This is a genomic window from Cribrihabitans pelagius (genome assembly GCF_048820915.1).
In the GTDB taxonomy this organism is placed as follows: domain Bacteria; phylum Pseudomonadota; class Alphaproteobacteria; order Rhodobacterales; family Rhodobacteraceae; genus Cribrihabitans_A; species Cribrihabitans_A pelagius.
In genome coordinates, this window is the sequence record NZ_JBMERR010000006.1 from 57,398 (window position 1) to 111,614 (window position 54,217).

General features: G+C 66.7%; 58 protein-coding genes and 2 pseudogenes (2 of these 60 cut by a window edge). 41 read left to right on the forward strand and 19 right to left on the reverse strand.

Annotation, left to right across the window (positions count from 1 at the left end; genetic code table 11):
• Positions 1-37: the start of an amino acid synthesis family protein gene (locus ACOHX0_RS06930; RefSeq protein ID WP_420675955.1), read on the reverse strand. Its footprint begins 566 nt before the window's first position; 37 of the gene's 603 nt are visible here — the first part of the coding sequence; its start codon is at positions 35-37; its stop codon lies off the left edge, out of view.
• Between the two features lie 107 nt (positions 38-144).
• Here ACOHX0_RS06930 and ACOHX0_RS06935 point away from each other — a divergent pair, with 107 nt between their 5' ends.
• A complete protein-coding gene (locus ACOHX0_RS06935; protein WP_420675956.1) occupies positions 145-840 on the forward strand; it encodes a GntR family transcriptional regulator in 696 nt (231 codons plus the stop codon).
• Positions 833-1,120 carry a DUF1330 domain-containing protein gene (locus ACOHX0_RS06940; protein WP_420675957.1) on the forward strand — a complete coding sequence of 96 codons (288 nt, stop codon included), beginning with the start codon at positions 833-835 and terminating at the stop codon, positions 1,118-1,120. The genes ACOHX0_RS06935 and ACOHX0_RS06940 overlap by 8 nt, the downstream gene beginning before the upstream one ends.
• Positions 1,121-1,256: 136 nt before the next feature.
• Here the strand turns inward: ACOHX0_RS06940 and ACOHX0_RS06945 are convergent.
• Positions 1,257-2,369, reverse strand: a pseudogene (locus tag ACOHX0_RS06945) (IS3 family transposase).
• A gap of 345 nt (positions 2,370-2,714) precedes the next feature.
• On the opposite strand from ACOHX0_RS06945, the gene ACOHX0_RS06950 reads away from it, so the two are divergent.
• A complete protein-coding gene (locus ACOHX0_RS06950; protein WP_420675958.1) occupies positions 2,715-2,918 on the forward strand; it encodes a hypothetical protein in 204 nt (67 codons plus the stop codon).
• A 262-nt stretch (positions 2,919-3,180) separates the two neighbouring features.
• Here ACOHX0_RS06950 and ACOHX0_RS06955 read toward each other — a convergent pair whose 3' ends face one another.
• The 3 genes from ACOHX0_RS06955 to ACOHX0_RS06965 form a co-directional block, all read right to left on the reverse strand.
• The gene (locus tag ACOHX0_RS06955; RefSeq protein ID WP_420675959.1) at positions 3,181-3,483 is read right to left on the reverse strand and encodes a hypothetical protein; all 303 of its coding nucleotides are present in this window, start codon (positions 3,481-3,483) and stop codon (positions 3,181-3,183) included.
• Between the two features lie 68 nt (positions 3,484-3,551).
• Positions 3,552-4,031: a VOC family protein gene (locus ACOHX0_RS06960; RefSeq protein ID WP_420675960.1), complete on the reverse strand. Its 480-nt coding sequence runs from the start codon at positions 4,029-4,031 to the stop codon at positions 3,552-3,554.
• A 350-nt stretch (positions 4,032-4,381) separates the two neighbouring features.
• Entirely contained in the window at positions 4,382-5,113 is a 732-nt protein-coding gene (locus tag ACOHX0_RS06965) for a DUF1428 domain-containing protein (RefSeq protein WP_420675961.1), read from the reverse strand.
• A gap of 89 nt (positions 5,114-5,202) precedes the next feature.
• On the opposite strand from ACOHX0_RS06965, the gene ACOHX0_RS06970 reads away from it, so the two are divergent.
• The 3 genes from ACOHX0_RS06970 (at position 5,203) to ACOHX0_RS06980 (ending at position 7,058) form a co-directional block, all read left to right on the forward strand.
• Positions 5,203-5,868, forward strand: a complete 666-nt coding sequence (locus tag ACOHX0_RS06970) for a winged helix-turn-helix transcriptional regulator (RefSeq protein WP_420675962.1) — start codon at positions 5,203-5,205, stop codon at positions 5,866-5,868.
• A 245-nt stretch (positions 5,869-6,113) separates the two neighbouring features.
• Positions 6,114-6,284: a hypothetical protein gene (locus tag ACOHX0_RS06975; RefSeq protein ID WP_420675963.1), complete on the forward strand. Its 171-nt coding sequence runs from the start codon at positions 6,114-6,116 to the stop codon at positions 6,282-6,284.
• A gap of 120 nt (positions 6,285-6,404) precedes the next feature.
• On the forward strand, positions 6,405-7,058 hold the full coding sequence (locus ACOHX0_RS06980; protein WP_420676096.1) for an ATP-binding cassette domain-containing protein: 654 nt from the start codon (positions 6,405-6,407) through the stop codon (positions 7,056-7,058).
• Between the two features lie 85 nt (positions 7,059-7,143).
• Here the strand turns inward: ACOHX0_RS06980 and ACOHX0_RS06985 are convergent, their stop codons facing one another.
• On the reverse strand, positions 7,144-7,686 hold the full coding sequence (locus ACOHX0_RS06985; protein ID WP_420675964.1) for a winged helix DNA-binding protein: 543 nt from the start codon (positions 7,684-7,686) through the stop codon (positions 7,144-7,146).
• 313 nt (positions 7,687-7,999) lie between these two features.
• On the opposite strand from ACOHX0_RS06985, the gene ACOHX0_RS06990 reads away from it, so the two are divergent.
• From ACOHX0_RS06990 to ACOHX0_RS07055, 14 genes are all read left to right on the forward strand, one after another.
• Positions 8,000-8,548, forward strand: a complete 549-nt coding sequence (locus ACOHX0_RS06990; protein WP_420675965.1) for a CHAP domain-containing protein — start codon at positions 8,000-8,002, stop codon at positions 8,546-8,548.
• 255 nt (positions 8,549-8,803) lie between these two features.
• Positions 8,804-9,712 (forward strand): LysR family transcriptional regulator, encoded by a 909-nt coding sequence (locus tag ACOHX0_RS06995; protein ID WP_420675966.1) that lies wholly within the window; start codon positions 8,804-8,806, stop codon positions 9,710-9,712.
• Between the two features lie 187 nt (positions 9,713-9,899).
• Entirely contained in the window at positions 9,900-10,586 is a 687-nt protein-coding gene (locus tag ACOHX0_RS07000; protein WP_420675967.1) for a glutathione S-transferase family protein, read from the forward strand.
• A 342-nt stretch (positions 10,587-10,928) separates the two neighbouring features.
• The gene (locus ACOHX0_RS07005; protein ID WP_420675968.1) at positions 10,929-11,543 is read left to right on the forward strand and encodes a prephenate dehydratase; all 615 of its coding nucleotides are present in this window, start codon (positions 10,929-10,931) and stop codon (positions 11,541-11,543) included.
• Between the two features lie 27 nt (positions 11,544-11,570).
• Positions 11,571-11,987: an acyl-CoA thioesterase gene (locus ACOHX0_RS07010; protein WP_420675969.1), complete on the forward strand. Its 417-nt coding sequence runs from the start codon at positions 11,571-11,573 to the stop codon at positions 11,985-11,987.
• 36 nt (positions 11,988-12,023) lie between these two features.
• A complete protein-coding gene (locus tag ACOHX0_RS07015) occupies positions 12,024-13,223 on the forward strand; it encodes an acyl-CoA dehydrogenase family protein (protein ID WP_420675970.1) in 1,200 nt (399 codons plus the stop codon).
• A 71-nt stretch (positions 13,224-13,294) separates the two neighbouring features.
• Entirely contained in the window at positions 13,295-13,840 is a 546-nt protein-coding gene (locus ACOHX0_RS07020) for a hypothetical protein (protein WP_420675971.1), read from the forward strand.
• Positions 13,837-14,508 carry a M23 family metallopeptidase gene (locus tag ACOHX0_RS07025; protein ID WP_420675972.1) on the forward strand — a complete coding sequence of 224 codons (672 nt, stop codon included), beginning with the start codon at positions 13,837-13,839 and terminating at the stop codon, positions 14,506-14,508. The genes ACOHX0_RS07020 and ACOHX0_RS07025 overlap by 4 nt, the downstream gene beginning before the upstream one ends.
• Positions 14,509-14,589: 81 nt before the next feature.
• Positions 14,590-15,165: a gamma-glutamylcyclotransferase gene (locus tag ACOHX0_RS07030; protein ID WP_420675973.1), complete on the forward strand. Its 576-nt coding sequence runs from the start codon at positions 14,590-14,592 to the stop codon at positions 15,163-15,165.
• A gap of 209 nt (positions 15,166-15,374) precedes the next feature.
• Positions 15,375-16,823, forward strand: a complete 1,449-nt coding sequence (locus tag ACOHX0_RS07035; protein WP_420675974.1) for an SLC13 family permease — start codon at positions 15,375-15,377, stop codon at positions 16,821-16,823.
• A 107-nt stretch (positions 16,824-16,930) separates the two neighbouring features.
• Positions 16,931-18,232, forward strand: coding sequence for a vanadium-dependent haloperoxidase (locus ACOHX0_RS07040; protein WP_420675975.1), 1,302 nt, complete (start codon positions 16,931-16,933; stop codon positions 18,230-18,232).
• 80 nt (positions 18,233-18,312) lie between these two features.
• Positions 18,313-19,362 (forward strand): hypothetical protein, encoded by a 1,050-nt coding sequence (locus tag ACOHX0_RS07045; RefSeq protein ID WP_420675976.1) that lies wholly within the window; start codon positions 18,313-18,315, stop codon positions 19,360-19,362.
• A gap of 2 nt (positions 19,363-19,364) precedes the next feature.
• Entirely contained in the window at positions 19,365-19,847 is a 483-nt protein-coding gene (locus tag ACOHX0_RS07050) for a hypothetical protein (protein ID WP_420675977.1), read from the forward strand.
• A gap of 130 nt (positions 19,848-19,977) precedes the next feature.
• Positions 19,978-20,502, forward strand: coding sequence for a DUF2938 family protein (locus ACOHX0_RS07055; protein WP_420675978.1), 525 nt, complete (start codon positions 19,978-19,980; stop codon positions 20,500-20,502).
• A 73-nt stretch (positions 20,503-20,575) separates the two neighbouring features.
• On the opposite strand, the gene ACOHX0_RS07060 is transcribed toward ACOHX0_RS07055, so the two are convergent.
• Together ACOHX0_RS07060 and paaZ are read right to left on the reverse strand one after the other, a co-directional pair.
• On the reverse strand, positions 20,576-21,151 hold the full coding sequence (locus ACOHX0_RS07060; protein WP_420675979.1) for a flavoprotein: 576 nt from the start codon (positions 21,149-21,151) through the stop codon (positions 20,576-20,578).
• The gene (gene paaZ, locus ACOHX0_RS07065; protein ID WP_420675980.1) at positions 21,148-23,214 is read right to left on the reverse strand and encodes a phenylacetic acid degradation bifunctional protein PaaZ; all 2,067 of its coding nucleotides are present in this window, start codon (positions 23,212-23,214) and stop codon (positions 21,148-21,150) included. Before paaZ ends, ACOHX0_RS07060 begins: the two co-directional genes overlap by 4 nt.
• Positions 23,215-23,414: 200 nt before the next feature.
• Here paaZ and ACOHX0_RS07070 point away from each other — a divergent pair, with 200 nt between their 5' ends.
• The gene (locus ACOHX0_RS07070; protein WP_420675981.1) at positions 23,415-24,608 is read left to right on the forward strand and encodes an NAD-dependent epimerase/dehydratase family protein; all 1,194 of its coding nucleotides are present in this window, start codon (positions 23,415-23,417) and stop codon (positions 24,606-24,608) included.
• Here ACOHX0_RS07070 and ACOHX0_RS07075 read toward each other — a convergent pair.
• Entirely contained in the window at positions 24,538-25,968 is a 1,431-nt protein-coding gene (locus ACOHX0_RS07075; RefSeq protein WP_420675982.1) for an NCS1 family nucleobase:cation symporter-1, read from the reverse strand. The genes ACOHX0_RS07070 and ACOHX0_RS07075 overlap by 71 nt on opposite strands.
• A 178-nt stretch (positions 25,969-26,146) precedes the next feature.
• On the opposite strand from ACOHX0_RS07075, the gene ACOHX0_RS07080 reads away from it, so the two are divergent.
• From ACOHX0_RS07080 to ACOHX0_RS07110, 7 genes are all read left to right on the forward strand, one after another.
• The gene (locus ACOHX0_RS07080) at positions 26,147-26,836 is read left to right on the forward strand and encodes a GntR family transcriptional regulator (RefSeq protein WP_420675983.1); all 690 of its coding nucleotides are present in this window, start codon (positions 26,147-26,149) and stop codon (positions 26,834-26,836) included.
• Between the two features lie 234 nt (positions 26,837-27,070).
• Complete coding sequence (locus tag ACOHX0_RS07085) at positions 27,071-28,042, forward strand: TRAP transporter substrate-binding protein (protein WP_420675984.1); 972 nt, start codon at positions 27,071-27,073, stop codon at positions 28,040-28,042.
• Positions 28,043-28,099: 57 nt separating this feature from the next.
• The gene (locus ACOHX0_RS07090; RefSeq protein ID WP_420675985.1) at positions 28,100-28,648 is read left to right on the forward strand and encodes a TRAP transporter small permease; all 549 of its coding nucleotides are present in this window, start codon (positions 28,100-28,102) and stop codon (positions 28,646-28,648) included.
• 9 nt (positions 28,649-28,657) lie between these two features.
• Positions 28,658-29,953: a TRAP transporter large permease gene (locus ACOHX0_RS07095; protein ID WP_420675986.1), complete on the forward strand. Its 1,296-nt coding sequence runs from the start codon at positions 28,658-28,660 to the stop codon at positions 29,951-29,953.
• A 9-nt stretch (positions 29,954-29,962) separates the two neighbouring features.
• Positions 29,963-30,706: a 5-oxoprolinase subunit B family protein gene (locus ACOHX0_RS07100; RefSeq protein ID WP_420675987.1), complete on the forward strand. Its 744-nt coding sequence runs from the start codon at positions 29,963-29,965 to the stop codon at positions 30,704-30,706.
• On the forward strand, positions 30,703-31,713 hold the full coding sequence (locus ACOHX0_RS07105) for a 5-oxoprolinase subunit C family protein (RefSeq protein ID WP_420675988.1): 1,011 nt from the start codon (positions 30,703-30,705) through the stop codon (positions 31,711-31,713). Before ACOHX0_RS07100 ends, ACOHX0_RS07105 begins: the two co-directional genes overlap by 4 nt.
• Before the next feature lie 14 nt (positions 31,714-31,727).
• Positions 31,728-32,501 (forward strand): LamB/YcsF family protein, encoded by a 774-nt coding sequence (locus ACOHX0_RS07110; protein WP_420676097.1) that lies wholly within the window; start codon positions 31,728-31,730, stop codon positions 32,499-32,501.
• A 55-nt stretch (positions 32,502-32,556) separates the two neighbouring features.
• Here the strand turns inward: ACOHX0_RS07110 and ACOHX0_RS07115 are convergent, their stop codons facing one another.
• Genes ACOHX0_RS07115 through ACOHX0_RS07125 form a run of 3 tightly spaced genes read right to left on the reverse strand, consistent with a single transcriptional unit; the run spans position 32,557 to position 35,608 of the window.
• Entirely contained in the window at positions 32,557-33,591 is a 1,035-nt protein-coding gene (locus ACOHX0_RS07115; RefSeq protein WP_420675989.1) for an ABC transporter substrate-binding protein, read from the reverse strand.
• Positions 33,561-34,946, reverse strand: a complete 1,386-nt coding sequence (locus ACOHX0_RS07120) for a sensor histidine kinase (protein WP_420675990.1) — start codon at positions 34,944-34,946, stop codon at positions 33,561-33,563. The genes ACOHX0_RS07115 and ACOHX0_RS07120 overlap by 31 nt, the downstream gene beginning before the upstream one ends.
• Positions 34,943-35,608, reverse strand: coding sequence for a response regulator transcription factor (locus tag ACOHX0_RS07125; protein ID WP_420675991.1), 666 nt, complete (start codon positions 35,606-35,608; stop codon positions 34,943-34,945). Before ACOHX0_RS07125 ends, ACOHX0_RS07120 begins: the two co-directional genes overlap by 4 nt.
• A 106-nt stretch (positions 35,609-35,714) precedes the next feature.
• On the opposite strand from ACOHX0_RS07125, the gene ACOHX0_RS07130 reads away from it, so the two are divergent.
• The 7 genes from ACOHX0_RS07130 (at position 35,715) to ACOHX0_RS07160 (ending at position 43,182) form a co-directional block, all read left to right on the forward strand.
• Entirely contained in the window at positions 35,715-36,698 is a 984-nt protein-coding gene (locus ACOHX0_RS07130) for a tripartite tricarboxylate transporter substrate binding protein (RefSeq protein WP_420675992.1), read from the forward strand.
• A 215-nt stretch (positions 36,699-36,913) separates the two neighbouring features.
• Positions 36,914-37,408, forward strand: a complete 495-nt coding sequence (locus ACOHX0_RS07135; RefSeq protein WP_420675993.1) for a tripartite tricarboxylate transporter TctB family protein — start codon at positions 36,914-36,916, stop codon at positions 37,406-37,408.
• 1 nt (position 37,409) lies between these two features.
• A complete protein-coding gene (locus tag ACOHX0_RS07140; RefSeq protein ID WP_420675994.1) occupies positions 37,410-38,927 on the forward strand; it encodes a tripartite tricarboxylate transporter permease in 1,518 nt (505 codons plus the stop codon).
• Positions 38,928-39,300: 373 nt separating this feature from the next.
• A complete protein-coding gene (locus ACOHX0_RS07145; protein WP_420675995.1) occupies positions 39,301-39,936 on the forward strand; it encodes a paraquat-inducible protein A in 636 nt (211 codons plus the stop codon).
• Entirely contained in the window at positions 39,903-40,538 is a 636-nt protein-coding gene (locus ACOHX0_RS07150; protein ID WP_420675996.1) for a paraquat-inducible protein A, read from the forward strand. Before ACOHX0_RS07145 ends, ACOHX0_RS07150 begins: the two co-directional genes overlap by 34 nt.
• Entirely contained in the window at positions 40,535-42,619 is a 2,085-nt protein-coding gene (locus tag ACOHX0_RS07155) for an MlaD family protein (RefSeq protein WP_420675997.1), read from the forward strand. The genes ACOHX0_RS07150 and ACOHX0_RS07155 overlap by 4 nt, the downstream gene beginning before the upstream one ends.
• 2 nt (positions 42,620-42,621) lie before the next feature.
• A complete protein-coding gene (locus ACOHX0_RS07160; RefSeq protein ID WP_420675998.1) occupies positions 42,622-43,182 on the forward strand; it encodes a PqiC family protein in 561 nt (186 codons plus the stop codon).
• Between the two features lie 87 nt (positions 43,183-43,269).
• On the opposite strand, the gene ACOHX0_RS07165 is transcribed toward ACOHX0_RS07160, so the two are convergent.
• Positions 43,270-43,473, reverse strand: a complete 204-nt coding sequence (locus ACOHX0_RS07165) for a hypothetical protein (protein WP_420675999.1) — start codon at positions 43,471-43,473, stop codon at positions 43,270-43,272.
• A gap of 205 nt (positions 43,474-43,678) precedes the next feature.
• Between ACOHX0_RS07165 and ACOHX0_RS07170 the strand changes: the two genes are divergently transcribed.
• On the forward strand, positions 43,679-44,623 hold the full coding sequence (locus tag ACOHX0_RS07170; RefSeq protein WP_420676000.1) for a LysR family transcriptional regulator: 945 nt from the start codon (positions 43,679-43,681) through the stop codon (positions 44,621-44,623).
• A gap of 65 nt (positions 44,624-44,688) precedes the next feature.
• Here the strand turns inward: ACOHX0_RS07170 and ACOHX0_RS07175 are convergent.
• The 5 genes and pseudogenes from ACOHX0_RS07175 to ACOHX0_RS07195 all read right to left on the reverse strand — a co-directional run bounded on the left by ACOHX0_RS07175 (position 44,689) and on the right by ACOHX0_RS07195 (position 49,429).
• A pseudogene (locus ACOHX0_RS07175) lies at positions 44,689-45,155 on the reverse strand (YciE/YciF ferroxidase family protein).
• 90 nt (positions 45,156-45,245) lie between these two features.
• Positions 45,246-45,608: a PRC-barrel domain-containing protein gene (locus ACOHX0_RS07180; RefSeq protein ID WP_420676001.1), complete on the reverse strand. Its 363-nt coding sequence runs from the start codon at positions 45,606-45,608 to the stop codon at positions 45,246-45,248.
• 202 nt (positions 45,609-45,810) lie between these two features.
• Positions 45,811-47,184, reverse strand: coding sequence for an aspartate aminotransferase family protein (locus tag ACOHX0_RS07185; protein ID WP_420676002.1), 1,374 nt, complete (start codon positions 47,182-47,184; stop codon positions 45,811-45,813).
• A 165-nt stretch (positions 47,185-47,349) separates the two neighbouring features.
• Positions 47,350-48,825: an NAD-dependent succinate-semialdehyde dehydrogenase gene (locus ACOHX0_RS07190; RefSeq protein WP_420676003.1), complete on the reverse strand. Its 1,476-nt coding sequence runs from the start codon at positions 48,823-48,825 to the stop codon at positions 47,350-47,352.
• A gap of 127 nt (positions 48,826-48,952) precedes the next feature.
• A complete protein-coding gene (locus tag ACOHX0_RS07195; RefSeq protein ID WP_420676098.1) occupies positions 48,953-49,429 on the reverse strand; it encodes an Lrp/AsnC family transcriptional regulator in 477 nt (158 codons plus the stop codon).
• Between the two features lie 232 nt (positions 49,430-49,661).
• On the opposite strand from ACOHX0_RS07195, the gene ACOHX0_RS07200 reads away from it, so the two are divergent.
• From ACOHX0_RS07200 to ACOHX0_RS07220, 5 genes are all read left to right on the forward strand, one after another.
• Positions 49,662-50,846 (forward strand): M24 family metallopeptidase, encoded by a 1,185-nt coding sequence (locus ACOHX0_RS07200; RefSeq protein ID WP_420676004.1) that lies wholly within the window; start codon positions 49,662-49,664, stop codon positions 50,844-50,846.
• A gap of 3 nt (positions 50,847-50,849) precedes the next feature.
• A complete protein-coding gene (argE, locus tag ACOHX0_RS07205; protein WP_420676005.1) occupies positions 50,850-52,007 on the forward strand; it encodes an acetylornithine deacetylase in 1,158 nt (385 codons plus the stop codon).
• A gap of 37 nt (positions 52,008-52,044) precedes the next feature.
• The gene (locus tag ACOHX0_RS07210; RefSeq protein WP_420676006.1) at positions 52,045-52,758 is read left to right on the forward strand and encodes a GntR family transcriptional regulator; all 714 of its coding nucleotides are present in this window, start codon (positions 52,045-52,047) and stop codon (positions 52,756-52,758) included.
• 79 nt (positions 52,759-52,837) lie between these two features.
• A complete protein-coding gene (locus ACOHX0_RS07215) occupies positions 52,838-53,065 on the forward strand; it encodes a type II toxin-antitoxin system ParD family antitoxin (RefSeq protein ID WP_420676007.1) in 228 nt (75 codons plus the stop codon).
• A 7-nt stretch (positions 53,066-53,072) separates the two neighbouring features.
• Positions 53,073-53,384: a type II toxin-antitoxin system RelE/ParE family toxin gene (locus ACOHX0_RS07220; RefSeq protein WP_420676008.1), complete on the forward strand. Its 312-nt coding sequence runs from the start codon at positions 53,073-53,075 to the stop codon at positions 53,382-53,384.
• Positions 53,385-53,422: 38 nt separating this feature from the next.
• Here the strand turns inward: ACOHX0_RS07220 and ACOHX0_RS07225 are convergent, their stop codons facing one another.
• Positions 53,423-54,217 carry the 3' portion of a cystathionine gamma-lyase gene (locus ACOHX0_RS07225; protein ID WP_420676009.1) on the reverse strand. Its footprint extends 321 nt past the window's final position, so only the last 795 of its 1,116 coding nucleotides appear in the window; the start codon falls outside the window, past its right edge; it ends in the stop codon at positions 53,423-53,425.

Sequence of the window (54,217 nt, forward strand, 5' to 3'; positions counted from 1 at the left end):
CGACATGCAGCAGCGTCTTGCGGATTTCAGCGGGCATGAACGCATCTTTCGTATCTGATTCCAGTTGCCATAATATGGTATACCATCATACAGTATGTCAATGCCGACTTGTGCCGCCCCGCCCCGGCTGTTATCGGAGAGACTATGAACCGTCCCGTGATGAACAAAATCGAACAGCCGCCGCAGACCCTGCGCGGTATCGTTCAGGACCGGATGCGCGAAGCGATCTTCTCGGGTCAGTTTGCGCCGGGCGAACGGCTGGTTGAGCGCACCTTGTGCGATCAGCTGGGCGTCAGCCGCACCGTGATCCGCGAAACCATCCGCTATCTTGAGGCCGAGGGGCTGGTCGAGATCCTGCCCGGCAAGGGACCGATCGTGGCGCAGCTCAGCTGGGAGGATGCCCGGCAGATCTATGATATCCGCCGGATGCTGGAGACCGCCGCTGCGACCGCTTGCGCCCGGAATATGACCCCGGAACTGGCGGCCGCTCTGCGGGACGCGTTACAGGCATTGCAGGACGCCGTTTCGGCAGGCGTCCCAGGACCGATGCTGCGCGCCACCACCGAGTTTTACCGGATCATCTTCGATGGCGCCGGCCACAATGTCGCCTGGGAAATCACCCAGCGCCTCAACGCCCGTATCAGCCGCCTGCGCACAGTCACCCTGTCAACCGAAAAACGCCTGATACCCGGTCCCGCTCACATGCAGGACATTTGCCAGGCCATCGTTTCGGCAGACGAAGCAGCCGCAAGAGCAGCAGTCGAATCCCACCTGGCGGAAGCGTCGGCAATTGCAGAGCGGGCCCTCACGCAAGAAGTCGCGGAGATCCGCAATGGTTAAAGCCTACTGGATCGCTAACGTAACGGTCACCGATCCCAGCCGCTACCAAGGGTATCAGGCTGCAGCCCCTGCCGCATTTGCGGAATTCGGTGCACGTTTCCTGGCAAGAGGGGAGGCGGACACTCTTGAAGGCCGCCCCTGGCAGCGCCGGGTGATCATCGAATTCGACAGCCTGGAGCAAGCCCGCGCGTGCTATGACTCCCCGGCCTACCGCGCAGCCCGGGCCGAACGGGCCGGAGCTTGCGATGCCGACATCGCCATTATTGAAGGCTTGGGTTGAGCGCGTCACTTCAGGACGTTTGAGTGCCTTCCCGAAAACCGGACACTGACGCAGGCTGCGAATTGCTGCCGGCCTTCGGCTGAGGCGGCCCCCATTGTCCAGACAGATTTGCGGCGCAGCTAAGCTAGCCTTTTGATCATGCTGCCGCTTTGAGGTCAGGGCCCTGATGGGCCTCGACCGGTGTTCCGCCGCCGAGCGCCGAATGCGGCCGCCCGGTGGTGTAAAAGCCGAACCATCGTCCGATCCCCGCGCGGGCTGCTGACCCGGATTCGAAAGCATTCAGATAGACGCACTCGTATTTCAAGGACCGCCGTAGCCGTTCGATCAAAAGGTTGTCCATCCAGCGCCCTCGGCCATCCATCGACCCCTTGACCGTTGCATCCAGCAGGATCTGCGTGAAGCGTGGGCTTGTAAATTGGCTGCCTTGGCCGGTGTGGAATATCTCGGGCCGTCCTTGGTTCCGGAGGGCGTCTTCCAGCGCTTCGATACAGAACCCGGCGTCCGTCCGGCATGGTCCTCGGACCGATGGCAGCCTCATGCCGAACTGTTCGACAGGCGCCAGAACAGAACCCGGCGCGCGGCCCTGCCCATGATAGCCACGAGATAGAGGAATGAGCCATTGGGGCGTCATTGGTTCAAGCCCAATGGCGAATGCGCCGCGTCGGAATGCAGGTAATGTCTGCGCTCCAGACTTGGGTCGGGCGGTCGATCACCATGTTCCTGAGCAGATACGGATACTTCCGATGCTCCGGGTGAGGCACCGTGGTACGCGGACGCTGGCAGACAGCGCGCAATCCCATCCTGACCATCAGGCGCCGGAGACGCTTGCGCCCGGCACAATAACCTTGGTTGCGCAGGTGCCGGGCCATACCACGCAGGCCGGCTGATGCCGTTCAGCGCGCACTGCCGGGCAATCGACAGCGCCGGGTGCCGCGGGTCGATCATCTTTCGCCGCCGGGCCACGCTCACCGACCGGAGGCTTTCCCTGAAAATCGGGTTCCGCCGCAAGCTGTCCGATCTCCGCATGCAGCTTCTCGATCTCGCCGTCCTTCCCGGCAGCCTTCGCCTCGGCCTTGCCCGAGAAGATTCCGGACATGCCCCCGAGCGCCTGTTTCTTCCAGGTGTTGGTAACCGTTTAATGCACGCCGTGTTTCGCCACCAGCTCGGCAATTGTCATCTCGCCCCGGATGCCCTCAAGGGCCACCTCCGCCTTGAACTCGGCACTGTAATTCATCCGTTTTCCAGCCACGATGTTCTTCCTCGTCTTCTTTGCCGACAAGCTTAGCAGGGTGTCTGATTTCCGGGGACCACCGCACTCGGTAAACTGCACCAGCTTGACGGACGTGACCCAGTTCGGTGCGCGCACAGTATGGGGCAGATTGGTCTCGAACCGGGATTTTGCCACATGCGTCGAGACCGGCCAGTCCACGATAGTCTGGCCATCGTTGCGCTGGTCATGAATTCACGCGGCGCGGGGTCTTGCAGTCTTTCGCTGTGCGGTCCGTCTCTCACTAAAGTGAATGTGTAACACATTGAAAAATGTTGATTTTAATTTACTGTTGATATCGAAAGGGAAACCAAAAGGAGCAAAAATATGTCAGGTAAGACCTTGATTATTGTCCTTGTAGCCAGCGGCGGCCTTGCGGCATGCGGCAAGACCACGGGCGAGCAGGTCATTTACGGCGCAGGCGCCGGCGCCGCAGGATCAGCGTTGCTGGACGGCAACGTCGTGACTGGTGCAGCGGTTGGTGCGGCGGCCAATGTCATTTATTGCAAGGAAAACCCGTACAAGTGCTGACCGGCTTGCCTTGCTCCTTCACGATACGGGCACTGGTGATGTGACCGTTCTCCTATGCGGATCGTTGCAGACCCGCCTTGGCACACCGATGCCGCGGGAGAGCGGTCACATCATCAAAGCCATCGCCAGATCATCGACGGCAGTTGGGGCTGATTCAGAATGGTCATATGCGCAGTGCCGGGCGGAACTGCCAGCCGCGCGTCCGGATTGGTCCTTGCCATATACAGGGCGTACTCCGGCAGAATGAAGTTCTCGTCCCCGTTCACGACCAGCACAGGCACAGCGATTTCCGTGGCCGGCTCTTCCGGCCAGCCCAATCCGAGGTGAGGGAAGCGGTCAGATTTTGAGTGGTCTCCGGCGCGATTGCCGCCCGGTCCTGAACCAGCTCGCGGACCACTATGCCAAAGCTCTGCTCGAGGCTCATCATGCCGCCATGCAGCATCAGAATCGGCACCTCACCCGAGCCCAGATCACAATGCACCTCGCAATAGACCTCATGGCCATACGCGCGGGCAGCTCCGGCCTGCACCAAGGGTGCCAGCAGCAGCAAAGCTGCCGCGCCCAAGGCAGAGGGCTCTTCACCGCTTGAAGCTCCTGAAACGGTGCGGCCGTGGCGGCTGTCCCTTCGGCGGGTCAGCCACGGCGGGCCGCCTCGATCGCGGCAACGTCGATCTTCTTCATTTCCATCATCGCTTCGAACGCGCGCTTCGCTTCGCCGCCGCCTGCGGCATGCGCCTCCATCAGGACCCGCGGCGTAATTTGCCAGGAGATGCCCCATTTGTCCCTGCACCATCCGCAGGCGCTTTCCGCCCCGCCGTTGCCGACAATGGCGTCCCAGTAACGGTCGGTCTCTTCCTGATCCTCGGTCAAGACCTGGAACGAGAAGGCTTCGCTATGCGTGAACGCAGGCCCGCCGTTCAAGCCCAGACAAGGGATGCCCAGAACCGTAAATTCGACCATAAGCACGTCCCCCGCCTTGCCGGACGGGAAATCACTGGGTGCGTGATGCACGGCTGTTACCGCGGTTTCGGGAAAGGTCCCGGCATAGAAGCGGGCGGCATCCTCGGCATCGCTCCCGTACCAGAGGCAGACCGTATTCTTAACCATGGTCATTCTTTATCCTCCCTGAGAACAATTTCCGGAGTGCCGGGGGCCGGAGACTGCCGAGGCCCGGATTGGTGAATGTCCCGAATCCGGCTGGACCGATAAACCTGACTGTGCCCGGTTCCGTCAGGCCGGGCGTCAGGCCTGGTCCGCAGCGGCGCGCGGCAACGGCCGCCTGCCAATGAACCATATGGTCCGCCATCGCCTTTCCGAACGCGGGCCGGCCGGTAGTCCGCTCCACACAGGAAGTGAGGGCCGGGCAGCCTTCCAGGGCACCTTCGTCCTCCGGCAGCCGCCGCACGCGCATGCCGCGTGCGAGACCGCGGACAATTCGGGCAGTCAGCCGAGGGTGACGCGTATCAGGACCCTGATGCCGCCCCCGAATCGAACAGCGGCTCGAAGCCCGCCCACATCATCCGCATGCCGTCAAAGGGCATTGCGGACATGTCCATATTGCCCATCTCCGCCTCCATCGCCTTGGCCGCGGCGTCGCAGGTGGCGCGGTCAGGCCAGGCAGACCAGCTGAACACGGGCACTTCGCCCTCTTCGGCCTTGGCTGCGCGGTAGAAATCGGTCTTTTTGCCGTGCGGCACGTCCTCGCCCCAAGTCTCAATCAGCCCGAGCGCACCGCCCTTTTCGAACATCTTCCAGCCCTCGTCCGCCATCTCCATATAGGCCGCCTTGGCCTTCTCCGGCACCGCCAGCAGGAAGCCCTGGTAATATTGCCCGCCGGTGTGATCGCCCTGCTCGAAGACCGGTGAAAAACCGCCAAAGATCATGCGGCTGCCGTCAAAGGGCATTTCCGGCAGCGCCTTCATCGCGGAATCGCTTTCCATTTTCTTCCACGCGGCATCCGCCGCGGCCCTGTCAGGCCAGGCGATCCACGAGAACACGATGGCTTCATCATCCTGCGCGTTCACGGCACCGTAGAAATCAGTGACCTTTCCCTTGGGCACATCAACACCCCAGGTCTCGACCATGCGGGTCGCGCCATAGCTTTCAAACAGCTTCCACGCGGCCGCCGCATGTTCCGCATATCTCTTCTTGTTCGCAGTCGGGACCGCTGCAACCGAGCCGGTGTAGTAGGTCATTTTAAATTTCCTTCTACTGAGGAGCGAATCCCGCTCCCGCGCCAATCGTGTCAATTGCAGTAGCAAAAAACAACTGATAGTATGAGTTAATGACTAAACAGGGCAGATCCCCGCGTATCCGCTATGACGAAGGCTGTCTGGCAGCGCATGCATTGAACCTGATCGGCGACCGCTGGTCGCTGCTTGTCGTGCGCGAGCTGATGTTCGCCCCAAAGCGGTTTCAGATGATCCGCAAGGGGCTGCCGGGCATCACTGCCAGCGTGCTCTCGGGGCGGCTGGAGCAGCTGACGGCGGCGCGTGTGGTGGCTCATGAGGGACGGCTTGGAATTTACGCGCTGACCGACACGGGCCGCGGGCTGCTGCCGGTGCTGGAGGCGCTGTGCCGCTGGGCCCTGACGATGCCGGGCCATGATCCCTCCCGCTTCATCAGCCCCTCGGCACTATTAATCTCGATGGGGGTGGGCTTGGTGCGGGACCGGGCCGACGGGCACGAGGCAGTGGCCGGCTTCGATTTCGGCAGCGAAACCTTTGAGATACGGCTGTCAGACGGCCGACTGCAAACCACAGCGGTCGCCTCGCCAAAGGCTCAGTTCGGGCTGTCAGGCACCGGCAACGCGCTGGCGGCAGCGGTCTACGGCGCCGCCCCTCTGCCGCAGCTGGTCTCCCAAGGCGTGGTCCGCGCCGAGGGCGACATCGCCGCCGCCCAGGGTTTTCTGGATTTCTTCAGATTGGAGGCGCAAGAGTCACCGGCCTGATGCAGGGGTTGATCCGACTCCAGGAAATCGCTGACGGCCGCCGCAACATCAAGTTGCTTTTTCGGCGGCATCGCGTTTACGTTTACCCCCACCAACGGCATCTTAAAGGCCATGACGAGTGTGGATACCCTCTGTTGGGCAAGCGTTATCTTCAATGTTTCGGCAGGGCTTCGATCGGACGTGTGTCGGGCCTCTGAACATGGCTTCGATGACGCCACGGGCCGGTATGCTGTTCGGAAGGCTGGGTGCCGGCTTCCGGCGCCGAGAGCTGGCGGGGCTGCATCCTGCCGGTGATCGTGCTGAGCGGCTACGCGATCCCCAGGCTGATGCGCAGCACCCGCTCCGGCGTGATCGGCGTGCCCGCGGGCGGCTGCATCCCCGCCGCCCGCGCCAAAGGGCTGCCGAAGCGGTGGTGATTTAGTGCCACGCGTTGCTGCCCTTGGTATTGCTGCCCTAGGTGTCTCTCTCGGCGGTGCAGCTGGGGCAGAATCCTTCCGGCTCCATCATGATCGAGAGGCGGCACGCCGCTGCAGCTGATCGCCGCCAGCGCGCTCAACCCCACACTCACAGTCAGCCGCCGGCGGACCGAGGGTGTGATGCGCAGCGAAGCCTTGAACCGGGCCGAGGCCGAAGGACGGGCGATCACCATGCTGGACCGCGCCGGCCAATCCAATCCGGAGGCGCGGCTGGGGAGGTACCCGTATGCCTTCTCCGGCGGCCAGCGCCAGCGCACCATGATCGGTATCGCGCTGATCCTGCAGCCACGGGTTCTGATCCGCAACGAGCCCGCCTCGGCGCTGGATGTGCCGGTGCCAGCGCAGATCATCCAACTGCTGTTGGAGCTGAAGCGCGGGCGTCTGCTGACCATAGTCTTTGTCAGCCGCAACCTCCCAGTGGTGGAGCATGTCGTCGGCCGGATGGCAGTGATGCACCTGGGCGCGAAGAGTGGAGGAGGCAGAGACCGGCCGGGTCTTCACCGCGCCGCAACACGCGGCAGTCTCCGCCGCTCGCCGATTGTGTCGCGAAGCGCGCTCCCTGGCGCGTTGGTGCCAAGCCGACTGGAGCGCCGCCGCACCTGTGACCGCATCCCGATCCCGCAGTATCCGGCGAAGACGCACCCCGGCGCTCATTGTGCGAATCCCGGCATGGGGCAAGACGGTGTGAACGAGTTTCAAGCCCTGCGCGGCTGACGCCTCCCGCAGGGCGGCTCACCGGCCGCCCAAGTCCCCGCCGCAACCGGAGCAGCACCCTCGCGCCGGGTAAGGCCCGCCGCCGCTACAGCGACGCCGCCGAGCGGGACGCTTGATCGTACAGACCAGAAATGCTGCGCAGCACCCGCGCCACGTGGCGGATCTCGTGATAATCGCGGTCGGTCGCCTCGGCCGATTCCAGGAGGCAAGTCTTGCGGATATCGCGGTAGGCAGCGCACACCTCCTTGCCGCGCTCCGAAGTGGAATAGAACATCTCCTTGCCGACCTTGCGGCTTTCCACCAGTTCGGCCTTGGCCAGCTTCTTCAGCGAGTAGTTCACCGTGTGAGTGTCTTCGATGTTGAGCATGAAGGCGATGTCACTCAGCCGTTTTTCCTTGCTGCGGTGGTTCACGTTGTGCAGCACCAGAATATCGAGCGGATTGAAGTCCTTGTATCCCACCGCTTTCATGCAATGCATCATCCAGCGCGAAAATGCGTTGTAAGTCATCGTCATTGCATATTCGAGCTCGCTGAACTGCCAGCCGGTGTCACTTCCGGCGAGATGGTCCGAGGAAACAATCGGTGTGCCCGAAAGCGCGGGCCGCTCGTCCTTGGGGGTCTTGGTCATGGCGTCCGTCCTGTCTGTTGCGGGGGTGGCCTCCTGGCCGGTGATATCAGGAAAACCACGGAGCAACCACGCCGAAATGCCGGCGTAACGCTGACGTAAACATGACTTAAATCGCCAGAACAGCCCGGAAACTGTGGTTGAAACCGGAAAACCCGAAGGCCTGCGGCAGAGTACAGGCAAATCTTCCGCGCAACTGGCGGTTTCTTGCCGGCCCGCAGCTCTGCGGCGACCCGGTTCCGCCAAGCGGCTCGCCAAAGCGGACCGTGTTCAGTATCCACTTGGTTAAAAAATTACCAACAGACCGAGGGACCACATGCCTGAAGCGCCCGTCCGCGTGCCGTTGCGCCTGTTGCCGCTGCTGGCGGCGGGCGGGATTTTTCTCACCGCTTGCAGCCCGCAGGCCGACAGCGTCAGCCGCCGCCAGCTTGACCCGGAGCGGGTGGCCTTTGCCGTCGCCGAGGCCAAGACCCTGCGCGCCCGCGGCCACCGGGTGTGGTGCGTGCCCTTTGCCCGCAACGCCAGCGGCATAAGCATCTACGGCAACGCCAAGACCTGGTGGCAGCAGGCCCATGACGGCTTTGCCAAACGGCAGGCGCCCACGGTCGGCGCGGTGATGGCCTTCCGCGCCACGCCGTCGCTGCCGCTCGGCCATGTCGCAGTAGTCTCGCGCGTGCTGGAGCCGCGCAAGATCCTGATCGACCACGCCAACTGGCACCGCAACCGGGTGTCGCTCGGGATGGCGGTGATCGACGTCTCCAAAGGCAACGACTGGTCCGCGGTGCGGGTGGAAAGCCACCCCGGCGCCTTTGGCCGCACCTACCCGGTGCGCGGTTTCATCTCGCCCGCCTCGCAGGACAGCTAGGACCGCACAGCCCGTTTTCCGCGCGAACCGCCCAGGGAACAGCCACTGGCCGGCGGACCTGTGCCAAAATCCCGCGGCACAAGGATAAGCCCTTGGAAATCCGCACCTTCCCAAATACAACCCTAAGATGAGGGGCGGGAGACCCTCGCAGCAACGCCCGCAGCCACAGCCTTCGCCATCGGCCGGGACGCTTGATTTTCAATCTGAGGACTGCCGCCGGACCGGCAAGGCTTCAGAATGTTCGAAGGGGTAAGGATGGACATTCAGCAACTCAAGACATTCGTGACCGTCGCGCGCGAAGGCAGCATCACGCGGGCCTCGGAGCTTCTGTTCCGCAGCCAGCCCGCCGTCAGCGCCCATATCAAATGCATGGAAGAAACCCTGGGCCTCACCCTGTTCCAGCGCACCCCCCGCGGCATGACAGTGACCGAAAACGGCCAGCGCCTGCTGAGCGAGGCGCGCCAGCTGCTGGACAAGCACCAGCGGTTTCTCGAGGAAGCCTCCCGTTTGCGCGGCTGCCTGGCGGGGCAGCTTTGCCTGGGGGCCGGGCGGCATTCGGGCACCGAAGTGGTGAGCAGCCTGCTGACCGCGATGTCGCGGCAATTTCCCGACGTGAAGGTGGAGCTGCAGAACCAAAGCTCCTCCGATGTGCTGGAGGGGATTCGCCGGGGCACAATCGACGCCGGGTTCTTCACCGAAACGGGCGAGGATCTGAGCGGTTTCTCGACGCTGGAAATCTCCAGCTTCTGCGTCTACCTGGCCGCGCCGGCAGGCCTGCTGCCCGCCGGGGAGGAGACCGACTGGGCCGCGCTGGAGGATCTGCCCTGGATCTTCCCCGCCAGTTCCTCCTGCTGCGGGCGGCTGGCGCGGGAGCTCTTGGAGAGCCACGGGCTGAACCCCAGGCGCATCATCCATGTCGATGATGAAATGGTCACCCGCACGCTGATCGCCAGCGGTGCCGGCGTCGGCCTGGTACACAGCGGCAGGGACGCGGCCCAGACCGCTGACGGCGGCCTCGTGCTGCTGCGCGAACTGCGCCAGTCAGCCCGTGTGCTGTTTGCGCATCTCACCTGCCGCCAGCAGGATCCGGTGATTGCCGCGGTCCGCGCCATTCTTGCCGCGCGCCCGGGCGCCGGTGCGGCAGGCGCGGAACAGGCCGCCTGAGCCTCATTGCCTGCCCGAAGCGGGCCCGGTCCGGGGCGGCTGAAGGCCGGATGCACGGGGTGCGGCGCTGCCGCGCCCCGCCGTTTTCCGTAAAGCCGCCGTAAATGAGCATTTTCCTTTCAATACACCTATTGCAACATTCGGTAAATATTGCACCCTGACGTTATTTTTAGTCATGGAGAAATGGATGACCCGAATTCTCTACAGCCTCTGCGGCGCGGGCGGTGAACATTACTCGCCGCATGTTTGGAAAATAATCATGGCGCTGGAGCACAAGCAGCTTGATTACAGGCTGGAGCCGATCTCCTTTGCCTCCATTCGTGAAATCGAGGGCAGCCGTTTCACCAGCGTTCCGGTGCTGAACGACAATGGGACAGTGCTGGGGGACAGTTTCGAAATTGCCGGTTATCTGGAGCGGCAGTATTCCGCCGCCCCCAGTCTTTTCGAAGGCGGCGGCGCTGTTCGATTGTCGCGCTTCGTGGAAAGCTACTGCAAGACGATGCTGCACCCGCCGCTGTCAGCGGCAGCGGCGATGGACATGCACGGGCTGATGGGCGAGGCCGACCGCGCCTATTTCCGAAAGGCCCGGGAGCAGCGTTTCGGCAAGACCCTGGAAGAAGTGCACGAAGGCCGCGGCCGCGCCCTGGACAGTGTGCCCGGGCAACTGGCGCCGGTCCGCGATCTGCTGGCGGGGCAGGAGTGGCTGGGCGGTGATAAACCCTTGTTTGCAGACTATATCCTGTTCGGCACCCTGCAATGGTACCATGTCTGCTGCCCCGCGCCGCTGCTCGATGCGGCGGACCCGGTGCAGCATTGGTTCGAGCGCTGCCTGGATCTCTTCGGCGGCCGCGGCCGCGGCGCCCGGGCGGCCTGAGCGGAGCCTCCCGGCCCGCTCCCGCGGCCAGACCGCGCTGGAGGCACCGCAATGGCTGCGGTGCCTTTTCAGTTGCACCTGCCGGACAGCCCGCATTTGCAATGGGCCCCTTCACCGTTCCCGAGGGCAGCCATCAGGTTTTTTGAATTGTTAATAAACCCCCGCTCGGCTTCCATGATCCCCGAGACCCGGATTCGAAATCACCGGAGACCGGCCAAAAATCAAAACGCAAAATAGTCCGCAAACCGGCACTGCCTTTCAATTCGGCGGGGCACTCCGGCAGTTTCCATGCTCCCGAATTACCGTTTCTCTCTTTACGCCTCTTGGAGGGCCGAAAACCCCATGAATGCTCAAATTGAAACACCTGCCTATAGTGGCGAGATTCCATCCGGAGCAGAATATGAATGGGTGGAGCGCATTCACACTCTGGGCCCGTCCGGCACGAATTGCGAAAAGGCCGCTTTGGCCTGGGCCGGGCGCAAATGCCCGAATGCCGGAATCTGCCTGCACCGTTCGATGGAACAGGCGGCCAGCGCGGTGGCGGGGCGGCCGCGCTCGGTGCTGCTGAGCGTGGTCGCCTACCCGCAGCTGCATTCGATCATCTACGAGCACCTCGGCAATCTCCGCCTGATCGACGTCTTCATCATGAACACCGACAACATGGTGCTGGCGTCCTCGACCGGGGAGATGCCGGCGCTCTGCGCCACCCACCCCGCGCCGGAGAAGCTGCTGCCCCCGGCGATGCAGCGGATCTATGCCGCCAGCAACGTGCTGGCGGCGGCTGACTGCGCCGAAGGCCGCGCCGACGGCTGCATCACCACGCTCTGCGCGGCGAAGCGATACGGCCTTGCTATTCTGCGCAGCTTTGGCCCGGTGCCGATGGGCTTCACCATCCACGGCCCCTGCCGCCAGCCCGCCGCCGCCCGCGCCGCGCCCGCCCGGCAGCCCGCGCAATAACCTTTCCAGCCAACAGGAGTGAATTCCATGACCCAACGCGCTTTTGAGACGCCGATCGACATCCGCTACCGCGACACCGACTCCATGGGCCACGTCAGCAGCCCGGTCTATTACGACTACATGCAGTCGGCCTATCTCGAATACATGCACGGCCTGCTCGAGCTGCCAAAGTCGCAGAAGCTGCCGCATATCATGGTGAAGACCTCCTGCGATTACGTCTCTCAGGCGATGTACGGCGAGAGGCTGGTGGTGCTGAGCCGGGTCACCAAGTTCGGCGGCAAGAGCTTCGAGATGTCGCATGAAATGCGGCTCGGCGACGCCGGCGGGCGCATCGTGGCGCAGGCCGGCTCGGTGCATGTGATGTTCGACTACGGCAAACAGTCCACCTACCCGGTGCCGGACGCCTTCAAGGCCGCGGTCGCCGCCTTCCAGGAAGGTGCCTGAGGTGCCCGGAATGCAATTCACCGCAGAAGGAGCAGCATGATGGATCTGCAATGGAGCGGCCCGCAGGCGGCGATCCGGGCCGAGTATGCCTCGATCGCGAGCCGCATCGACCAAGACGAGCTGCGCCTGGGGCGGCGGGCCTTCGACCAGCGCACCTGGGACCAGCTGGCCAGCGCCGGGCTGTGGCAGATGATCGTGCCGGAGGAGTACGGCGGCCGCGGCACCGGCTGGTGGGATTTCACCGCGGCGCTGGAGGGGCTGGCTTCGGGCATCCGCACGCCGGGGCTGCTGCTGTCGGTGATCGCGCAGGCCGGTATGGTGCGGGCGCTGGACCTGTTCGGCAGCCCGGCGCAGAAGCACGATTACCTGGGCCGCATCCTGCGCGGCGAACTGAGCGCCACCGCCATCGCCGACCCCGACACCGGCACCGACGTGCGGGCGACCTCCTCGGTGCTGAGCCCCGGCCCGAACGAGACCTTCGTGCTGAACGGTGCCAAATACAACATCGCCCATGCGCCGGTGGCCAGCTTTACGCTGGTGGTCTGCAAACTGGCCGGGCATGACCGCGACGGCACCTCCTTGGTGCTGCTGGACGCCGGCAGCGAGGGGCTGCACACCGGGCCGCCGGACCGCAAGCTGGGCAACCTCGACCTTCCGACCGGACCGATGCATTTCGACAATGTGCCGCTGCACTACGGTAACCTGCTTGGCACCCCCGGCGAGGGCTTGCGCAACCTCGTGAGCTTCGTCTCTCTCGGCCGGCTGTACTATGGCCTGGCCGCGGCCTGGCTGGTGGAGCCGATGCTGGCGGCGGCGATGGACTACGCGCGCGAGCGGCAGACCTTCGGGGTGCCGGTGATCGAGCATCAATACGTGCAGAAGAAGCTCACCGACCTGCGGATCGCGGCGGAAACCGCGAAATGGACAGCCTATGGCGCGCTGCACCAGCTGCTGTCCGGCGCGCCCGAAGCGGCGATGTCCTGCTCCATCGCCAAGCTGGCCGGGGCGGAGGCGATCACCGAAGGCGCGGTGGACCTGCTCAAGCTCTATGGCAGCAGGGGTTATCACGAGGGCGAGGTGTCGACCTTCCTGCGCGACGCGCTGGCCTTCTGCAGCGTCGGCGGCACCGAGGAAATGCACCGCCGCAACATCATCGGCCAGATGACCCGGCTGCACGCCAGAAGCAAGCGCCAACCCGCGCCGGGATTGCGCAAGCGGGCGCTGGAAACCGCCTGAACGCGGGGCGCTGACACAGCCGCGCCAGGCGCCTGCCCGCGCGGCTGTTCCTTCAACAGAGAGTACCGGACATGAACTGCAATCATCTTTTCGCGGGTCTTGCGCTCGCGCTCCTGCCAGCCGCGCCCTGCCTCGCGGTCGACAGCCCCCAGCGGATGTTCACCCGCGTCGACTGGCCGGCCGCCGCCGAGGCCGCAGCGGAAGCCCAGGCGCAGGATGCAGCCACCCTCGCAGCCTTTGCTGCCACCAAGCCCCAGGGCCTGGCAGAGACCCGGCTGCCGGTGCTGATCCTTGGCGCCAAGGCCGGCGCCGCGGCGCCGCTTTTTGCCAGCCAGGGCACCGCCTATGCGGCCTATTACACGCTGGAGGGCGCGCAGGTCAGCGTGCTGGGCGCGCATTCGGTGCTGGACGCCGCGGGCGAATTGAAAGTGCACCATGAAACCGGCGCCTATGAGTCGACAGGCGACGGCGCGGACTACAGCCTCGCCCGTTTCGGCGCGTTCTACACGCTGCGGATCACCTGCGACCAGCCCACCAAGGACCCCCGCTGCATCGAGCCCGCGTATCTCACCTCGCTGGCGGACAGCCTGATCGCAGCAAAAGGAGCGGCAGAATGATCCGGACATATGTTTTGGCGGCGGCTCTGGTTCTGGGGCACGCGGCACAGGCGGACGAACACGCAAGGTTCCTGGAGCCTGGCGACCTGATCGCGAACACCGGCGCCGGCGTGACCAGTACCAGGGTGTTCTTCCCGGACATGCGCTTCCCGCTGGAAAGCGGCCCGGCCTATGCCAATTCCCATGCCTATGCGCCCGGCGGTTTCAAGGGCGGCGGCGGCAGCGAATGCGATCCGGTAAACTACTCCTACCCCTGGCGCGACAATTTCTGCGAGTTCCGCCGCGCCGACCTGCCGCTCTGCGCCTCTGGCGGCCACCAGGGCCAGGACATCCGTCCCGCAACATGCGAGGCCGGAATGCATTGGGCCGTCGCCGCGGAAGATGGCGTGGTGGCTCAGGTCGGCCGCTTTGCCGTCACCATCCAGTCGCCCGCGGGCACGCTCTACCGCTATGTGCATCTCGACATGGAGAGCCTGCAGGTGGAACCGATGGACCGCGTCTCCAAGGGCGGCCGTATCGGCAAGGTCTCCAACAGCTGGCTGTCGGAGCTGCCGGTGCATCTGCACTTCGACGTGAAGGACACGGTGCGCGCGGACGGCGATGTGAAGGCAATGTTCCTGCCGCCCTACACCAGCCTGGTGCAGGCCTATCAGGCCATCGAGCCCTGATCCCTGCCCGGCAGGCCGCCGGAGCGCCCTCCCCCGCGCATCGGCGGCCTGCATTTTCTGTCAATCGGAAGGAGCCTCTGCATGCCGGACCAACTGCCGGAACAACTGCCGGAACAACTTTGGGTCTTCGGGTACGGCTCGCTGATCTGGAACCCGGGTTTCGAGCCTGCCGAACAGGTGCCCGCGCGGCTGGACGGCTGGAAGCGCCGCTTCTGCCTGTGCTCGCTGCGCTACCGCGGCACCAGCGAACATCCGGGCCTGGTGCTGGCGCTGGACGAGGCGCCGGCGGAGGCCTGCCACGGGGTCGCACTGGCGGTCCCTCAGGGTCAGGAGGATGCCGTGCTGAAGGATCTGCGCGCGCGGGAGCTGTTCAATCCGGCCTACCGCGAGATCACCACCCGGCTCGCCTTGCGCGACGGGCGGGAGGTGGCAGCGATGACCTATGTGGTAAACCGCGAACACCCGCAGTATTGCGGCTTCGAGCGGGACGAACAGGCCCGGATCATCGCCACGGCCGAGGGCGAGAAGGGGCCGAACTGCGACTACCTCTGGAACACCGCCGCGCATCTGCGCAGCCTTGGCATTGCCGACCCCGACCTCGACTGGCTGTCGGACCGCGTGCGCTCTGTTCGCGCGGGAACCGGGCTCCCGGCCTGAGCCCCCGGCGCATGCCGCACTGGGCAGGAGACCTGCGCGCCGCCGGCAGCGCAGGCTCAATGGCCTTGCCCGCGGGGCTTTTTCCGCCCGCTGGCGGCCCCCCTCAAAAACCGTGAGCCCCCGGCTCCGATAAAACGATTGGATTTGGCGCCGCCTGCGCACCCATAAACCCTGAGACAGTTGCACTCAGCCGGGAAGTACAGGCCGCCATGACAGACCAGACCCAGACCAGCGCCCCGCCGCCGCCGCTCAACCCCTTCGCCGCCGCGCTGCGCAAATACGTGCGCAGCAGAACCTTCGCGGGGCTGGCCGGCTCCGCCATCGCCGCCGCCGCCGCCGGAGCGCTGGCCGCCGCCTACCTGCCGCCGGGCATGGCGCTGGCCGCAGCGCTTTCCGCTGGCTGCCTCGGGCTTTGGGCCAGCGCGGCGGTACCGGAGTACTGGACTGCCCTGGCCTTCTTCCTCGCCGCCGTTGCCACCGCCGCGGCCCCGGCCGAAGTGATTTTCTCGGGCTTTCATTCCTCCACCTTCTGGCTGCTGTTCAGCGGGCTGGTTCTGGGCGCGGCAATCAAGCACACGGGCCTGGACCAGCGTGCCGCGGTGCTTTTGACGCGGCTGCCGTTCAAGACCTACCCGATGCTGATCGCGGGCATCACTGGCTGCAGCATGGCGCTGGCTTTCCTCGTGCCCTCCTCGATCGGCCGCATCATGATCCTGATGCCGGTGATCTCGGCCCTGGCCGGGCGGCTTGGGTTTGCGCCCGGTGCCAAGGGGCGCACCGGAATGCTGACGGCGGCGGCCTTTGCCACCTTCGCGCCCGCCTTCACCATCCTGCCCGCCAATGCGCCGAACATGATCCTGGCCGGGATGAGCGAGACGCTCTACGGGCTGGAAATCTCCTATTGGACATATCTGAAGCTGCATTTCCCGGTACTCGGCCTGCTGAAATCGGCGCTGATCGCCGGGCTGGTGCTGGTGATGTTCCCCGACCGCCTGCCGCAAAGGGGCGTGGCGCGCCCCGAAGCGCCCGAGCCCGTAACCCTGCCGCAATGGCACCTGATGGCGATCCTCGGCCTGTGCCTGGCGCTCTGGCTGAGCGACCAGCTGCACGGCATCTCGCCCGCCTGGATCGGGCTGGCAGCGGCGCTGGCCTGCCTGTGGCCGCGCGCCGGGCTGACCGGGCGCGGGGCGATCAACACCGACCTCAGCTATGGCGCGCTGCTGTTTGTCGCGGGCATCATGGGGCTGGGCGCGGTGATTGCCTCGGCCGGGCTGGGGGAGGCGCTGGTCGCGGCTGCGGGCGGCTACGCCGGCTTCTCACCGGACGCGCCCCTCCGCAACCTCGCGGTGCTGACCGGCCTGTCGACGCTGGTCGCAATGGCCACCAACCTGCCTGGTGTGCCCGCGGTGATGACACCGCTGGGTGCCGACCTGGCCCAGGCCACCGGGCTGCCGCTTGAGACCGTGCTGATGACCCAGGTGCTCGCCTTCTCCAATGTCTTCCTGCCGTTCCAGGCGCCGCCCCTGGTGGCCGCGATCCAGGCCGGCGGCATTCCGGCCCGGGCAGTGATCCGGCTGTGCCTGGTGCTGTTTGCAGTAAGCCTTCTGGTGCTGGTGCCGCTGGATTTCCTGTGGTGGCACGTGCTCGGCGTACTCTGATCCGGCGGGGCGCAAGGAATCCTGAGGGGCGCCCTCGGCACTTCCGAATTGTGCGAACCCGGGATGCGTTTCTACCTATAGGTGTTTCTGACTTGCGAGGTAACACGATGACGGCACAAACTTCCTGGCTGCGGGGCATTGCCTGCAGCGCGGCGCTGGCCCTGGCGATGAGCGCGGGCGGCGCCAAGGCGGAACTGGCGGCAGAGTGGCAAGGCGCCGCGATGCAGCTGATCACACAGGCGAAATGGCCCGGGCCGCAGCGCCAGCGCGCGCTGGCGATCCTGCACACCGCGATGTTCGACGCAGCCAATGCGGCCGGCGGCAGCTACAAGGCCTATGCCTATGACGGCCCTCCCGGTCCTGCCGAAGCGCGCGGGACAGCGGTGACACAGGCCGCGCTCACCGTGATGCAGACCCTGATGCCGGAGCACACAGAGGCGCTGGAGAAAATCGCCGCCAGCCATCTGGAGGCCGCCCCCAGCCCGGAATTCCGTGAACAGGGCATCGCGCTTGGCAGCGCTGCCGCCGAAGCGGTACTTCAGGCGCGGCTGGAGGATGGCGCCGATTTCACCGCCGATTTCTTCCCGGCTGAGGCTGCGCCCGGTATCTACCAGCCGACCTCGGAACGGGCGATGGCCGCGCCCCGGATCCGCCATATGACGCCCTTTGTACTGTCCTCCGCCGATCATTTCCCGGTGCCGCCGCCGCCCGGCCTCGACAGCATGCAGTTCCAGCGCGATCTGGCCGAGGTGGCCGAGCTCGGCGATGCCGCCCGGGAGGCCTCAGACGACGTGATCACCATTGCCAAGCTGCACGCGGGCTCCGGCTCGGGCGCCTGGAACCAGATCGCGCGCGGCGGCAGCGCGCGCTGCGGGCTCGAACTCCTGGAAGAAGCCCGGCTGCTGGCGCTGCTGAACCTGGCGCTGACCGACGCCCTGGTGGCCGGTTTCAACGCCAAGTATGAATACGCCTTCTGGCGCCCGGAGACCGCGATGGCGGCGCTTGGAAAGGGGTTTGACCACCCCGATCTGGCCCCGGGCACGCGTTGGTCCTCACGCGTCCCGGCGCCGATGCATCCCGAATATCCCTGCCAGCACTGCACCAGCGGCAGCGCCGCGCAGGAGGTGATGGAGTCGGTTTTTGGAGACGGCGGCTTCAGCTTCACTTTCACCAATGGCAAGGGACTGGAGAAAGATTTCACCAGCTTCCGCCAGTTTGCCGAGGAGGAGGCAGAATCGCGGGTCCTGGGCGGCGTGCACTACCGCCGTTCCAACACCGTTGGCGACATGCTGGGCCATCAGATCGGCACCTATATCGTGCAGACCGCCCTGCAGCCGCAAAGCGGCGCCGGCACCGCCGAGTGCACGCCGGGTGAGCCGGGCGAAATTTCCTCCAAGCTCTCCTACTGATGCGCGTGCCATGCCGCCTGCACAAAGCGGGCGGCATGGATTGGCGCTTGCCAACTTTCCCTGAGCCCCGGGTGACCCCCGTGACACCGGATTGCCGATCCTTCCTGTTCACATGTGCCGCAGCCCTCTTCTGCGCCGCGCCAGCCGCCGCGCATGAGGCCTGGCTGCTGACTCCCCAGGAGGTCTACCAGTTATCCCTGGCCCCGGTGCCTGCCCTGTTTCTGGACCGGCGGGCGCTGGTGCTGGTGGCGGTGGCGTCGGCGCTGGCAGTCTTTGCAGCGCTGTTATTGGCCGAGCGCTTCCAGCCGCCGGCGGCGGAGCGCGTGTTTGCCCGCCTGCGCGCCGCGAGCCTGGATTTCGGCCCGCTTGCCCTGCGGCTGGGGCTGGGCTTCACCATCGGGCTCAACGCGCTCGGCGGTCTGCCGCGCCACGGAACCGGGCGCTGGAGCGAGCCGGCGCTCTTCGTGCCGGACATGCAGCTGTCACTCGCGCCCGGGTGGGAATGGCTGGCGCCTTGCGCCGTGATCGCCGCGGCCCTGCTGCTGTCCGGCCTCGCGGTGCGCGCCGCCGCCCTGGGGGTGATTATGCTTGCGCTCCTGGGCGCCTGCGCCTTCCCGACAGATTTTTTGCTGTACTACGCGCCGCATTTCGCAGCACCCGCGCTGCTGCTTTTGCACTATGGCGGCGGCCGCCTTAGCCTGGATGCACTGTTTGCAGCGCCGGAACAGGTGCACGGCGGGGCGGCGTCGGACGCCGTCTGGACCACGGCACAGGTGCTTGCGGGCTTCGGCTTTGCACTGATCGCGGTTTGCGTCAAGTTCCTCCAGCCCACCCTGCTGATCGCGATCCTTGACCACGGGGCTTTGAGTTTCTTTGGCCTGCCGCAGCCCTGGGCAGCGCTGATCATGATGAGCATTGAGCTTCTGGCCGGTGTCCTGCTGGCGATGGGACTGCTGCTGCGGCCCGTCGCCCTGTTCCTGATCGGCGCGTTCACCTTCTTTGCCATCGTTTTGAAGGAGTCGCCGCTCTTGCATGGCAACCTCTACGGGCTGTGCCTGTTTCTGGTCCTGCATGGCGGCCGCAGCCCCGGCCGGCGGCGCAACCGCCTGCGCCAGGCAGAGCGGGCCTGAGGATGCCGCCGCGCCGTCCCCTGCGGCACTCGGCAGCCGCCGCGCTGGCGGCCTGTTGCCCGCTGCTCGCGCTCGCTGCCTGGCTGCCGCAAGCGCAGGCACTGCGGGAGCTGCCGCGCCAGCTGTTCGTGACGCTGCCGGAGGGCGGCCCGGTACTGTCGCTGGCCGCGGTGCAATCGGCGGGCGGCGGCTGGCATCTGGAGATCGCCGCTCCGGGCTTCACCTTCAGCGGGCTTTGCGCCCTGTTCCCGGAGGGGACTCCCGCAGGGCATGCGCATGTCTACAAAGGCTCAGAGAAGATCGGAACCGCCTATCAGCCGCTCTTCCCGCTGGGCCCCCTGGCGCCCGGCCCCCACCGTTTCACGGTTTCGCTGCGCGCCAGCGACCACCGCGTGCTGGCCCGTCCGCAACGCCGCGGCGCCCTCTCGCGCAGCGTGACGATCACCGTTCCACCTGCCGGGCCGGGCTCACGCAACGGGCTCTGAACCCTCAGGAAAATCTTGGTTTTTCCTCAACTTATCGAATTGGCCAGCGCCGGCCGCCCTGCCCTAAGCTGAACCCGCACGCGCAGGGCTGCGCCCGCGCGGATCAATCCCCAAGCAAAGGAGCAAAACCTTGACACAGCGGATGGAATTGGCGGCACGGATCGTGCTGACGGGACTGGGAGCCACGCTTTTCATGGATGTCTGGGCAGTGGCAGCGGAGGGGCTGTTCAGTATTCCGCAAAGCAATTTCGCCATGGTGGGCCGTTGGCTCGGCCATATGCAGGAGGGCACCTTCGTGCACGAAAGCCTGCGCAAGGCGGCGCCGGTGGCAGGTGAAGCCGTGATCGGCTGGAGTGCGCATTACCTGACCGGCGTTCTGTTTGCCGCACTCTTCGTGGCCGCGGCGGGCAAGGAGCAGCTGCGCCGCCCAAGGCTGGCGCCGGCGCTGCTCATCGGCGTGGTGACCGTGGTGATCCCCTTCTTCGTGATGCAGCCCGCCACCGGCGCAGGCTTCATGGCGTCCAACAAGCCCGACCCGGATTTCGCCCGGCTGAAAAGCCTGATGTCGCATGTCTCCTTCGGGCTGGGTCTCTACCTCGCCGCCTGGGCACAAGCGCGGCTTGTGCGGCTGCGGCGCCAGCCCGCGGCGTTCTGAGCGGAAACACAAAAGCCTGCCGCGGGGGACACGCGCGGCAGGCAGTGAACCGGGGGGAAGCGGAAAGCGGAGGTCAGCCCGGCTGCGGCAGGCGGCTTTTCAGGATCGCCGCCACCTTAGCCGGTTCGGGCAGCGACTGGTGGCCGTGCATCTTGTTCAGAAGCGGGTCGAAATTCTCCCGCCAGACCGGTTCGAAAACCTCATATCCGTCTTCGCGGATGCGCGCGACATTGCGCTTCACGGAGGGCTTGCTCCACATCGGCCCGCCCATCACCGGGAAGAACAGGACCGGGAACTCCGCTGCCAGCACCACCGTGGTCAGCCGGTTCAGCGAGGAGCCGCAGGCTACGGCGGAAAGCGTATTGGCGGTGGCGGGCAGCACCGCCAGGATATCGTGCTCGGCCGCGATCTTGCCCGGCTTGTCGGTGGCCCAGTCCTTGGGGCTGTCGCCACAGATCAGCCGGTCCACGAACAGCGCCGCGCTGTCCATGTTGAGAAACTTGGTGGCGGTGGGCGTGAACAGAGCGGTGAGCGAGCAATCGATCGTGTTCTTGATCTCGCGCAGGTAGAGCGGCAGCAGCGTGCTGTCGAGCGAGCCGGTAACACCAATCAGGATGCGGGGTTTCCCCGCAGGGGTGGCAGAGGTCATGTCACAAGGTCCTTATGGTCGGTCTTCGGGGTTTCGGGAAGCGGGTCGGCCGGGGGTTGCGGCGGCCAGTGCGCGGCCACCAGTGTCAGCAGGTCGAAGCTTGCCACGCAGCGCCCGGCCCCGTTCAGCACGCGGCAGTCCCAGCGCACCTCGCCGTGCCCGGCACCGGAGGCCGGAGAGATCCTCTTGCAGGTGAGCCGCACATGCAGCCGGTCGCCGAAGTAGACCGGCGCGTGAAAGCGCAGGTTGTCGGTGCCGGTATTGGCCAGCACCGGGCCCGGGCCGGGGTCGACGTAGAGCCCGTTGGCGAAGGCCACCACCAGTTGCCCATGGGCCACCCGGCGGCCAAAGAAGGGATGCGCGCGGGCGGCTTCCTCGTCCATGTGGGCATAGAAGATGTCGCCAGTCAGATGCGCGAACTGCTCCACGTCCTCCCGCGTAATTTCACGCGCAGGCGTCACGAAACGGTCGCCGGTGCAGAGCTCGGACAGCGGTTTGCGGAACGGATGCGTGCCCTCCTGCGCCGGCGCGCCCTCGATCCATTGGCCGGTGAGCGCTGCCAGCAGCTGCGGCGGGCCGTCCAGGTCGGTGGCAGTCAGATAGGGGTCAAGCAGCGCGTCCAGGTCCGGCGCCGCGCCGGGATCGCCGGCCGCCATCAGGAGGCCCGCGTCCCGCTCCCCGTCCGGCGGCGTGCCGCCGCGGATGCGCACCGTCCCGCCCGCGGCGGCAAGGCAGACTGCGGCCTCACGCGCAGCGGCGGCATCATCGCTGTACATCGCCGCCCCGCGCGCGCAGGGCGCCCGCGCGGCCAGCGCAAATGCGTCGCACAGGCTGTCGTAGGCAATCATCGTCGCGGCCGGGCCGCGCACGCAGATGCGGTGCACGGCCTCGGCCTGCTGCGGGTCGCGGCAGCGCAGCAGCACCGGGTTCAGAAACGCCCCCCGTTCCGCATCGCCGGAATGCAGCCGGACGTCCCCGGGCGCGCCTGCGGCGATTTCGCATTCGCCGGACAGCGCGGAAATCCGGCTGCGCACCTCATTGCGCTGGCGCAAGGAGACCAGCGCGCCCATGCGGCTGTGCGGATCGCCGGGCAGGCCGACCGGCAGCGCGTGCAGCTCCGCCGCCAGGGCCGCGGTGATCTGCTCTTCCAGCCCCCGCGGCACCAGAATGCGCCGCACCGCGCCGCGGCGCTGGCCCGCGTTCACGGTGATTTCCTCCACCACGTCGCGCAGGAACAGCGTCTGCGCCGCGGTGCCCGGCAGCGCGTCCGCGCCAAGAATTGCAGCGCTCAGCCCGCTGGCGCAGGCCTGGAACGTGACCCGGCCCGAGACCACCGCCTGGTGGCTCCGCAGCCGCCGTGCCACTGCGCGCGGGCCCGAAAAGGTCACCGTGTCGCCGCGGCCCAGCTGCGCCAGCACGTCTTCGGCGGGAGCGTGGACCAGTTGCAGCGCCCCCAGCGGCAGCAGCTGCGACTGCTCGATCAGCCGCACCAGAGCTTCGGCCAGGAAGGCGGTGTCGCGGGCCGGGCGCAGGATGCAAGCCACCCCCGCGATCAGCGCCGGGGTGATCCGGTCCAGCGCGTCGCGCACCGGGGAATCGTAGCATGTGATCTGCACCGCCACCCCGGGCAGCGGGGTGAGGATGCGCTGCACCGCGCCGCCGCGCTCCTCCCGCTGCAGCACCGGCTGATCGGGCAGCGCCCGCACCGCGGCCGAGGCCACCGCCTGCATTGTCTGGATACCGCCCTCGATATCCAGCCTGCCGTCGCGCCCGGTGGCCCCCGCCGCCAGGCTGTCGCCGTAAAGCCGGGCGCCGTGCTGCTGCAAGAACCTGGCAAGCGCCTTCACCATCCGGGCGCGGGCGTGGAAACTTTGCCGCCGCAGCGCCGGGCCGCCGCTTTTCCGGGCCCACTGCACCGCCTCGGCGATGTCCTCCGCGGCGCCCGCGAGCACCGCGTGGGGGTGGCCAAGCGCCGCATGCAGCAGCACTTCCTGCTGCGCGGAGCCCGCCTGCCAGGTTCCCCCCACAAAGCTTTTCAGGATACGCGGTTCCATCTGCTGCATGATGAGTATTCCTCCTGCCAGATCCGGTGCTTGAGCCGTTCACCTGCAAGATCACCCCGAAACCGGGGCTGTGCTCCAATCGTTTATTCGGACCTCCCCCCTCAGGTTTCTTGAGGCGCAGAACAGGCAGCGGGGCTGAGGGCCGGGCTCAGGATTTTCGATAAGCATTGCTTGGCCCCTCAGGGCAGGATGCTCCTGCCATGCAAGAGGCGGGAGCAAGCGCCACGATGACGGATGCGGTGACGGATCACTTGACGGGCCTCAGCGGCAAGACCATCTGCATCGCCGGCGCCAGCGGCCTGGCGGGCGCCTACGCGGTGCGCGCTGCATTGGCAGCGGGGTGCCGGGTGAACGGAACGCTCCGCACCCTGACCGCCGGGGCAAAAACCGGTGCGCTGATGGCCCTGCCCGGCGCGGCGGAGCGGCTGCAGCTGTTCCCGGCCGATGCCGCCGACAGCGCCAGCTTCGACGCTCCGCTCGCCGGGGCGGACGCGGTCTTCATCGCCTGCTTCCCCGCCGTGCGGCGGGCACAGGACGGTACCCCCGCGGCAGAACTCGGACCCAGGCGCGGCTGGGCAGAGTTCATCGCCCCGGCCCAGGAGGGCTGCCTCGACATTCTGCGCGCGGCCGCGCGGCAGCGGGTCGGGACAGTGATCCTGTGCTCCAGCACCGCCTCCGCCGAACCGCCCGCCCCCGTGCCGGTAAAGCAGGAGCTGCGCGACCGCTCCTCGCTGGCCGGGCAAATCAGCGCGCGCAAATACGCGCAAGCCCAGAAGACCGCGATGGAGGCCGCAGCCACGGAATTTGCGGAGACAGCCGGGCAGCGGCTGTGCGTCCTGTTGCCCAGCATGATGGTCGCACCTGCGCTGCTGACCGCGCATTTGGAGGGCCATGTCCTCAGCTTCCTGGCCGGTCTGCGCGGGGGCCGGCCCGGCTGGCACAAGACTGTGCCGCGCGGGGCGATGTCCCTGACCAGCCCGGAAGATCTCGCCGCGATGGCGCTGGCCGCCTGGCGCGATCCGAACGCTTCGGGCCGCTATTTCGCACTGAGCGGCAGCTGGAGCTGGCAGCGGATCTATCAGGAGATCGGGGCCCATGTGCCCCCGGGCGGCCTGCCCCGGCCGCTATCGGGTGTGCCGGAGCCTCCAACGCGTTTCGACTTCACCCGCCGCGACAGCCTCGGCGTCGCCTTCACCGGGCGCTGGAGGCGCTGTTTGCCCGCTTCTACCGAAGCCTGCCGGAGTAGGCACCGCCGGCCCGGCATACAGAAAACGGCCCGGATGCGCGGGGCATCCGGGCCGCTATTCATTTTTTGCTGCCGGTTCAGGCGGCCTGACGGAGAGCAGCGGCGCTGCGGAAGTAGAAGATCGCGCCGCCCAGCATGGCGCCGATGATCCAGGCATAACCGGCCAGCTGGCTCAGCACCGGCACCCAGACGGTGGCGACCGAGAACACCGCGGCGATGCCGAAGGCCACCAGCGCGTGCTCGTTCCAGCCGTTGCCGTAGTGGTAGAGGCCGCGCTGCATGTTGTAGAGATCGTCGCGCTTCAGCTCCTGTTTGCGCAGAATATAGTAGTCGACGATCATGATCCCGTAGAGCGGCGCCAGCGTCGCGCCGAGGGTATTGACGAAGCCGCCGATGCCGAATTGGCTGATGAAACTGGTCCACAACCCGCCGATCACCAGCGCGAAGGCCGAGGTGATCATGCCCGCGGTGCGGAAGCTGATCCGGCTGGGCGACAGGTTGGCGATGCCGTTCACCGCGGGGATGAAGTTGGCCACCAGGTTGATGCCGACGGTGGCGGCAAAGAAGGTAATGGCGGCGATGATGCCCAGGATCACGCTGTCGGTGCGGCCGACGATCTCGGTCGGGTTGATGATCTTCTCGCCGTAGACCACCGCGGCACCGGCCGTGGTCAGGAGCGCCAGGGCGGAGAACAGGATCATGTTGAAGGGCAGACCGGCCAGATTGCCGCGCACCATCGCCTTCTTGTCCTTAGCAAAGCGCGAGAAGTCGCTGAAGTTGATCATCACCGCGGCGAAATAGGCAACCATGGTGCCGATAATGGCGATGAAGCCGGAGAACTCGGTGCCCCAGGTGGCGTCCGGATTGGCAAAGATCGTCTGTGCCTGCGACAGCAGCTGGCCGTCGGACTTGATCCAGAGCACGATCACCAGGCCGATCATCACCGCGTAGACGAAGGGGCCGGCCACGTTCAGGAAGGTCTCGACCCAGCCCATGCCGCGCCAGAAGATCATGATGTGGAAGGCCCAGACCAGCACGAAGGACAGCCAGTCGATGCCGGTCAGCCCCAGAACCTCGGCGCCGCCGGTGATCCCGGTGAGCGACCGGATCAGCAGCGCCAGTGCGGTGGAGGCGAAGTAGACCTGCACCCCGTACCAGAACACCGCCACCGTGGCACGCAGCACCGCGGGCAGCTTGGCGCCGGAGGTGCCCATGCTGGCGCGGGCAAAGACCGGGTAGGGAATGCCGTAGCGCTCTCCTGCCGCGCCCGAGAGGTTCACCAGGAACATCACCATCAGCCCCGCGACGATCAGCGCGGCAAAGGCGGTCCAGCCGCTGACCCCATAAGAGATGAACAGCGAGGCAACCAGCGAATAGCCGAACAGCGACTGGATGTCGTTGGCCCAGACATTGAAGATCGCGAACCAGCCCCAGGATTTCTCTTCAGCCGTGACCGGACGCAGCGCGTCCTCGTTCTCGTGGACGCCTTCGGCGGTGATCGTTTGCATCTTACTTCCTCCCATTACCCGGACCCGCTCAAGGAGGCCGGGCACCTGACTTCCTCCGGTATTGCAGGTAATATGTTAGCTGCTATTGTAGTCATCGGGCATTCGCCAAAAGTCGAAAGCTCCTTTAGCTTATTCTTGAAAATAACGGCCTTTTATCAGGGCTCAGGGACCGCGCCAGATGACCAGATTCACTGCCACCAAACCGCTCCGCACTTCCGCCACGGCCGAGCTCCAGGCCGGGCGCGCCTTCCGGGCGCTGGTGGAACAGCTGCGCGATGGCACGCTTGGCTCCGGCATGTTCCTGTCGATGCCGATGCTGGTGGAGCAGCTGGAGATGCCGCTTGCCGCGGTGCGCGATGCGGTCAAACGGGCCGAGGCGGGCGGGCTGCTGACGGTGCTGCCCAAGCGCGGTGTGATGGTGATGGATGCGGGCCCCGAGGTGACGCGCGAATGCCTGGACCTGCGCGCGATGTTCGACTGCGAGGGCGCGCGCCGACTGGCCGCAAAGGGCCACGACTTGCCATTGGCGGAGTTGCGCGACGCACATGAGCGGCTGCGCGATGCCGCGGCCCGCGGCGTCTCGCCCGAGTTGCAGCAGCAAGCGATCGCCACCGACCTGTCTCTGCATGATGCGCTGGCCGAGGGGCTGGAATCTGGCCTCGCGTCAAAGCTTTACGCGGAGAACCGCAACCGGGTGGCCATCATCCAGAACCAGCGCCCCTTCCTGGCCGACCGTATCGTTTCGGCGATGGAAGAGCATCTGGAGATCATCGCCGCTCTGGAGGCGCGCGACGGAGACCGCGCGGCCGCCGCGATCCGCCATCACTTCGACAAGACGCTGCGGTGGTGGGGCATTCCCGCCACCTGATACGCCCCGGCCGTCCGGCGCTGCCCGCAGCCTGCGAGCGGCGGGCGATAATGCGCGCAGATTGTGCTACATAGACAGTCATGCCGGCGGACTTCCCGCCCGGCCCCCGCCTTGCGTGCAATCGGGCAGACTGCGGCGGCCGCCGCGCGCCATTAGACGAAAAACCGACGTAACGTTGACATTTTGCAAACGTTATGGCAGCAAATAGTGACAAATATTCCACGGGAGGAAACCATGAAGATGATTCGTTACTTTGGCGGCGCCATTGCCGCTATTGCGGGCCTGGCAATTCAGGCCCAGGCCGCGACCTGGGACATGCCGACGCCCTATCCGGACGCCACCTTCCACACCGCCAACATCCACGAGTTCGCCAAGAGCGTGAGCGAAGCCACCGGCGGCGATCTGGAGATCAAGGTGCACTCGGCCGGCTCGCTGTTCAAACACCCCGAGATCAGCAAGGCCGTGCGCAGCGGCCAGGTCCCGGCGGGCGAGTTCTTCCTGTCGCTGCTGGCCAATGACAACCCGGTCTTCGGCGCCGACTCGCTGCCGTTCCTCGCCACCACCTATGACGATGCCGAACGCCTGTGGGCCGCGCAGAAGGACGTGATCGACGGGCTGCTGGACCAGCAGGGCCTGATGGCGCTCTACGCCGTGCCGTGGCCGCCGCAGGGCCTGTTCACCAAGAAGGAGATCACCTCGCTCGACGATCTCGCCGGGCTGAAGTTCCGCACCTATAATGCAAATCTGGAGAAATTCGCCGCCCTGGCCGGAGCCGCGCCGACCCAGGTCGAAGTGCCGGACATCCCGCAGGCCTTCAGCACCGGCCGGGTCGAAGCGATGATCACCTCGCCCTCCACCGGCGCCAACTCCAAGGCCTGGGACTTCCTTTCCCATTACACCAACATCCAGGCCTGGATCCCCAAGAACATCGTGGTGGTGAACAAGCGCGCCTTCCGCCGTCTGGATGAAGCCACCCAGACCGCCATCCTGGACGCCGCGAAAGAGGCCGAAGCCCGCGGCTGGCAGATGAGCAAGGAAGAAACCGACGCCAAGGTCGCGGTGCTGAAGGAAAACGGTATCAACGTCGTCGAACCCTCCGAGGAGCTGATGCAGGGCCTGCGCGAAATCGGCCTCAAGATGCTGGAAGACTGGACCGCCGAGGCGGGCGCGCCCGGCAAGACCCTGCTGGACGCCTACCTGCAGTAACCGAAAGCGCGGGGCGCCTCGGCGCGCCCGGCCGCATCACATAGGGGAGGAAAGCCGATGCGGCGCAGTCTTGATTTCATCTATCGGGCAGCGGGCGGCCTGGCCGCGCTGTTCATCCTGGCCATCGTGGCGCTGGTCTTTGCCCAGGTCTGCCTGAATGTGGCCGACAAGGTCTCCGCCGCGCTGATTGGCGGCGGCACCGGGCTCACCATCCCCTCCTACTCAGATTTCACCGGCTTCTTCCTCGCCGCGTCCACCTTCCTGGCGCTGGCCTATGCGCTGCGCGCGGGCGGCCACATCCGGGTCACGCTGCTGACCGGCAAGCTGCCGGTCCGCCCGCGCCGATTTGCCGACATGGCCGTTACCTTCATCGCGCTGCTGATGAGCGGCTACGCCACCTGGTACATGGCGCTCCTGGTGCTGGAGTCGCATGAGTTCGGCGACCGCAGCGCGGGCATGGTCTCGGTGCCCTTGTGGATCCCCCAGCTGCCGGTTGCCTTCGGCCTCGCCATCCTGACCCTTGCGCTGGCGGACGAGCTGATCGGCCTTATGCGCGGTGCCCTGCCCTCCTGGGAGGGCAAGGGCGACAACCTCCTGAGCGAATAAGGACCGGCTATGACCATCGCAACGCTTTCCATCATCCTGCTGGTCCTTTTGTTCCTGTTCCTCGGCGCGGGGCTCTGGGTGGCCTTCTCGCTGCTTGGCGTCGGCATCGCCGCCATGGCGCTGTTCAGCGACGCGCCGCTGGGGCTGGTAATGGCCACCACCTTTTGGGGCCACAGCAACTCCTGGGCGCTGGCCGCCTTGCCGCTGTTCATCTGGATGGGCGAGATCCTGTTCCGCTCGCGGCTTTCGGACGACATGTTCACCGGGCTGGCACCCTGGATGAACCGGCTGCCGGGCCAGCTCTTGCATGTAAACGTCTTTGCCTGCGGCATCTTTGCTGCGGTCTCCGGCTCCTCCGCCGCGACGGCCGCCACCGTCGGCAAGCTGTCGATCCCGGAACTGTCGCGCCGCGGCTACCCGGAGCAGCTGGTAATCGGCACGCTGGCCGGTTCTGCCACGCTGGGGCTGCTCATTCCGCCGTCGATCATCCTGATCGTCTATGGCGTCGCCACCGAGCAATCCATCGCGCGGCTGTTCGTCGCCGGGGTGCTTCCGGGCATCCTGCTGGTCGGCCTCTTTGTCGGCTACGTGGTAATCTGGGCGCTGATCCACCGCGCCCGCCTGCCGCGGGAGGACATGAAGGCGACCTTGCGCGAAAAGCTGCACCATTCCCGCCGCCTGCTGCCGGTGGCACTGCTGATCGGCGGCGTGATCGGCTCGATCTACGCGGGGCTTGCCTCGCCCACCGATGCCGCCGCCGTTGGCGTGGTGCTGGCACTGCTCTTGTCCTGGAGCTCCGGCACGCTCACCCGCAAGAGCTTCGCCGACGGGCTGATGGGCGCAACCATCACCTCCTGCATGATTGCCTTCATTCTGGCAGGCGCCTCCTTCCTGACCGTGGCGATGGGCTTCACCGGCATTCCGCGCATCCTGGCGGAGTGGATCGGCTCGCTGGGGCTGTCGACCTTCACCCTGCTGGCGGCGCTTACCATCTTCTTTGTCATCATGGGCTGTTTCCTCGATGGCATCTCGGTAGTAGTGCTGACCGCCTCGGTGATCATGCCGATGGTGCTGGAGGCGGGCATCGACCCGCTTTGGTTCGGCATCTTCCTGGTGATCGTGGTGGAGATGTCGCAGATCACGCCGCCGGTGGGCTTCAACCTCTTCGTGCTGCAATCGCTGACCGGGCGCGACATCCTGACCGTCGCCAAAGCGGCGCTGCCGTTCTTCTTTCTGATGCTGCTGGCGCTGGTGATCATCGTGGCCTTCCCCGCGATCGTGACCTACCTGCCCGCGCAGATGTGAGGGGGGACCATGCAACCTGACACCAAACCACAATGGCCCGCGGTCCGCACTGCCGGCGCCGACGGGTTCCTCGTCAGCTTCGCCGACACCCTGTCGGAACCGGCCAACCGCGCGGCCCTCGCCTTCCGCGCGGCACTGGAAGCGGCAGGCTGGGACGGGGTGGAGGAGACCTCTTCCTCGCTGGTCTCCGCCTACCTGCGGTTCGATCCGCTGCACCTTGCCCACGCGGAGCTGCGATCGAGGCTCGAGGCGCTCCTGAAGGAGCAGGACTGGTACCACGCCGGCCTGCCCGATGGGCGGCGGTTCTGGCGGATACCGGCAGTCTTCGGCACCGATCTTGCGCCGCAGCTGGAACAGGCCGCCGAGGCCGCGGGCATGACCGCCGAGGAGGCCATTGCCTCGCTCTCCGGCGCCCGGATGCGGGTGCAGACCATCGGCTTTGCCCCCGGCCAGCCTTACCTGGGCGAGCTGCCCGAAGCCTGGGACATCCCGCGCCAGAGCCAGCTCACCCGCCGCATCCCCGAAGGCGCGCTGGCAGTGGCGATCCGGCAGCTGGTTCTGTTTTCGGTCTCCACCCCCACCGGCTGGCAGCACGTCGGCCAGACTGCGATGAAGCTGTTCCGCCCGGAAGCGGACGATCCCTTCCTGCTGCGTCCGGGTGATGAGGTGCAATTCGTGCCCACCGAGCCTGCCAAGCTGGAGGCGATGAAAAGCGACCCTCGCGGCGGCGCGGAATGCGAGGTGGTCACATGAGCAATCATCTGAAGATCCACCGCGCCGGGCCGGGAGTGAGCGTGCAGGACCAGGGCCGCAGCGGCTGGCTCGACTCCGGCCTGTCGCGCGGCGGCGCTGCCGACCGGCTGGCGCTGGCAGAGGCCGCAGCACTTCTGGGCCGCAACGCGGGTCCGGCCGCCATTGAAATGGCCGGCATGGGCGGCGAGTTCGAGGTAAGCCAGGACACCAGGATCGCCCTTACCGGCGCGCCGATGCAGGCGGCACTGGACGGGGTGAAACTGGCCTGGAACGCCAGCCACCTGATGCCCGCAGGCGCGCGGCTGACCATCGGCGCCGCCCTGACCGGGACCTATGGATATCTTTCCTTCGGCGGCGGGCTGCAGGCGCCCGAGATGCTCGGCGCACAGTCGGCGCATATCTCGGCGGGCGTGGGCCGGGCGCTGCAGGCGGGCGGCACGCTGCCGATCGGCGCCGACGCGGGCGATCCCACGAGCCTCTGCCTCACGCCAAGTGACCGCTTCGGCGGCGGCACCATCCGCATAGTCGCAAGCTTTCAGACCCACCTGTTCCCGCAGGAGACCCGCGACCGCTTCCAGGCCGCCGGGTTCCGCCGCGATGCCCGCGGCAACCGGATGGGAGTGCGGCTGGAGTCCGGTGGCGAGGAGTTCCCGGCCGAAGGCGGCCGCACCGTGCTGTCCGAGGTCATCGTGCCCGGCGACATCCAGATCACCGGCGACGGCACGCCTTTCGTGCTGCTGAGCGAATGCCAGACCACCGGCGGCTACCCCCGCATCGGAACGGTGCTGCCCTGCGACCTGCCACGGCTCGCGCAGGCCGCTCCGGGTGCGGCGCTGCGCTTTGCCTTTGTCTCACTGGAGGAAGCGGTGGAGCTGGAGCGCGCCGATGCCAAGATGCGGGCCGGGCTGCCAAGCGCCGCCCGCCCCCTGATCCGCGATCCGCGCACTATCCCGGATCTGCTGTCCTATCAACTGATCAGCGGCGTCACCGCCGGCTACGAAGACTGAGAAGGGAGAACATGATGGTCCGGAAGGTCGATCTGAACGCCGACATGGGCGAAGGCTATGGCGCCTGGCAACTGGGCGACGACAAGGCGCTGCTGGAGATCGTCACCTCCGCCAACGTGGCCTGCGGCTTTCACGCGGGCGACTGGGACGTGATGGCGGACACTATGCGCCGGGCACTGGAGAAAGGCGTCGGCATCGGCGCGCATCCGGGCTTTCCCGACCTGCACGGCTTCGGCCGCCGCCGGATGAGCCTGCCGCACGGCTCGCTGCAGAATCTGGTGCGCTACCAGCTGGGCGCAGCGCAGGCGATGGCCCGCGCGGCGGGCGGCGCGGTGCGGCACCTGAAACTGCACGGGGCGCTGGCCAACATGGCGGCGGAGGACAAGGCCATGGCGCGGGCCTGCTACGAGGCGGCGCTCTCGGTCGACCCGGACATCATCATCATGGTGCTCGCGGGCACCGCCCAGCAGGCCGCGGCCGAGGAGCTGGGCTGCGCCATGGCCTGCGAAATCTTCGCCGACCGAGCCTATAACGACGACGCCACCCTGGTCGACCGCTCCCTGCCCGGCGCGGTGATCCACGATGCGGAGCTTGCGGGCAAGCGCATGGCCGGGATGGTGCGCGAAGGCGCGATCATCACCGAAAGCGGCAAGCGCATCCCGGCGCGGATCGACACCATCTGCCTGCATGGCGATACCGCCGAAGCGGTCCAGATCGCCGCCGCGGTCCGCCGCGCATTGGAGACAGACGGCGTGGAGCTGGCGCAGTTCACCGGCGCAAAAGCCTGAGCCTCCTAGGCGCGGGCAGCGCTTCGCGCCCTCCAGCCCGCGACGGCAGCGCGGCCTAGCGCTGCCTCACCGCGCTGAGCCATTCCGCCAGGAACCGCTGCCGTTTCTGCTCGTCGAGATACACCAGCAGTCCCGGCCCCAGCTGGATCGGCCTATGCGAGCTCGGCGCGGCAGCCAGCGCAGCGGCGGGCGGGCGGAACGGGTATTCCGGCGGCGGCGGATAGACCCAGGCGGCATTGATCAGGTGATCGGCAAAGGCGCGCGCCAGCGCGGGCTCAGCCGCGCCTTTCAACAGCACAGCCGAGCGCATCATCAGATGGGTGTGGTCCTGCGGGTCGATCACCACGATCTTCTCCGCCAGGTCGCGCCGCGCCCGGGCGTAGCTGCCGAGCACGTTGTAGGCCACCAGCGCTTCCCCCGCCGCAACCCGCTCGATCATCCGGCCGGAACAGCAGGAGAGCTGCGGCTGCAGCCCGCCGATCACCTCCATCAGCCGCCAGTAGCTTTCCGAGGTGCGCGCGTCCTGGGTCGCAAACAGATAGCCCAGACCGCTGAGTGTCACATCGTAAGTGGCGACCTTGCCGCGGAACCGTTCCGGCGCGGCGCGCAGAAGCGCGATGAGGTCGCGGCGGCTGCGCGGCATCTCCCGGCCTTCGACAGCACCCGCATTCACCACGAAGGAGGCAGGCTCCAGCGAGAAGGCAAAGACATGCCCGCGCCACTCGCCCCAGTCCGGCACCCGCGCGGTCGCGGCGGACTGGTGCCGCAGGGTGTAGCCGTCATTGGCAAGCTTGGTTTGCAGATCCATCGCCGAGGACAGCGCCACATCGAACCGCTCCTCCCCTTCCAACACCGCCTTCATCACCTCGCTGCTGTTCGCGACCACATAGTCGACGGCCACCCCCGGCTGGCGCGCTAGGAAGCTTTCGATCAGCGGCGCGAGGATCGCGGTGTCGGTGGTGGAAATCACCCGCAGCACACGGCCGTCCTCCGGACCGATCCAGCGGCGCTCCTCGGTCTCGAAGGCTTGGCCCTGGCCCCCAAGCCAGGGAAAGACACTCAGGACGAGGGAAAGGACAAGGTAACGCATGCGCCCGCTCCGCTTTCGCTGTTTCCGATCGTGAGCCGCCCGCCATGCGCCTCCGCCACCTCGCGCGCGATGGTGAGGCCAAGGCCGGAGCCGATAGTGCCGCCCGCATTGGCCCCGCGCACGAACCGGCCGGTCAGCGCCTCGGTATCCGCAGCCCCGAAGCCGCCCGCCTCATCCTCCACGGTGACACAGGCCAGCCCGTCCCGCGCCGCAACCCGCAGCCAGATATCGGCCTCGTGCCCGGAATACTTGATCGCATTGTCCAGGATGTTGCGCACCGCGTTCTGGATCAGGATGGCATCGCCCGGCACGCGGATATCGCCCGCGGCCTCGAAATGCAGAGCGATGTCCTTCATCGCCGCGGTCGGCCTCAGCCGGCCCGCCAGCTCCCGCGCCAGCGCCGCCAGCGCCACCTCCTCGCGCTCCAGACTGTCGGTGCGGAAGGTAACCATGGCGTGGTCCAGGAGCTGCCCCGCCGCGCGCGAGCTTTCGTCGATGGCGCGGATCATCGCGCGCAGGGCGGCCCGGTTCTCCTCCCGTTCCACCCGCAAGAGCGTGACCTCCGCCTGCGCACGCACCGTGGCCAGCGGCGTGCGCACCCGGTGCGCGGCCTCGGCGATGAAATCCTCCGAGCGGGCCAGCGAGGTCTGCAGCCGCGCAATGAAACTGTTGAGCGAAGCGACCAGCGGCGCCATCTCGGCCGGCACCGGGCGGGAGACCGGGCGCAGGTCCTTCGGCCCGCGGCGGGAGACCGCCTCGGTCAGCGACCTGAGCGGCGTGATGCTGGAGCGCGCCGACCACACCGCCAGCGCCGAGGCCAGCACGAAGAACCCCGCCCCGAGCATGAGCGCCGAGCGCGACAGCCGCGCAAGCTGCGCCTGCTGCCCGGCCCGCGTCTGCGCCACCGACACCCGCACCAGCGCAGGCGCGCCTTCCAAGGACAGCCGCCGCGACACGCTCACCGCGCGGATGCTCTCGGACTTGTACTCCGCCGTCTCGAACACCGGCTGGCCGGGCCGGGCCGACGCCTCTCCCACCGGCAGATCGGCATAGCCGGTGAGCACGCCCTCTGGCCCCGTCACCCGGTAGAACACGCGGTCATCGCTCACGTTGCCCAGCATCGAAAGCGCCGCATAAGGCAGATCCGCCGTAATTTTCCCCGCCTGCACCGCCACAGTGTCGAGGATCGAGGTGGCCGACGCGAGCAGGATCCGGTCGTGGCTTTCGCCCGCCAGAGTGCGCACGAAGCCCAGCATGGTGAAGAACAGAAGCGCCGCCAGGAGCGCCGCGCTGCCGACCAGCTGCAAAAGCAGGCGGCGGCGGATCGAGCCGCTGACGTTGACGCCTGCGCTCATGCCACCGTCAGCCGGTAGCCGAGCCCGCGCACCGTGGTGATCTCCACGCCGGACCCCGCCAGATGCTTGCGCAGCCTGCCCACATAGACCTCGATCGCGTTTTCCGAGACGTCTTCCTCGTAGGAAAACAGCCGGTCCACCAGCTTGGCCTTGGAAAAGATCTGCCCCGGCGCGTTCAGCAGCACCTCCAGCAGCCTTAGTTCCCGGTTGCGCAGCGCGATGACCTTGCCGCCGCTGGCGATGGTGCCCGCCATCGGATCGAAGGTGAGGTCTGCGAACTGGCGCAGGTTGGAGCTGCCGCCGCCGCGCCGCCGCAGCACCGCCCGGCAGCGCGCCTCCAGTTCGGAAAAGTCGAAGGGTTTGGTAAGGTAGTCATCGGCGCCCAGATCCAGGAGACCCACCCGGTCCGACACCTCGGAGCGCGCGGTCAGCACGATCACCGGCGTCTCTTTCCGGCGTGCCCGGTGGCTCTTCAGGAAAGCCCTCCCGTCACCGTCCGGCAGCATGATGTCCAACAGGATCAGATCATAGTCGGCAACCCCGTCAAAGGCCGCCGCGGTCACCACATCGGGGGCGTGATCGACCACATGGCCATCCAGCCGCAGCCGGTCCACAACCGCAGCAGCGAGGCTTTCGTTGTCCTCGACCAGCAGGAAACGCATGTCCGATCCCCCATTGCTGACGCACGTGACAGGTTTGTGTCAGCTTGCCGTGCTTCATACCAGTCATGCGCGGCCCTGCCGCGTTTTGTCAAATGGGAGGACAACAATGACCAAATGGACCCTGACCCGCCGCGCGGCGCTGGCCGCCACGGCGGCGGCGCTGGCGTTTGCGACCCCGGCGTGGGCCGAAGAGCAGGTGGCCGACAGCATCCACTTCCTGATCCCCGGCGGCGCCGGTGGCGGCTGGGACGGCACCGCGCGCGGCACCGGCGAGGCGCTGACGGAGGCCGGGCTGGTGGGCAAGGCATCCTATGAAAACATGTCCGGCGGCGGCGGCGGCAAGGCGATCGGCTACCTGATCGAAAACGCCGAAAGCAACCACGGCACGCTGATGGTGAACTCCACCCCCATCGTGATCCGCTCCCTGACCGACGTGTTCCCGCAGAACTTCCGCGACCTCACCCTGGTGGCGGGCACCATCGGCGACTACGCCGCGATGGTGGTCAGCAAGGACAGCCCGATCAACTCGATGGAGGACCTCTTGGCCGCCTACAAGGACGACCCGCGCGGCACCGCGGTCGGCGGCGGCTCGGTTCCGGGCGGCATGGACCACCTTGTGGCGGCAATGGTGATGGAAGCGGCGGGCGAGGATCCGACCGCGGTGAAATACATCCCCTATGACGCCGGCGGCAAGGCAATGGCGGCGCTGCTCTCGGGCGAGATCGCGGCGCTGTCGACGGGTTTCTCCGAGGCGATCGACCTTGCCAACGCGGGCGAGGTGAAGATCATCGGCGTGACGGCGGACGAGCGGGTGGACAGCTACCCCGATGCCCCCACCATGAAGGAGCAGGGGCTCGACACCACCTTCGTCAACTGGCGCGGCTTCTTTGCCGCCCCCGGACTTCCGGAAGAGCAGCTCGCGGCCTACCAGACCGCGCTCGCCAAGATGTATGACACCCCCGAATGGGAAGAGGTGCGCGCCCGCAATGGCTGGGTCAACATCCACAACTCGGGCGAGGATTTCCGCGCCTTCCTGGAAGAACAGGAACAGGTGATCGGCGATCTGATGAAGAAGCTCGGCTTCCTCTGAGCCAGCGCCGGCACGCGGGGGCTCTGCCCCCGCACCCCCGGGATATTTCCCGGCCAGAAGAAGACGCCAGGGCGGTGCCCGTCAGCCGCGCGGCTGTTGTTCCTGGTGCCCCGTCCCTTCTTCTGGCTAAAAATATCCCGGGGACGCCGCGCCCGGCGCGGCGGGGGCAGAGCCCCCTGCCCGTCCCACTGCAACCACATCTTCCGGAGGGCATGATGGCTCTTGACCGCTGGATCGCGCTGGCCGTGCTGCTGATCAGCCTCGCCTACGGCTATGCCGCCTTTTTCACCATGGACGCGAGCCTGCCGCCGTTCATGCAACGCAACCCGGTCTGGCCCAGCAGCTTCCCCAAGATCCTGTCGGTGCTGACGGTGCTGACCGCGCTCTTCGTGCTCCTGGGCTTCGAAAAGGGCGCGGGCGAGCCCAAGCCGATGGAGATCAACTACCGCCGCCTCACCGAGTACAAGCTGGGCCAGGCGCTTCTGCTGCTCGGGCTGATGGCGGCCTACGCGCTGCTGCTGCGCCCCTTGGGCTTTGTCGGCTCGACGCTGGGCTTCCTGGTGGCGGGCGCGATGATCCTGGGCGAGCGCAAGCTGCATGTCCTGCTGCCGGTCGCGGCCATCGCCGCGGGCGCGGTCTGGTACCTGGTGCAGGAGGTGCTCGGCATCTTCCTCAGCCCCTGGCCCGCATTCATCACAAACGGAGGCTGACATGATCGAAGGCATCCTGATCGGCCTCGGCACGGCCTTTTCCCTCACCAACCTCCTGATGGTCATCGGCGGCTGCCTGATCGGCACCTTCATCGGCATGCTGCCGGGGCTGGGGCCGATGTCGATCATCGCCATCATGATCCCCGTCGCGGTGTCGCTCGGCGATCCTTCAGCCGCGCTGATCCTGCTCGCAGGCGTTTACTATGGCGCCATCTTCGGCGGCTCCACCTCCTCGATCCTGATCAACGCGCCGGGCGTCGCCTCCACCGTGGCGACCTCCTTTGACGGCTACCCGCTGACCCGCCAGGGCAAGGCGGGCAAGGCGCTGACGGTGGCGGCGATCTCCTCCTTTGCGGGCGGCACCATCGGCGCGATCCTCTTGATGATCTTCGCGCCCGCGCTGGCAACGGTGGCGCTCCTGTTTCACTCGGCCGAATACTTCGCGCTGATGGTGGTGGGCCTGTCGGCGATTGCCGCCTTTGCGGGCTCCGGCCAAGTCGGCAAGGCGCTTCTGATGACGCTGCTCGGCCTGGTCATGGCAACGGTGGGCGAGGGCGCGCTGTTCAACATGCCGCGCTTCACCATGGGTATCATGGACCTGCAGTCGGGCTTCGGCTTCATCACGCTCGCGATGGCGATGTTCGCCCTGCCCGAAGCGATGTATCTGGTGCTCGACCCCGCGCGCTCGCAATCGGGCGGCGGCAGCAGCGAGATCAAGGACCTGCGCATCACCCGGGAAGAGGCCAAGGCGATCGCTCCGGTGATCGGGCGGCAGTCCATCCAGGGCTTCCTGATCGGCGTGCTGCCGGGTGCGGGCGCCACCATCGCGTCGTTTCTGGGCTACGCGGTGGAGCGCAACATCGCCCCGAAAGCGGAGCAGGAACAGTTCGGCAAGGGCTCGGTCAAAGGCCTGGCCGCTCCGGAAAGCGCCAACAACGCCGCCTGCACCGGATCTTTCGTGCCGCTCCTGACGCTGGGCATTCCCGGCTCCGGCACAACCGCAATCCTGCTGGGCGCGCTGATCGCGCTGAACGTCTCGCCCGGTCCGCGGCTGATGGTGGACGAGCCGCAGATCTTCTGGGCGGTGATCATCTCGATGTATCTCGGCAATGTGATCCTGCTGGTGCTGAACCTGCCGCTGATCCCCTATATCGCCAAGGTGCTGGCGGTGCCGCGCACTTACCTCATCCCCTTCATCCTGTTCTTCACCTTGATGGGGGCCTACATCGGCCAGAACAACGCGACCGAGCTGCTTATCCTGGTGGGCCTCGGCATCTGCGCCACCGTGCTGCGCTTTGCCGACTACCCGCTGGCGCCCTTGCTGATCGGCTTCATCCTCGGCCGGATGCTGGAGGACAACTTCGCGCGCTCCATGCAGCTTTATGACGGGATTGGCTTCGTCCTGGAGCGCCCGATGACGATGGGGCTCTTGGCGCTGGCGGTGATCCTGGTGGTGCTGCCAAGCTACCGCGCCCGCCGCGCCCGGCTGCGCGCCGAAGGCGCCGCCGATGCGGACTGAGACCAGGGATGGAAGGCTGCGGCCTTCCATTTTTCTGTCTCGGTAAAAGCTGGCGGGATGAAGCTGCGCCGCCGTCATAATTCTATTTGCATCGCCGCCCTGGGGGCCGGGCTGCTCCACTGGCTGCGGCCGGTGCCGTCTTCATCCCAGCCATCTGGGCCGCCGCCATCGCGCCGCTGCCGGAGGCCTTCCTGCCCTTTGTGCCCGGCGGACAGGGCGAGACGGTGCTGCACCTGACCCGGCAGCACCGCGCCGGCCGTCTGCGCCTCACCAAGGCATTGTTCCCGCCGCAAATCTTTGCCAAAGCTTTCACAGCAGCCCTGCGCCCGCTCCGAATGCGGAGCGGCGCGCGGCGCGGAAAGGACAGGAGCGGATGCCGGATCTGCCGGATTGGAACCCAGATGAGCTGACCGCCTGCCCGGTCTGCGACGCGCTGCATCTGGAAGAACACGTGCCCCCGCACCAGATCGCCCGCTGCGCCCGCTGCCACACGGTTCTGGCGGCGCCAAAATCGGGCGCGATGACGCGGATCACCATGCTGAGCCTCACCGCGCTGATCCTGATCGGTGCCGCGGTGCTGTTTCCCTTTCTCGGCCTGCGCGCGCAAGGGATGTCGCAGGAGGCCTCGGTGCTGGACACGGTGATGGCTTTTTCCGGCGGCTTCATGGCGCCGCTGTCGCTGGCGGTGACGCTGCTGATCGTTTTGCTGCCCGCGGCGCGCTACCTCGCGATCATCTACGTGCTGGCGCCGATGGCGCTTGGCTGGCATCCTGCGCGCCATGCCGCCGCCGCCTACCGCTGGGCCGAGCGGATCAAGCCCTGGGCAATGGCCGAAATCTTCATTGCCGGGGTGGCGGTGGCGCTGGTGAAAATCTCAGGTCTTGCCTCCGTGCAGCTGGGCCCGGCCTTCTGGGCCTTCGCGGCGCTTCTCGGCGTCACAGTGCTCACCGACAGTTCCATTTGCAGGCTTACGGTATGGAAAACCCTGAACAAACGCCGCCGGTCCTGACCGCGCGCCAGGCCGGCTATTTCGGCTGCCGCGCCTGCGGCGGGGTGAGCCCGGCGGGCAGCAAGGCCTGCCTGCGCTGCGGCAGCCGCCTGGAAGCCGATCTGGGCACCAGCCTGCAGAGGGTCTGGGCCTGGATGGCGGCCGGGCTGATCGCCTATATTCCTGCCAACATCTATCCGATGCTGCGCACCTCGACCCTGGGCCGCAGCAGCGAGAACACGCTGATCGGCGGCGTGGTGGAGCTGTTCGATCAAGGCTCCTACGGGGTCGGGATGGTGGTTTTTACCGCGAGTATCCTGATCCCCATCGCCAAGTTCATCGCCATCGCCTATCTCGCGATCTCGGTGCGCCGTCCCGGCACGCTGAACCGCCACGGGCGGATGAGGCTCTATGAGGCGGTGGAGTTCATCGGCCGCTGGTCGATGATCGACGTGTTTGTGGTTGCCATTCTGGCAGCACTCGTGCAGCTCGATTTTGCCGCCACCGTGAACCCGGGCCCGGCTGCCGTCAGCTTTGCGCTTTCGGTTGCCTTTACCATGCTGTCAGCGCAGAGTTTCGACCCGCGGCTGATCTGGAATGCCGAAGAGAAAGACTATGCATGAGCACACCTGAGCCCGCCAGAATGCAGACCTCCGGCCCCAAGCCCTCCATCTGGCGCAATCTGTCGCTGGTGTGGCTGGTGCCGGTGCTGGCACTGGCGGTCTCGCTGGGCGTGGCCTGGAAGGCCTATTCCGAGCGCGGCGTGCTGATCAGCATCACCTTCCCCAGCGCCGAGGGCATCGCCGCGGGCGAAACCACGGTGCGCTTCCGCGACGTGGTGGTTGGCCGGGTCGAGAAAGTGGGCTTTGGCGACAATCTCAACACGGTGGTTGTGCTCGCCCGCATCAACCAGGACGTTGCCCCCTACCTGGATTCCAGCGCCACCTTCTGGATAGTCCGCCCCGAGGTCAGCACCCGCGGCATCTCGGGCCTCAGCACCGTTCTCTCCGGCGTCTACATCGAAGGCGGGTGGGACGATCAGCCCGGCGTGGCGCAGACCCGTTTCGAAGGCACCGACCGGCCGCCGCTGGCGCAGCCCGGCAAGCAGGGCCGCCGCATCACCCTGCGCACCGAGGACGGGCAGATGATCTCCGAAGGCGCGCCGGTCCTGTTCCGCGGCATCGAAGTTGGCCGGCTGGAGCAGCCGCGCCTCACGGTGAGCGGCAAGAACATCGTGGTCGACGCCTTCATCGAAGCGCCGCACGACCGCCGTATCAACTCCGCCACCCGGTTCTGGGACACTTCCGGCTTCTCGGTCTCGATCGGCGCCAGCGGGCTGTCGCTGGACGTCGACAGCATCGCCTCGCTGGTGGCGGGCGGCATCGAGTTCGACACTGTTTTCGACGGCGGCAAGCCGGTGGGCGACAGCACTGTCTTCGACATCCACGCGGACGAGGCCTCGGCACGGCGCACCGCCTTTGCGCGCACCCTGACCGGCGGGGTCACGGTCTCGGCCGCCTTTGGCGAGTCGGTGGCGGGTCTCGCACCCGGCGCCGCGGTGCAATTGGGCGGCGTGCGCGTGGGCGAGGTCGAAAGCCTGAACGCCGTGGTCCAGAACGAGAACGGGGACGCGGGGCTGCAGCTGATCGCCAGCCTGCAGCTGGAGCCGGCGCTGATGGGGCTGCCGCCCGGCGCGGGCGAGGCCGAGGTGCTGGACTACCTCGACCAGGCGGTGGGGGGCGGGTTGCGCGCCCGGCTGGCGGCGGCCGGCCTTTTCACCTCGGAACTGATCGTCGAGCTTGCCACGCTGGAGGACGCTCAGCCTGCGGTGTTTGACCGCGAAGCCGAGCCGTTTCCGGCGCTGCCCACCGTGACCTCCGACCTGCCGGATTTCACCGCCACCGCCGAAGGCGTGCTGGAGCGCATCAAGGAGCTGCCGGTGGAAGAACTGATAGCGCAGGCGATCCGCACGCTGGAAAGCGTCGAGGCGCTGGCAGCCTCGGACAGCCTGCGCGAAACGCCCGCCGCTGCCGTTGCCCTCTTGGAGGAAACCCGCGCTCTTGTGGCCGACCCGGAGACCAAGGCGCTGCCCGGCGAATTGCGCGCCGCAGTGGCGGATCTGCGCGGCACGCTCGCGGCGGTGCAGGAGAGCGGCGCCATCGCCAATCTCTCCGCCGCATTCGAGGAAGCCCGCCGCGCCGCCGCGGGTGTAACCGAGGCATCGGACGAGGTGCCCGCGCTGATCACGGACCTGCGCGCGCTCACCGCCAAGGCCAATGGGCTGGAGGCGGAGGAACTGGTGGCATCGGCCCGCCAGCTCCTGGACAGCGCCGATGCGCTGATCGGCACTGAGGCGGCCCGCGCGCTGCCCGCGTCGGTGAACGGCGCGCTCGACCAGGTGCGTGCCGCGCTGGCGGAGCTGCGCGAGGGCGGCGCGGTGGAGAACGCCAATGCCACCATGGCCTCGGCCCGGGAAGCCGCGGATTCGGTCGCTGCCGCCACCGAAGGCTTGCCCGCCCTCTCCGCCCGGCTGAACCAACTGGTCGCTCAGGCCGAAAGCGTGGTCTCTGCCTATGGCGCACGCTCCAGCTTCAACAGTGAAACCCGCGACGCGCTGCGGGAGGTGAGGGCCGCGGCCCGCGCGGTATCGCAGCTCGCCCGCAAGCTCGAACGCGACCCGAATTCCTTGCTCTTTGGGAGATGATGATGAAACACAGCCTGCTGGCGCTGCTTTGCGCAACCCTGCTGGCCGCCTGCGGCACCTCCAACGACGCCCGCTATCTGATCACGGCCGCTCCGGGCGCGGAGAAGCAGCGTGTACGCGCGCAGACGGTCGAGATGCGGCTGGTCTCCCTGCCCGCCTATGCCGCCGCGGTGGAGATCGTCGCCGAGGGCGAAGGCGGCGCGCTGTTCACCCTTACGGACGCGGTCTGGGCCGATGACCCGGCACGCGGCATCACTGCCGCACTGGCCCGCGGGCTTGCCGAACGCAGCACCGCCGAGGTCGCGGTCGAGCCCTGGCCGCTGAACGAGGGGCCGGACGCGCGCATCGACGTGCGCATCGATCAGGCGCACCAGCAGGCCGGCGGGATTTTCGTGCTGACGGGGCAATACGCCGTGTCCTCGCCCGAAGACACGCTGCGGGAGTTTCTGCGCCGCTTCGAGATCACCGTCCCCGCGAGCGGCGAGGGGCCCTCAGCTACGGCCCAGGCGATGACGCAGGCGCTGGCGGAACTGTCCGGCCAGATGGCCGCCGCGCTGCGCTGAGCCGCGGCGCTCCACGGAACAAAATCTGAAAGCGCCCGCCGGTTCCTCCCGGCGGGCGCTTTGCCTTTTCCTGTGCGGGCCGCTGGTTCAGCTGCCGGAGCCCAGAACCGCCTGGCCGCCCTTGTAGGCCAGCTTGCCCGCGCCAACCGCGCCTTTGGCCACCACCTTGGCGGTGCCCGAAGCCACGCCGACGCTGTTGTCGATGGCTTGATCGGTGGAACAGGCCGACAGGGCAAATGCGGCGGAGATCAGCGCGGCAACGGTGATCTTGCGGGCGGCAAAAATGGTCATCTCGGTCTCCTTTCCCCCAACGCTGGGGAAGTCTGGCGCGAAAGCTTTGGGCGGCGTCCTGAGCCGGGTCTCCCCTCCTCTGCGCCTGCTGGCAGACCCGCTTCCGGTTCGATCCGCCGCCATGCGGTGTGGATACCGGCTTCCTTCAACGCAGAAAAACGAATAAGAAATATGGTTGAAGCCAAGTTTTCTCATGGAAAGCCCGATGGACATCGCCCTCATCCGCACCTTCCTGGAAGTTGCCGCCACCGGCTCCTTCGTCAGCGCCAGCGACCGGCTGTTTGTCACCCAGTCCGCGGTCAGCCTGCGCATCCAGCGGCTGGAGGACTCGCTTGGCAAGCAGCTGTTCACCCGCTCGAAAGCCGGCGCTGCGCCGACGCCCGCCGGGCGCGAGTTCGAGCGTTACGCGCTGTCGCTCCTGAAGATCTGGGAGGAGGCGCGCCAGCAGGTGGGCCTGCCCGAGGGCTACACGCAGTCGCTCACCATCGCAGCGCAGTATTCGCTCTGGCCGCGGCTCGGCTTCCGCTGGATCGACAGCCTGCGGGAGGCAATGCCGGATCTGAACGTGCGCGCCGAGCTGGGGATGGCGGACCGCATCACCCGTTTTTTGGTCGAAGGGCTGGTGCAGGTGGGGCTGCTCTACACGCCGCAGCTGCGGCCTGGGCTCACCGCGCAGAAGCTGATCGAGGAGGAGCTGGTGCTGGCCGCCTCCTGGGACGCGACGCTGCGTGAGGCCGCGGAGCACTATGTCTTTGTCGACTGGGGGCCGGAATTCATCCATGCCCACGCGCTTGAGCTGCCGGAACTGGCCAGCACGGGGCTGACCTTGTCGCTGGGGGCGATGGCGGCGGAATACGTGATCGGGCGGCCCGCGGCAGCCTACCTGCCGGCACGCTCCATCAAACGGCATCTGGACGAGGGCCGCCTGCACCTGGTCCCGGACGCGCCGCGCTTCCCCTATCCGGTCTGGGCCGTCTGGCGCGACGATCTCGACCCCGCCCTGCGCGCCGCTGCTGAGGGCATGCTGCAGGCAGTGACAGACCGGATCGGCAGCGAGCAAGACTCGGTCCTGGCCGAACTGCGCGGTATCAGCGAAGGAGGAACAGTCGAGGTGCTGGGCGGTACCGGGGACAGCCCGCCGCCAGCCTGACCGCCCGGCGGACGGCAGCATTGGAAGGCCGCCCGCGTGCCGCAGGCGGCCCCGGCAGGCGCCGCTCAGTTAATCTCCGACACTGCCAGATTTATCAGTTTGCTGTTGGCTGCCTTCTCCTGATCCAGAATATCGGTCAGCAAGTCATGCGCTTCGGAGTGACCCAGCACCCTGGCCCATTCGCGCAGGGTGCCGTAGCGCGCGATCTCGCAATGCTCGACCGCCTGGCAGGCCGCCACCAGGGCGGCGTTCTTGGCGTCGCCGGTGGCTTCCCCGATGACTTCCTGCGCTTCCTTGATGAGGCCTTCTATGGCCTCGCATTTTTCGCCCGACGCCTTTTCGCCAATCGAGCTGAAGACTTTTTCCAGGGTCCTCACCTGCTCCTTGGTCTCTTCCAAGTGATCGCCGATCGCTTGTTTCAGCTTCTTCCGTTGGCCGCTTCCTGCACTTCGGGCAGGGATTTCACCAGTTTCTGTTCGGCGTAGTAAATGTCCTGCAGCGTGTGCAGGAAGACGTCTTGCAGCGTTTTCATCTTGCTACCTCTGGAACTCACAACGAATTGCCTGCGGCCGGCTAGAGCCACGGTGAAGAGTCCGGGGCCCAAAAGGCCCCGGACGTGGTCTTAAAGCCAGTAGTATGGCACGCCGAAATGATCATGAGCGCGCTTCTCGTACTGGCGGTCTTCATGCCAGTTACGCGGACGTTCCGGCGCGCCTTTCAGCGTTTCGGGGGTGATGTCTGTCAAGAAACCACCCAGTTGCACATCGTAGTTCAGTGCATTCCATGGGATGGTGTGCTCTTCCTCGCCAAGCCCCAGAAAGCCGCCGAAGCTCATCACCGCATAGGTCACCTTGCCGGTGCTCTTGTCGATCATCAGGTGGTCGATAGAGCCGATATGTTCGCGGTTCCTGTCATAGACCTTGGTGCCGTCCACGTCCCGCGAGGACACCAGACTGGCTGCGCTTTGCGTTTGGCCATGTTCCATCACGTTTTCCTCCTTCTGTGTATTGCCGGTTTCATTGCTGCGGCACGGCGCTTGCCGTGCAGGTATTCAACGTCTGGTGGAGGGGGATGTTCCGGGCCCCGGCCCGGAATTCTCTCGTATCGGCCGGCATCCGCTCATGGCCTTTCGCGCGATCTTGGAGGCCTGCGGCGCCGTCGGGACAGGCGGCGCGGCGCTCCGCATGCTAGCCCAGCACCGCATCCGCCGCACGTCGGGCCGCGGCGGCAATCTCGCCCGCCTGCTCGCGGGTCAGGCTCAGGGGCGGCGCAAAACCCAGGATATCCCCCTGCGGCATGGCGCGGGCAATCACCTTCTCCTGCTCCAAGAGCTTCGCGGCAATCTGCGGGCCGGCCTTGGCGCTGGGATCGAAGAGCTTCCGGCGGCCCGGATCCTCGGCAAACTCCACCGCGCAGAGCATCCCCTCGCCCCGCACCTCGCCCAGATTGGGATGGCCGGCGAAGGCCTCCGCCATCGCCTGATTGAGGAAGGCGCCGGTATCACGGGCATTCTCCACCAGCCCAAGCGAGTCGATCAACTTGAGGTTGGCAACCCCCGCTGCCGCGCCGATCGGATGCGCAGAATAGGTCCAGCCGTGGCCAATCGGACCGTTCTCATCCGTGCCCCGCTCCAGGACCTTCCACACCTTGTCCGACACGATGGACCCCGACAGCGGTGCGTAGGCCGAGGTCAGCCCCTTGGCGATGGTGATGATATCGGCCTCGATCCCGTAGTGATCGGAGCCGAACATGGAGCCGAGACGGCCGAAACCGGTCACGACCTCATCCGCCACCAGCAGGATGTCATGCTTCTTCAGCACCGCCTGGATGGCGTCCCAATAGCCCTCCGGCGGCGGCACGATGCCGCCGGTGCCCAGCACCGGCTCGCCGATGAAGGCGGCGATGGTGTCCGCGCCCTCCCGCTCGATCAGCGCCTCCAGCTCGGCCGCGCAGTGGGCCGAGAACTCCGCTTCGCTCTGCTCCGCATCCCGGCGGCGGTAGTAATAGGGCGCGTCGGTGTGCAGCACCTGGGTGAGCGGCAGGTCGAACTTCTTGTGAAAGATCTCCAGCCCGGTAAGCGAGCCGGTGACCAGCCCCGAGCCGTGATAGCCGCGCCAGCGCGAGATGATTTTCTTCTTCTCAGGCCGGCCCAGGATATTGTTGTAGTACCAGATCAGCTTCACGTTGGTTTCATTGGCGTCCGAGCCGCCGAGGCCGAAATAGACCTTGGACATATTGGCGGGCGCGCGGTCCAGGATCATTTTCGCCAGCGTGATCGAGGCCTCGGTGCCGTGGCCGACGTAGGAATGGTAATAAGCCAGCTCCCGCGCCTGGTCGGCAATGGCCTCGGCGATCTCCGGCCGGCCGTAGCCCACGTTCACGCAGTAGAGCCCGGCAAAGGCATCGAGCAGCCGGGTGCCGTCACGGTCTTCGATATGGACGCCGCTGGCGGTCCTGATGATGCGGTTTGCGCTCTCGCCGCGGGCGTGCTGGGCGAGGTGGGTGGACGGGTGAAAGAAGTTCTCCCGGTCCCATTGGTCAAGCTGGTCGTTTTTCAGCATCGGTTGTCCTTTCGTCATCTGTTGGGGGGCGGAATTCTGCGAGAATTCCGGAGCGAATTCCGGCGCGGAATTCGCCCGCTCTCCTGAGGCGTCTCCCGCTGTCCCGGGGCGTCCTGGATTTGGCGCCCAAATCCGGGACGAAATCCGCGCCGGATTTCGTCTGGCTCAAGCCCAGTCGCGGCAGACGTATTTCACTTCGGTGAAGGCCTCCATGCCGAGCCGGGCGCCCTCGCGGCCAAGCCCCGACTGTTTGATGCCGCCAAAGGGCACCGGCGCGCCGGTCACCTTGGTGCGGTTCACCGCAACCATGCCGTATTGCAAGCCCCGGCTCAGCCGGTAGAGGCGCTTGGGGTCGCGGCTGTGCACATAGGCGATCAGCCCGTATTCGCTGTCGTTTGCACGCGAGAGCACCTCTGCCTCGCTGTCGAACGGCGCAATGGCGGCAACCGGCCCGAAGCTCTCCTCGCGCAGGATGCGGGCATCTTCGGTCACATCCACCAGCACCGTCGGCTGGTAGAACAGCGGCCCGCAGGCATGGCGCGCCCCGCCGCAGGCCAGCCGCGCACCGCGCGAGAGCGCATCGGCGACATGGCCTTCCTGCTTCTGCACCACGCCCTCATGCATCAGCGGGCCGATGTCCGGATCCTGCATGCCGTCGCCCACGGTCAGTGCCTCCACCGCGCGGGTGAAGCGGGCGCAGAACTCCTCGTAAATGGAGCGCTCGACAAAGATCCGGTTCGCCGCCAGGCAATCCTGGCCGGAGGTTGCAAATTTCGCCTTCAGCGCTTCTTCCACCGCGGCCGGCAAGTCAGCGTCAGCGAAGACCAGGACGGGCGCGTGGCCGCCCAGCTCCAGCACCAGCGTCTTCACCGTGGCGGCGCATTGCCGGTAGAGCAGTCGGCCCACCTCGGTCGAGCCGGTGAAGGACAGGACCCGCACCCGGGGATCGCGTGTCCAGGGCTCCACCACCGTCTCGGCCGCGCCGGTCACCACGTTGAATACGCCTGCGGGAATGCCCGCACGCTCGGCCAGTTCGGCCAGGGCAAGCGCGCTGTAAGGCGTGTGCGCCGAAGGATGCGCCACCACGGTGCAGCCCGCCGCCAGCGCTGCCGCGGCCTTGCGGGTGAGCATGGCGCTGGGGAAGTTCCAGGGCGTGATCAGCGCCGCCACCCCGGCCGGTTCGCGCCACAGCTCGACCTCGGCGCCGGGCAGATGGCTGGTGATGCCCTCAATGTTGGGGCGCTTGGCTTCTTCGGCGTAGAACTCGGCAAAGCTGGCGCCATAGGCGATTTCGCCGCGCGCTTCGGACAGGGGCTTGCCTTGCTCCAGCACCATGATCCGGGCAAGGTCCTCCTGATGCTGCATCTGCAGTTCATACCAGCGCGAGAGGCGCGCGGCGCGCTCCTGCGGCAGCAGCGCGGACCAGCTGGCAAAGGCGGCCTCTGCAGCGTCCACTGCCGCACCGGCGGCTTCGGCTGGCAGGCTCGCGACATGGCCCAGCTCGGCGCCGCTTGCGGGGTTGGTGACCGCAAAGCTCTCGCCGCCCGGCGCGCCGCACCATTTGCCGTTGATGTAGGAAAAGCTGCGCAACAGCGCCTTGTCGCGGATTTCCGTGCTTGAAAGTATCGCAGTGTCCAGCATGTGCCGCCTCCTCCAGCTTGTCCCTTCGAGTGTGGCAGCCCCGGGCCAGAGGGTGTGACTGAAGTGACCCGCCCGCGGCAGAGGAATCCTCTGCCAGCCGCGGCGGCGGCAGCAGGAACGGCCTGCGCTACCCTTGCAGCAAGAGGTCCAAGGGCGGCGGCGCCTGGCCCTTCACGGGCTTCGTCACCACGTAAGTGAAGTAGCGCGACAGGCCGATGCGGGCGTCCAGCATCTCGTCGATCAGCCGCTGGTAGGCGTCGATGTCGCGGGTGACGATCTGCAGCAGGTAGTCAAAGCCGCCGCCAAGCGCCCAGCAGGCCACTACCTCGTCGTAGCGCTGCATCGCGGCCTCGAAGGCGCGGAAGCTGGCGGCGGTGTGATCGGCCAGCTCGGCGGCGACAAAGACGGTGACATGCGGCGCCAGCTTGCGCAGGTTGATACGCGCACCGTAGCCCTCGATCAGCCCGGCCTGCTCCAGCTTCTTCAGCCGGTCCCAGCAGGGCGTCGGCGACAGGCCGATGCGCTCGGCCAGGGCGGATTTGGTGATCCGCCCTTCGCGGGACAGCACCCGCAGTATCTCGATATCCCGGTCGTCCAGCCGCATGGGCGCACAGTCGGCGCTATCCAGGGCGGCGTCAACCACCCGCGCAACCGCGCGATCAGGCCACTTGTGCACAAGGAAAAAGCCGACGCAGCCAGTTCCGGCCAAAAACCGGCATTCCGGGGTCGGAATTGCACAATACAGGCGTGTCCATTCCGCGGCATGATAGAATCAGGCCCCGCATCGGGCCGCTTGTATACAATTCCGGGCCATTTGCCGGCCCCTTGAGGTTCCCATGCCCATCGAACACGCGCCCTTCAGCCAGGCGGAATACGACCGCCGCATCGCCAGGACCCGCCAAGCCATGCAGGCCGCCGGGATCGAGATCCTGTTTGTCACCGACCCGTCGAACCAGGCCTGGCTGACTGGCTATGACGGCTGGTCCTTCTATGTGCACCAGGGCGTGATCCTGGGAATGGAGGGCGCACCGATGTGGTGGGGCCGCCAAATGGACGCCAATGGCGCACTGCGCACGGTCTGGATGGACGATGACCAGGTGCTCGCCTATGCCGATCACTTTGTGCAGTCGACCAGCCGCCACCCGATGCAGGATCTGGCGCGCAGGCTCGAGGAGATGGGCCATGGCAGCGCCCGCATTGGCGTCGAACTGGACAATTACTATTATTCGGCCAAGGCCCATGCGGTGCTTTGCGCACATCTGCCGAACGCGGTTATGGCCGACGCCACCGCCCTGGTGAACTGGCAGCGCGCGGTGAAATCGCCCGAGGAGCTCTGTTTCATCCGCAAGGCGGCGCGGATCTCGGAAAAGATCGTGCAGCTTGCGCTGGACAAGGCGGAGCCGGGTGTGCGCAAGAACGAGCTGGTGGCCGACATCAGCCATGCGGGCGTGACAGGCATTGATGACGACTGGGGCGATTATCCGGCGATCGTGCCGCTCACGCCTTCGGGGCTGGATGCCTCCGCGCCGCATCTGACCTGGAACGGCGATCGGATGAAGGCGGGCGAGGTCACCTGTTTCGAGCTCTCGGGCTGCTACCGCCGCTACCATGCGCCGCTCTGCCGCTCGGTCTTCCTCGGTCAGCCGCCGCAATCCATGCTGGACGCCAGTGCGGCGCTGAACGCAGGGCTCGCGGCCGGTCTGGAGGCCGCCCGCGCAGGCAACCGCGCCTGCGACATCGCCAATGCGCTCAACGCCGAGCTGGAGAAGGCCGGGATCGAGCGCAAGGGCCGCTGCGGCTACCCCGTCGGCCTCAGCTACCCGCCGGACTGGGGCGAGCGGACGATCTCGCTGCGCTCCACCGACGAAACCGTGCTGCAGCCCGGCATGACTTTCCACTTCATGCCCGGCCTGTGGCGCGACAACTGGGGGCTGGAGACGACGGAAACCATCCTGATCACCGAAACCGGCCCGGCCGAGGCGCTTTGCGATGTGGACCGCGGCCTCTTGGTGAAGAGGTAGGCGATGACCTTGCTGACAGAGACCAAGACCCTACTGGGCGAACTGATCGCCTTCCCGACTGTCTCCGCGGACGGCAACCTGGACCTGATCCGGCATCTGGCCGATAAGCTCGCCGCGGCGGGCGCGGAGGTGGAGATCTGGCAGGATGCAACCGGCGCCAAGGCCAATCTCTTTGCCACCATCGGCCCGATGCGGGACGGCGGCATCGTGCTGTCGGGCCATACCGACGTGGTGCCGGTTGCGGATCAGGACTGGGCCACCGATCCCTTCGCGATGGCAGAACGCGACGGCCGGCTCTACGGCCGCGGCGCCTGCGACATGAAAGGCTTCATTGCCGCTGCGGTGGCAATGGCGCCGCGCTTTGCCGCCGCGAACCCGCAGCGGCCCTTGCATTATGCCTTCACCTACGACGAGGAAACCGGCTGCCTCGGCGCGCTGGCATTGGCAGGGGCGCTGAAGCGCAAAGGTCTGAAGCCCGCGGTGGCTATTATCGGGGAGCCAACCTCGATGCAGATCATCGAGGGCCACAAGGGCTGCTGCGAATACACCACCCGCTTCACCGGGCTGGAGGGCCACGGCAGCGCGCCCCACCGCGGCGTGAACGCGGTGGAATATGCCGCGCGCTATGTTGTGAAACTGCTGGAGCTGAAAGAGGCGCTGAAACCCCGGGCGCCCGAGGGCAGCCGCTTTGATCCGCCCTGGACCACGATCAACACCGGATCCCTCAATGGCGGCACCGTCCACAACGTGATCCCCGGCAAGGCACGGGTGGAATGGGAGATGCGCCCGGTTCAGCCCTCGGACGCGGGCTACGTGAAGGACCGCCTGGAGAGCTTCTGCGCCGCCGAACTGCTGCCTGCCATGCAAGCCGTCCACCCCGGCGCCAGTATCGAAACCGAAGTGATCGGAGAGGTCGCAGGGCTGGAGCCGATGGCCGGCAACGCCGCCCGCAGCCTGGTGATGGAGCTCACCGGCGCCAATGCGGCAGATGTCGTGCCCTTCGGCACCGAGGCGGGAATCTTCCAGGAACTGGGCATCAGCACCGTTGTCTGCGGGCCGGGCTCCATCGCGCAGGCGCATAAACCCGACGAATACATCAGCATCAGCCAGCTCGAGCAGTGTTTGGCCATGCTGGAACGGCTGGTGCCCAAGCTGGCGTGATGCGATATACCCGCACTACCCGCCACAGGAACACTGCATGAGCCGATCTGCCCAGGAGACTGCGACCCACACCGCTCCGGATACCGCCGACCTTACCGCCCGCGACCGTTTCGAGCGGATGCATGACGAGATCCGCAGCCGCATCTGCCTGCTGGACTACGCCCCCGGCGCGCGGCTGTCGGAAAGTGAACTGGCGGCGGAATTCGGCATCTCGCGCACGCCCCTGCGCCGGGTGCTGGTGCGGCTGGAGTGCGAGGGGCTATTGCGCTCCGTGCAGGGCGTCGGCACTTTTGTCACAGACGTGGACGTGGCCGCCCTTGCCCAGACCTACAGCCTGCGGCTGGAACTGGCGGAACTGACCGGGCGCCTCTCCCCTGCCCCGCCGGATGCCGTGCTGCTGGAGGAATTCCGCGCCTTCACCGATGCCGCCGCCGCGCTGGCTGTTGATCCCGACCCGCGCGGTTATGCCCGGCTCAACATGGAGTTCTTCCTCGCGCTCCTGCAGCTGACAGCCAACGTGCCCCTGCGCGAGACCTGCGAGCGGCTTTACTTCCAGACCGCCCGCATCTGCCTGCAATCGGTGTTCTCCTCGGTCATCGACCTGGCGGAAGAGACCCGAATCTTCCACCGCGAAACCGAAGACGTCCTCGCCGCGCTGGAGATCGGCGACATGGCCGCCGCCGCGGCGATCCAGAAGGCCCACATCGCGATGAGCTTCACGCGGATGACTGCCGGACAGGTGCGCGCCTGAGCGGGAAACCTTGTTTTCGGAGCCGATCCGGCCATATAATGTCCAGACACGCCATCTTATGTTTCTGATGAGGCACCCGATGCCCAATATCTCCCTTCCCGACGCCATGCAGGACTTTGCCGAACGCCAGGTCGAGGCGGGTGTCTATGCCAACCTCTCGGAAGTGGTGCGCGCGGGGTTGCGCAAGCTGATGGAGGAGGAAGGCGCCACCGCCTTCTACCTCTTGCGCCGCGATCTCGCCAAGGCGGCAGAAGAGCCGGGAGAGGAGACCGACCTGCGCGGGTTGCTCCTGGGGCCGGAGCGCTGACGGCTTCATGAAACTCCACCTGAAGCCCCGCGCCCGGGCCGATCTTCTGGCCATCCGGGCCTGGGGCGAGGACACCTGGGGCCCGCAGCGCAGCCGCGAGTTCCTGGAAGGGCTGATCGAGGCCATCGAACGGTTGCTGGAATTCCCGCACCTTGGCCGGGCGCGGCCTGCATTCTTTCCGGGGCTGCGCTCGATCCGATATCGCGGCTACGTGATTTTCTACATCCCCGAGGCGGACCGGATCGAGGTGATCGCGGTACTGCACGAACGCCGCAACCAGGCGGCCCTGGATTTCGCCAGCCGCGTCGAAGAGAGCTGAGGCAAGCCCGGACCGTCACCGGCGGGCCTGCATGCGGCTCATCCGGCCGCGGCGTCCAGCGCGGCGGAAAGCGCCGCCCAGAGTTCCTCCACCGGTTCGATCCCGACCGAGAGGCGCACGAAGCCCGGCACCACGCCGTCGCCCCAGCGCGCCCGCCGTTCGGCCGAGCTGTGCACGCCGCCAAAGGAGGTCGCGGGGCGCAGCAGCGGGCAGCCGTTGATGAAGGCCTCGGCCCGCTCCTTGCTGTCGAGCGTCAGGCCGATCAGGAAGCCGAAACGCTCCATCTGCGCCTTGGCAAGCGCGTGAGAGGGATCCTGCGGCAGCCCCGGATAGCGCAGCGCGGTAAGCGCCGAGTGGCCGGAGAGGCGCTCCGCCAGCACTTCGGCGGAAGAGCACATCCGGTCGAAACGCACCTCCAGGGTTTCCAGACCGCGGTGCAGCAGCCAGGCCTCCTGCGGGCCGGGGATGCCGCCTGCAAAGATCCGCCATTCGCGCGCGGTCTCCAGCACTTTGGCGTTGCGCGTTGCCAGATGGCCCATCAGCGCGTCGGAATGCCCGCCCGGCGCCTTGGTATCCGACGCAACCACCACATCGGCGCCCAGTTCCAGCGGGCGCTGGCCCAGCGGCGTCATCGTTGTGTTGTCGACGATCAGCAAGCCGCCACCCGCATGCACCGCGTCCGCGATCTCCGCCAGCGGGCAAAGATCCAGACCGGGGTTCGAAGGGGTTTCGGCAAAGACCACGTCGTATTCCTCCAGCCCGCCCGCGGCAAATTCCAGCGTCGGGCGCTGGTCGACTACGACGCCGAGGTTTTGCAGGAAACGCTCGCACAG

Bases quoted from the DNA above. Each gene is read 5' to 3' on its own strand.
- ACOHX0_RS06935 (WP_420675956.1), top strand. From the start codon at position 145: ATGAACCGTCCCGTGATGAACAAAATCGAACAGCCGCCGCAGACCCTG.
- ACOHX0_RS06940 (WP_420675957.1), top strand. From the start codon at position 833: ATGGTTAAAGCCTACTGGATCGCTAACGTAACGGTCACCGATCCCAGC.
- ACOHX0_RS06950 (WP_420675958.1), top strand. From the start codon at position 2,715: ATGTCAGGTAAGACCTTGATTATTGTCCTTGTAGCCAGCGGCGGCCTT.
- ACOHX0_RS06960 (WP_420675960.1), bottom strand. From the start codon at position 4,031: ATGACCATGGTTAAGAATACGGTCTGCCTCTGGTACGGGAGCGATGCC.
- ACOHX0_RS06965 (WP_420675961.1), bottom strand. From the start codon at position 5,113: ATGACCTACTACACCGGCTCGGTTGCAGCGGTCCCGACTGCGAACAAG.
- ACOHX0_RS06970 (WP_420675962.1), top strand. From the start codon at position 5,203: ATGACTAAACAGGGCAGATCCCCGCGTATCCGCTATGACGAAGGCTGT.
- ACOHX0_RS06985 (WP_420675964.1), bottom strand. From the start codon at position 7,686: ATGACCAAGACCCCCAAGGACGAGCGGCCCGCGCTTTCGGGCACACCG.
- ACOHX0_RS06990 (WP_420675965.1), top strand. From the start codon at position 8,000: ATGCCTGAAGCGCCCGTCCGCGTGCCGTTGCGCCTGTTGCCGCTGCTG.
- ACOHX0_RS06995 (WP_420675966.1), top strand. From the start codon at position 8,804: ATGGACATTCAGCAACTCAAGACATTCGTGACCGTCGCGCGCGAAGGC.
- ACOHX0_RS07000 (WP_420675967.1), top strand. From the start codon at position 9,900: ATGACCCGAATTCTCTACAGCCTCTGCGGCGCGGGCGGTGAACATTAC.
- ACOHX0_RS07005 (WP_420675968.1), top strand. From the start codon at position 10,929: ATGAATGCTCAAATTGAAACACCTGCCTATAGTGGCGAGATTCCATCC.
- ACOHX0_RS07010 (WP_420675969.1), top strand. From the start codon at position 11,571: ATGACCCAACGCGCTTTTGAGACGCCGATCGACATCCGCTACCGCGAC.
- ACOHX0_RS07015 (WP_420675970.1), top strand. From the start codon at position 12,024: ATGATGGATCTGCAATGGAGCGGCCCGCAGGCGGCGATCCGGGCCGAG.
- ACOHX0_RS07020 (WP_420675971.1), top strand. From the start codon at position 13,295: ATGAACTGCAATCATCTTTTCGCGGGTCTTGCGCTCGCGCTCCTGCCA.
- ACOHX0_RS07025 (WP_420675972.1), top strand. From the start codon at position 13,837: ATGATCCGGACATATGTTTTGGCGGCGGCTCTGGTTCTGGGGCACGCG.
- ACOHX0_RS07030 (WP_420675973.1), top strand. From the start codon at position 14,590: ATGCCGGACCAACTGCCGGAACAACTGCCGGAACAACTTTGGGTCTTC.
- ACOHX0_RS07035 (WP_420675974.1), top strand. From the start codon at position 15,375: ATGACAGACCAGACCCAGACCAGCGCCCCGCCGCCGCCGCTCAACCCC.
- ACOHX0_RS07040 (WP_420675975.1), top strand. From the start codon at position 16,931: ATGACGGCACAAACTTCCTGGCTGCGGGGCATTGCCTGCAGCGCGGCG.
- ACOHX0_RS07050 (WP_420675977.1), top strand. From the start codon at position 19,365: ATGCCGCCGCGCCGTCCCCTGCGGCACTCGGCAGCCGCCGCGCTGGCG.
- ACOHX0_RS07060 (WP_420675979.1), bottom strand. From the start codon at position 21,151: ATGACCTCTGCCACCCCTGCGGGGAAACCCCGCATCCTGATTGGTGTT.
- paaZ (WP_420675980.1), bottom strand. From the start codon at position 23,214: ATGCAGCAGATGGAACCGCGTATCCTGAAAAGCTTTGTGGGGGGAACC.
- ACOHX0_RS07070 (WP_420675981.1), top strand. From the start codon at position 23,415: ATGCAAGAGGCGGGAGCAAGCGCCACGATGACGGATGCGGTGACGGAT.
- ACOHX0_RS07075 (WP_420675982.1), bottom strand. From the start codon at position 25,968: ATGCAAACGATCACCGCCGAAGGCGTCCACGAGAACGAGGACGCGCTG.
- ACOHX0_RS07080 (WP_420675983.1), top strand. From the start codon at position 26,147: ATGACCAGATTCACTGCCACCAAACCGCTCCGCACTTCCGCCACGGCC.
- ACOHX0_RS07085 (WP_420675984.1), top strand. From the start codon at position 27,071: ATGAAGATGATTCGTTACTTTGGCGGCGCCATTGCCGCTATTGCGGGC.
- ACOHX0_RS07090 (WP_420675985.1), top strand. From the start codon at position 28,100: ATGCGGCGCAGTCTTGATTTCATCTATCGGGCAGCGGGCGGCCTGGCC.
- ACOHX0_RS07095 (WP_420675986.1), top strand. From the start codon at position 28,658: ATGACCATCGCAACGCTTTCCATCATCCTGCTGGTCCTTTTGTTCCTG.
- ACOHX0_RS07100 (WP_420675987.1), top strand. From the start codon at position 29,963: ATGCAACCTGACACCAAACCACAATGGCCCGCGGTCCGCACTGCCGGC.
- ACOHX0_RS07105 (WP_420675988.1), top strand. From the start codon at position 30,703: ATGAGCAATCATCTGAAGATCCACCGCGCCGGGCCGGGAGTGAGCGTG.
- ACOHX0_RS07110 (WP_420676097.1), top strand. From the start codon at position 31,728: ATGGTCCGGAAGGTCGATCTGAACGCCGACATGGGCGAAGGCTATGGC.
- ACOHX0_RS07115 (WP_420675989.1), bottom strand. From the start codon at position 33,591: ATGCGTTACCTTGTCCTTTCCCTCGTCCTGAGTGTCTTTCCCTGGCTT.
- ACOHX0_RS07120 (WP_420675990.1), bottom strand. From the start codon at position 34,946: ATGAGCGCAGGCGTCAACGTCAGCGGCTCGATCCGCCGCCGCCTGCTT.
- ACOHX0_RS07125 (WP_420675991.1), bottom strand. From the start codon at position 35,608: ATGCGTTTCCTGCTGGTCGAGGACAACGAAAGCCTCGCTGCTGCGGTT.
- ACOHX0_RS07130 (WP_420675992.1), top strand. From the start codon at position 35,715: ATGACCAAATGGACCCTGACCCGCCGCGCGGCGCTGGCCGCCACGGCG.
- ACOHX0_RS07135 (WP_420675993.1), top strand. From the start codon at position 36,914: ATGGCTCTTGACCGCTGGATCGCGCTGGCCGTGCTGCTGATCAGCCTC.
- ACOHX0_RS07140 (WP_420675994.1), top strand. From the start codon at position 37,410: ATGATCGAAGGCATCCTGATCGGCCTCGGCACGGCCTTTTCCCTCACC.
- ACOHX0_RS07145 (WP_420675995.1), top strand. From the start codon at position 39,301: ATGCCGGATCTGCCGGATTGGAACCCAGATGAGCTGACCGCCTGCCCG.
- ACOHX0_RS07150 (WP_420675996.1), top strand. From the start codon at position 39,903: ATGGAAAACCCTGAACAAACGCCGCCGGTCCTGACCGCGCGCCAGGCC.
- ACOHX0_RS07155 (WP_420675997.1), top strand. From the start codon at position 40,535: ATGAGCACACCTGAGCCCGCCAGAATGCAGACCTCCGGCCCCAAGCCC.
- ACOHX0_RS07160 (WP_420675998.1), top strand. From the start codon at position 42,622: ATGAAACACAGCCTGCTGGCGCTGCTTTGCGCAACCCTGCTGGCCGCC.
- ACOHX0_RS07165 (WP_420675999.1), bottom strand. From the start codon at position 43,473: ATGACCATTTTTGCCGCCCGCAAGATCACCGTTGCCGCGCTGATCTCC.
- ACOHX0_RS07170 (WP_420676000.1), top strand. From the start codon at position 43,679: ATGGACATCGCCCTCATCCGCACCTTCCTGGAAGTTGCCGCCACCGGC.
- ACOHX0_RS07180 (WP_420676001.1), bottom strand. From the start codon at position 45,608: ATGGAACATGGCCAAACGCAAAGCGCAGCCAGTCTGGTGTCCTCGCGG.
- ACOHX0_RS07185 (WP_420676002.1), bottom strand. From the start codon at position 47,184: ATGCTGAAAAACGACCAGCTTGACCAATGGGACCGGGAGAACTTCTTT.
- ACOHX0_RS07190 (WP_420676003.1), bottom strand. From the start codon at position 48,825: ATGCTGGACACTGCGATACTTTCAAGCACGGAAATCCGCGACAAGGCG.
- ACOHX0_RS07195 (WP_420676098.1), bottom strand. From the start codon at position 49,429: ATGCGGCTGGACGACCGGGATATCGAGATACTGCGGGTGCTGTCCCGC.
- ACOHX0_RS07200 (WP_420676004.1), top strand. From the start codon at position 49,662: ATGCCCATCGAACACGCGCCCTTCAGCCAGGCGGAATACGACCGCCGC.
- argE (WP_420676005.1), top strand. From the start codon at position 50,850: ATGACCTTGCTGACAGAGACCAAGACCCTACTGGGCGAACTGATCGCC.
- ACOHX0_RS07210 (WP_420676006.1), top strand. From the start codon at position 52,045: ATGAGCCGATCTGCCCAGGAGACTGCGACCCACACCGCTCCGGATACC.
- ACOHX0_RS07215 (WP_420676007.1), top strand. From the start codon at position 52,838: ATGCCCAATATCTCCCTTCCCGACGCCATGCAGGACTTTGCCGAACGC.
- ACOHX0_RS07220 (WP_420676008.1), top strand. From the start codon at position 53,073: ATGAAACTCCACCTGAAGCCCCGCGCCCGGGCCGATCTTCTGGCCATC.